This is a genomic window from Altererythrobacter sp. B11 (genome assembly GCF_003569745.1).
GTDB lineage: Bacteria > Pseudomonadota > Alphaproteobacteria > Sphingomonadales > Sphingomonadaceae > Croceibacterium_C.
Window position 1 is genome coordinate 3,157,154 of the sequence record NZ_AP018498.1, and the last position, 57,671, is coordinate 3,214,824.

The window sequence follows — 57,671 nt, forward strand, 5'->3', positions numbered from 1 at the left end:
GCCATCGCCGCTGAGCCGCGGAACGGGGATTCCGGCCCCTCTTCCTCGCCAAGCTCGCTGTAGATGTCGCGGGCGGTGTCCACGTCTCCGCGCTTGCCGGCGATGGAGCCGCGCATCGCACGCATATCGGGTGCCTCGTCACCGGCGAGATCGTCCACCTTGGCGAAGCAGGTCTCGGCTTCCTCGGTGCGCATCCCTTCGATGAGCACCTTGCCAAGATTGAAATATGCGCGCCAGTTCTGCGGATCCTTGTCGATCCGGGCGCGCATGATCGCGTCGCAGCGATCAAACTGGTTGTGCTTCATCAGCGTGCCGGCGAGCCTGATCTCGTCCTCCTCGTCCAGCTCTGTCGCTTCCATCTGCGCGAAGAGCGGCTCTGCCTGTTCGGCAGCGCCCATTTGCATGAGCGCGTCCGCTAGGTCGATGCGGGCATCGTGCAGAGCCGGATCGGCGCTGAGCGCGTGCCGGAAGGCTTCCGCCGCGCGGTGCCACTCGCCCCGCTCCGCGCGACCAAGCCCGAGACGATGGTGAATATCACCCCCGTTGCCGGCGTCGGCACAGTCCAGCGCCTTCAGCCAAGCCAAGATCGCCTCGTCGTCCCGCCCGACCTGTTCCAGCGCACGGGCGACGCTGAGATGCGCGCCGTAGCGCGAGGGCGCAGCTTCGGCTGCCCGGCGATAATAGTCGAGCGCTTCCTCCAGCGTGCCATGGTGGCGACAGACATTGCCCGCTTCCAGCCACGCCGTAAAGTTACCGGGATCGCGGCGCAGCACATCGCTGAACAGCCGCCGCGCTTCTTCATACTCGCCCTGTTTGACCGAACAGCGGGCCAGCTGGATGCTGGCCGGCACGATCGCCGGGCCATTCTCTTGCTCGAGCGCCAGCGCCTGCCCGAAGGCTTCCTGCGCCTTCTCCCATTTGCCCTTGTCGTAGAGCACATTGCCATAATTGAACCAGACGGCCGCCGGCGCATCCGGGCAGGCGATCGCCCGTCCATATTGCACCAGCGCCTCGTCGTCCCGGCCAAGCTTGCGCAACACTTGGCCGTGATTGCCGAGCAGAACGGGATCGTCCGGCTGCTCGACAAGCAGTTGTTCGTACAATTCGGCCGCGGTGGCCCAGTCGCCGCGCGACTGGGCCCTCGCTGCCTGCTCCGGATCGGGTCGCTGCCCCTGGAACATGGCTGGCGACCTCAGGCCGGGACAACAGTGGTCGTGATCGCGTTGTCGACCAGCAACTGCACCGGAGCGCCGTTGTAGTTGTACACGCTGTAGCTCACCCCGGCCTCGACCACGTCGGTGCCGCTGTCCACCCACAGTGCGCTTCCGACCAGCTGCAACGAGTCTCCGGCATCGCCGTCGATCATCAACTGCTGCTTGCCGGTCACGCCGGTGAGGGATTGGAACGCGTTGAACGCGCTTTCATCCGTATCATGCAGATTGAGCACATCGGTCAGGTTCATTTTCAGCGTGTTATTGGCCGAACCTGTGATGTCGATCCTCTCGATGCCCTTGATCACGGCGTCGCGCATGGTGGTGAGATTGAGCGTGATGATGTCCGTGCCTTCAAGCGCCAGCGTGTCGATGCCCTGGCCGCCCTGAACACTGGAGCCGGACTGGCCGAGCTTCACGACATTGTCGGCATTGAGCACGATCCGGTCGTTGCCGCTGCCGCCATAGAGCACATCGATGCCGCCCTTGCCGGAGAGCACGTCATTGCCCTGACCGCCGACCAGCGAGTCATTGATAGAAGTTCCAGTGAGCGTATCAGCGCCACTCGTCCCCATCTGGCTGACCTTACTGGTCGAGAACACGCCGGAGGTTGAACCGTAGACGACGAAGGCCGCACCATTGTCAGTTGAGCCACCCACGTCCGCATTGCTGTTGCCGATGATCAGGTCGACCAGACCGTCCCCGTTGAGATCGGCGCCCGACACGGAGCCGAAGGAGGTCGTCCCTGACTGGTTTCCTTCGATCACGAAGCCCTGCGTGTTGCCGGCCACGCTCAGTGCGGACAGGTCCACCGGGCTGCCGTCGGTCTTGCCGAAGACGACATAGACCTTGCCGGCGTCGGTCCCGAGGCTGGTATCCGCCTGCCACGAACCGATCGCGAGATCGGCGAGACCATCGCCATTCAGGTCGCCGATAACCGACATCGCGTTGTGGAAATCGTTCACGCTGGAGCCGTTGATTACGAACCCGAGCGTATTTCCGGAGGCCGTGACCGCGCTGAGATTGATGCTCGCCCCGCTCGTCTTACCGTAAATGACATAGGTTCTGCCGGCATCGACCCCGCTTGCCGAGTCCGCCAAGCGAGCGGTGACGACCATGTCCGACAGACCATCGCCATTGATGTCGCCGCTACCGGCAATTGCCCATCCGGCGTTGTCGTTTGCGCTCGAACCGCTGATCGCGAAGCCGAGCGTGTTGGTTGCCACGGTCAGGGAGGTGAGATTGAGCGCGGCACCGCTCGTGCCGGTCCGCCCGAACACCACATACGCGGCACCTGGATTGCCGTTGCCATTGAGATCGACGAAGGGCGATCCAACCATGAAGTCGGCCAGGCCGTCCCCATTAACATCGCCCAACGCAGTGGTCTTGTAGCCGAGATTATCGTTGGCGAGCGTGCCATCAATCACAAAGCCGAGAGTATTGGTCGCGACCGTGAGCGCCGTGAGATTGATGCTGCTGTTATTAGACCGGCCATACACAATGTAGGCCCTTCCTTGACTGCTCGCGCCCGCCGTGGCTGCACCCACCAGCAGATCGGCATAGCCATCGCCATTGATGTCGCCGGCGGCGGAAACCGAGTAGCCGGCGCCTTCACCCGCAGTCCCGCCGAGCAACTGGAAGCCCGCGGTTACAGCAGTGGACAGGCTCGCCACGGTGACAGTGCTGCCGCTGGTCTTGCCATAGACGATATAGGCCGCGCCGGCGGACGTGCTTCCGTTATCCACGCCCCTGGCCCCGACGATCAGATCGCCAAGACCATCGCCATTGACGTCCCCGGCGGCCGTTGCAACGCCGAGATAATCGCTTGCTGACGACGCCAGAATGGCGAAGCCGGCGGTCCCGTTGGCGGCCGTATAGACGCTGTCCGTCACGCTGCCGTAAATGTTCGTGGGTCCGCCGAAGACGACATAGGATTTCGAGGCGGTGGAGTTGCTATCGCTCACCCCCACGATGAAGTCGCCATAGTCGTCGCCGTTGATATCGCCGGCAGCGCTGACGGCGCCGCCGAGATACTCGGAGCCGCTGGAACCGGCGATCATATAGCCCAGCGAATTGCTGGCCTGCATGATCGCACTTGCCTGGATCACGGGTGTCACCGTGAAGCTGTTGGCGCTCGGCGAGGAAAGGTTGCCCAACGCATCGACCGCATAGGCCTTGTACGTTCCGCTGGCCAACCCGAGCAGGCTCAGGTTGGTGTTGGTATTGGCAGCCGTGATAGCGACCGAGTTCCAGTATTTGCTGTCCGCGCCGGTAATGTCGGCCAGAGTGCTCACCGTGGGGATAGCCGCGGTGTTCACCAGGTACAGCGTTCCCACTTCCGTCGAGCGCACGATGGCGGCATCCGTGCCGGTTCCGCTGATGCTTCCGTCCGCGAAGGCGGGCGCAGGAGCGGCATTATCCTGCACCGACACGGTGACTTCGTTGTTCACCAGCAGCTGCACCGCAGATCCTGCGTAATTGTAGATGCTGTAGCTGCGCGTGCCGTCCTGAACGTCCACACCGCTATCGAGCCAGCTGCCGACGAGCTGCAGGGCATCCCCGCTGTTGCCATCGACCATCATCTGCTGCTTGCCGACCTTGCCGGTGAGCGCCTCGAACTCGTTGAAGGCGCTCTCCTCCGGATCGTGCAAGTTGAGCACGTCCGTCAGGTTCAGTTTCAGCGTGTTGTTGCCCGATCCTGTGAGGTCGATCTTCTCGACCCCCTTCACGAAAGCGTCGCGCAGGGTGGTGAGATCGAGTGTGATGCCCGATCCGTCGAGCGCCAGCGTATCGGTGCCGAGACCGCCCTGGATGCTCGCACCGGACTGGCCAAGCTTGGCGACATTGTCCGCGTTGAGGATGATACGGTCATTGCCGGCACCGCCGTAAATCACGTCGGCGCCGCCATTGCCCCGGAGCACGTCATTGCCGCCTGCGCCCACCAGCGAGTCATTGCCGCTCGTGCCGTTCAGCGTGTCTGCACCGGCGGTCCCCATCTGGCTGACCTTGGTGGTCGAGAACACGCCCGAGGTCGAACCGTAAATGACGTACATCGCGCCACCATCGGTATAGCCGTAGTCCTGATAGGGGGCGCCGATCATCAGGTCGACCAGACCATCGCCGTTCAGGTCGCCCGCTGACACGGACGTACCAAGATTGGAGTAGTTCTGGCCCGATCCATGGATGGCGAAGCCCTGAGTGTTGCCTGCCACCGAGAGCGCGGAAAGCTCGACCGCCGTATTGTCGGTCTTGCCGAACACGACATAGGCCTTGCCCGTATCTGTATAGCCATTCGCGTCCGCAGCGTTGGCGCCCAGCAGCAGGTCGGCCAGCCCGTCCCCGTTCACGTCCCCGATCACCGATATGCTTGTGGCATAATCATTCGCAACGGAGCCGTTGATGACGAAGCCCTGCGTGTTGGTGCCACCGGACAGGGCACTCACATTGACGCCAGCACCGTCCGTCTTGCCGAACACGATATAGAACTTACCCGCGTTCCCTTGGGAAGTGTCCGCATAGATCCCGGCCAAGGCCAGGTCGGAAAGGCCATCGCCGTTGATGTCACCGGAACCGGCGACACTCCATCCGGTGTTGTCACCATTGCTCGACCCGCTGATGACGAAGCCGCGGGTATTGGTCGCGGCGGTAAGCGCCGAAACATTCAGGGGTGCGCCGCTGATGCCGGTTTGGCCGAATACCACATAGGAAGTACCGGAGTTGCCGTTGGGAGCATCTGCGTAGCGTGCAGTAACGATAAAGTCGCTGAGACCATCGCCGTTCACGTCACCCGCATTGCTGACCGCTGACCCCAATTGGTCGCTGGTGCTGGACCCCTCGATCATGAAGCCGAGGGTGTTGCTGGCCGCCGTGAGCGCAGACATGTCGATGGAACTGTTGTTCGACCGCCCATACACGACATAGACCCGGCCTGCGTCTGCTGCCGTCCCGACGTCCTGATAGAGTGCGCCGACTAGGAAATCCGCATATCCGTCGCCGTTGATGTCTCCCGCGACCGACACCGAGAAGCCTGCCTGACTATCCGTATTGCTGCCCAGCAACACAAAACCGTTCGAGTTCGATGCGCCGACACCAGGAAGGTTGCCCAACGCCACGATCGCCCCGCCGGTCTTGCCATAAACGATGTAGGCCGCACCGGCGAGGCTATTACCGTTGTCCCGACCATAGGCGCCGATCAGAAGATCGTTGAGACCGTCGCCATTGACGTCGCCCGCGCTGGAGACGGAATAGCCCGAATATTCATACCACTGGTAGCCTGTGACCGCGAAGCCATTCGTGTTATTGTTCGCGGTTACCAGGTTATCGTAGTAGCCCCCATTCAGGTTGGTAGGCCCACCGAAGATGACATAGGTCCGAGGATAGTTCGTGTCGTTTGCCACGCTACCGAACATGAAGTCACCATAGCCGTCGCCATTGACGTCGCCAACGAAGTCGACCGATTGGCCGATGTATTCCGCTGACACCGAGCCATACAGGACAAAACCCACCGAACTCGACACCTGCTGAAGGGAAGTCGCCTCGACCACCGCATTCACAGTGTAGCTGGCAGAACTGACGGCGGAGATATTCCCGGCCGCGTCGACCGAATAGGCCTGATATGTGCCGCTGGCGAGACCAAGCAGATTAATCGTCGTCCAGCTGTTCACAGAAGTGATATTTACAGAGTTCCAGTACTTTCCGTCGACGTTCGTAATGTCCTCGATCTTCGTCACTGTCGGAATGACCGAGGTATTGACAACGTAAACCGTGCCCAGCTCGGACGATTGCACACTGGTCGTGTTAGTGTTCGCCCCGTTCCCGCCGCTCAGCAAAACGTTGGGATTCACGGTGTCGAGCGAGAAGGCGGCGCTCGCACTCGTGGCAGAGACGTTGCCCACGGGGTCCGTCGCCACCGCCGTCACGGTGACATTGCCGTTGCCCAGCGTGGTGAGTTGGGAGGCATCCAGCGTGATTGCCTGCGCAGAACCGGTGCCCGTCACCGTGCGTGTCACGGTGCCGAGCGTGCCGGTGAAGGTCACCGCCACAACCGAGCCAGCCTCGGCCGTCACCGTGGCGGCACCCGTGCTGGCCAGCGCCTCGGCCGTCGACGCACCGCCTGCGAATCCTGCCGGCAGGCCGATGACCGGCGCGGTCGGTGCGACCGTGTCGAGCAGGAAGGTGAGCGGATCGGCCGTGGTCACGTTGCCTGCGGCGTCCGTGACCTGAGCAGAGACGAGCACATTGCCATTGCCCAGGGTCGCGAGTTCTGCCGCAGTCAGCACGATCGGCTTGGCTGTTCCGTCAGCCGCCACCGTCTTCGTCACCGAACCGCTGTTCCCGATAAACACCGCCTGGATGGTGCCACCGTTTTCGCCAACCACGGTGACGACGCCGCCTGCGGCTGTCGCTTCCGCAGAGGATGCGCCATCGGCGACGCCCGCCCCGAGTGCGATGACCGGTACAGGCGGAGCCACCCGATCGAGGGTGAACTGACGGGTCGCCGAAGCAACGGAGGCGTTGCCCGCGGTATCCCGAGCCACTGCCGAGAAGGTGATGGCACCGTCAGCAAAGGCGGCCACGTCGGTGGCGGTCAGGACAACATCCTGCGCCGCCCCTGTGCCCACCAGCGTCTTGGTGATTTCCACCGAACCCTGGACGAACGTCACCGTGACGGTCGCACCCAGTTCGGCCGTTACCGTCGCCACCGTGCCGGTGGCCAGTTCCGCGTTCTTGGCCGCGGTTCCGGACAGCGACAGCGAGGGGCCGTTCGGCGCAATGGTATCGATGGTGAACGTGTTGGTTGCAGCCGTCGACTGGTTGCCGACTGCGTCCGTGACGAAGCTGGACACCGTGACCGCACCATTGCCGAGCTTCACCACGTCGTTCGCCGTGAGCGACACATTCTGGGTGAGGCCGTTGCCGGTGAATGTCTTGGTGACAGTGTTGGCCCCGGCAGTGAACTGCACCGTGACCAGAGCGCCGGCTTCTGCCGTTACTTTGACCACGCCCGTGCTCGCCAAAGCCTCGGTGGCGGTAACGCCGCCAGCGACACCGTCCGAGAGGGTCATGGTCGGCGTGGCCGGCGGCGAGCGATCCAGCACGAAGCTGCTCGCGCTTTCGGCGGATTCGTTGCCCGCCGGATCCTTCGCCTGCGCCGTCACCGCGATCGTGCCGTCACCCAGCGCCTGCAAATCCGCATTGGTAAGCGTCACGGCCTGGGCCGAGCCGGTCGCCGTGAGCGACTTCACGATGCTGTTGGAGCCGTTGGAGAACACCACCGAAATGGCGGAGCCCGCCTCGCCGGTCACGCTGATCACGCCGCTCGCCGCAGTGGCTTCCGCAGCCGAAGCAATGTCGGCGACGCCCGTGCCGAGTGTGATGGTCGGCGCGTTCGGCGCCGCACGATCGAGCGTGAACTGCACACCCGAGGCGATGGAGGAGGCGTTGCCCGCGGGGTCGGTTGCGACCGCCGAGATGGCGACGGCGCCGTCGCCCAGGGCGACCACCTCCGCAGGCGTAAGGGCCACGTTCTGCGCTGAACCCGTACCGGTGAGCGTCTTCACGATCTGGGTGCTGCCACGCGTGAAGGTGACCTTCACAGACGCACCAGCCTCAGCCGCCACCGACACCACACCCGAGGACACCGCTGCGCTGGCGGCCGATTTGGTCGGATCTCCCAGCAGGGACAGCGTTGGCGAAGTGGGCGCGGCACTATCCAGCGTGAAGCTGGTGGTCACAGGCACCGAAGCGTTGCCGACAGCGTCCTTCGTCACGGCAGAGACAGAAATCGACCCGTTGCCCAGAATGGCGAGGTCGGAAGCCGACAAGGTCACGGCATCGGACCCGCCGGTGGCGATCACCGACTTTTCCACCTTCGCGGTGCCATTGGTGAAGGTCACCGTCACCGTTGCGCCGGCTTCTGCCGTCACGAGCACGGCGCCGGTCGCCGCTCTGGCTTCCGCCAGCGTCGCGCCGTCTGACAAGCCCACCCCGAGCGCGAGCGTGGGGGAGACCGGAGCGGTGCTGTCCAGCGTGAAGCTGGCGGAACTTGCGGGAGAGTTGTTTCCGGCCGCGTCCCTGGCGCTGGCGCTTACCGAAATGGTGCCGTCGCCCAGCGTCGCCAGATTGGCGGCGGAAAGGACCACGGCCTGCGCGGCGCCGGTGCCGGTCAGCGTCTTCGTAACGCTCTTGCTGCCATTGGTGAAGGTCACCGTCACGGTTGCGCCCGCTTCGGCCTGGACCGTTACGACGCCCGTGGCCGCAGTTGCCTCCGCAGCCGACGCGATATCGGCCACGCCCGCGCCGAGGACGAGCGCTGGTGCCGTCGGGGCCACATCGTCGATGGTGAAGCTCGTCGTGGCGGCCGTGGACAGATTGCCGACGGTGTCCTGCACCCGCACCGACACATTGACGGTGCCGTTGCCCAGCGCCGCCGCATCGGCTGCCGAGAGCAGCACCGTTTGCGCCACGCCCGTACCGACCAGCGTTTTGGTGATCGTGCCGGTGTTGCTGGTGAACGTCACCGTCGCGGTTGCGCCGGATTCCGTGGTCACTTTCAACACACCACCGGCGCTTGTCGCCTGGGCCGTCGTCTTTGCCGGGGCCCCCACCAGTGTGAGGATGGACGGATTGGGCGGCGTCATGTCGAGCAGGAAGCTCTGGCTCGCCTCGGTGGATTCATTGCCCACCGTGTCGGTAGCGACTGCGGATACAGAAATGGTCCCGCTACCGAGCGCCGTCAGGTCCGCCTGGGTTAGCGTGACAGCCTGGGGCAGCCCCGTTGCGACGACGCCCTTCACCACGCTGTTGGAGCCGTTCACGAAGGTGACGGTGATGAGCGATCCGGCATCTGCCGTCACGATCGCCACGCCACTTTCCGCCAGCGCTTCCGCTGTGGAGGCACCGTCGGCAATGCCCGTGCCGAGGCTCAGAGCCGGAGAGTTCGGCGCCACACGGTCGAGCGTGAACTGCACCGAACCGCTGTTGGCCGAGGTGTTGCCGGCGGTGTCGCGGGCAGTGGCCGTCACATAGATCGACCCATCGCCCAGCGTCGTGAGATCGGCGTTGCTGAGGGTGACGATCTGCTGGGCGCCCGTGCCGATCATCGTCTTGGTGACCGTCTTGACTCCGTTTGTGAAGGTGACCGTCACAGCCGAGCCGAGCTCTGCCGACACAGTCACGGCACCAGCCGCGCTGCTTGCCGCTGCACCAGACTTCTCGGTGGAGCCGACCACAGCCAGCACCGGGCTGCTGGGCGGAGCCATGTCGAGCGTGAAGGTGCGGGTGGTCGCCAGCGAGCTGTTGCCGACCGCATCCTGCGCCGTGGCGGAGACCGACACCGTTCCGTTGCCGAGCAGCGCGAGATTGGCTGCGGTGAGCGTCACCGCCTGCGCCACCCCGGTGCCCGTCAGGGTCTTGGTGACCACATTGGTGCCATTGGTGAACGTCACCGTCACGGCAGCGCCGTTTTCGGCGGTCACCGTAACGGCGCCGGTGGCGGCCTTCGCTTCGGCCAGGGTCGCCCCATCGGCAACCCCGGCGCCCAGCGCAAGCACGGGAGCCGTGGGCGGCGACCGGTCAAGCGTGAAGGTCGCAGGTGTAGCGCCTGCAGAGATGTTGCCGGCCACGTCCTTCGCGATTGCACTCACCGCGATGGTGCCATCGCCCAGCGCCGCCAGATCGCCGGCGGTGAGTACGACGGCCTGCGGTGCGCCAGTGCCCGCCACGGTCTTCGTGATGGTGGTGCCGCTGCGCGTGAAGGTGACCGTAACCGTAGAACCGGCTTCGGCCGTGACTGTCACCACGCCGCTGCTGGCGGTGGCTTCCGCCGCCGAGGCGATATCTGCCACACCGGCACCGAGTGCCAGCACAGGCGCCGCCGGCGGGGTGTTGTCGATGGTGAAGCTGGCGCTGCCGGTCTGCGAAATGTTGCCGACGGCGTCAACGGCGGTCACTGTCATTGCGATGGTGCCGCTGCCGAGCGAGGCAACGTCGGCGGCCGACAGCGAGACGGTCTGGGCAGCGCCCGTGCCGGTGAGGGTCTTCGTTACGCTGTTGACGCCGTTGGTGAAGGTGACGGTGACGGCGGAATTCAGCTCCGAGGTCACTTGCGCCACCCCGCCCGTCGAGGCCTGGGCACTAGTCTTGGCTGAAGCGCCGATGAGGGAGACCAGCGGCGCAGCCGGGGCCACAGTATCGAGCGTGAAGGTCTGCGTTGCCGCAGTCGACACGTTGCCCGCCGGATCACGGGTGACTGCGCTGATTGCGATCGAGCCACTGCCGAGCGTCGCCAGATCGTTGTCGGTGAGGACGACGGCCTGCGCCGCGCCCGTGCCGACAACCTCCTTCACCACCTCGCGTGTCCCGTTCTTGAAGGTGACGCTGGCGGTGAGCCCGGCGCCGGCCGTGACCAAAGCCACGCCGCCCTGCGACGTTGCCTCCGCGGCGGATGCGCCGTCGGCAATGCCGCTGCCAAGCGCAAGAGTGGGTGCATTCGGTGCGGTGCGGTCCAGCACGAATTCGACCGGCGCACCAACGGGAGAGCTGTTGCCAGCCGCATCCGTGGCGGCGGCCGTCACGGACACCGGTCCGTCGCCAAGGGCCGCAAGGTCCGCAGCCGACAGCGTGACGGCCTGCGAAGCGCCCGTGGCAGTCAGTCCCTTGGACACGGTACCGAGCGCGCCGGCAAAGGTGACCGTGATAGCCGAACCACCTTCCGCACGCACGGTGACCACGCCGGCCGTTGCTAGGGCTTCTGCCTCCGTGGCACCGCCGGCCACGCCGGCTCCGAGTGTGAGGGACGGCGCGAGCGGAGCCTGCCGGTCGAGCGTGAAGCTAGACGTAGCCGGAGCCGACTGGTTGCCGCTTGCGTCGCTCGCCACGGCGGAGACGCTGACGACGCCGTCGCCGAGCGTTTGCAGGTCGAGCGCGTTGAGCACGAGGGTAGCCGGAGCGCCATCGCTCACCACCGTCCGCGTGATCGTGCCCACGGACCCGGTGAAGGTGACGACCACGACCGCGCCGGCCTCAGCCGACAGCGTCAGGAGGCCTGTGGCAGCAGTGGCTTCGTCGGCCGTGGCGCCGTTCGCCGTGTTGGCGGCCAGTGTGAGCAGCGGGGTCTCAGGCGCGGCGGCATCGAGGCTGAACGTCAGGCTCTGCAGCGACGACTGATTGCCTGCACCGTCGGTCACGAGCATCGCCACCTGAACCGGACCATCGCCTAGCAAGGTGATTTGTTCTTCGGTCAGGGTCACAGCCTGCGCCGTTCCGGTACCGATCAGATTTACGGTCACGGTCTGGCCGGAATAGCCGTTGAAGGTGACCTTGATCGACGCCCCGTTTTCGGCGGCCGCAAGCACCACGCCGTCTTCCGAAAGCGCATCGGTCGCCGACTTGGTGCCGCCGCCAACCAGGGTAAGGCCAGCAACGGGCACGGCAGTGTCCATGATGAAACTCGCCTGCGCCGGATCGGACTGGTTGCCCGCCGCGTCCGTGGCGATAGCGTTCACCTGGATCTGCCCGTCTCCCAGCCGTGCCATGTCGCCAGCCGTGAGGTGGATTGCCTGCGAAGCACCGTTGGCGGCGATCGCCTTGACCACCTCATTGCTGCCGCGGGTGAAGGTCAGCGTTACGATTGTGCCGGTGTCCGCCTTGACGAATACTACGCCGGCGGCGGCTTCGCTGGACGTGGCGCCACCATCTTCAACGCCGACGCCCAGGGTCAGGATCGGCGCCACAGGGGGAACCGCATCCAGGCTGAACTCAAGGGTGGACGGCGCAGACGCATTGCCTGCCTCGTCAAGCGCAAGGGCGGTCACGAGGATCGGACCGTCGCCCAGAAGCACAAGGTCAGCGGGCGAGAATGCGACAATGTCTTCGCCGCCACTCGCTTCCGCAATGGTCTTGACGATCGTGCCGCTTACGCCGGTGAAAACGAGCCGCAGGCCAAGGCCCGGCTCCGCCGTCACCGTGATCACCCCGTCGGTGGACAGGGCCTCTGTGAGCGACTTGGTCTGGCTGCCCACGATCTGGAGAATCGGCGCTTCGGGCGGTTCGGTGCGCAGCGTGAAGCTGCCGGTGCCCGCTTCAGAGACATTGCCGGCCACATCGCTTGCGACCGCAGAGAATGAAACCGCACCGTCGCCGAGTTCGGCGAGATCGGCCGCGGACAGAACGACGGCCTTGGCACTGCCAGTTCCGGTCAACGTCTTCTCAACGACCCCGTCCACACCGGTGAAGGTGACGACGACACTCGATCCTGCTTCCGCACTGACGCGAACGATACCACCGCTCGAGGTGCCCTCATCAAGCGAAGCTCCGTCGGACACCCCGGCGCCCAGCGTCACCACCGGCGCAGCAGGCGGGTTGGTGTCGACGCTGAAGCTCACCATTGAAGCTGCCGAGAACTTGCCGCTTGCGACGTTGAACTGGCGCACAGCGAGCAGCATCACGCCGTCGAATGAACCTGCCGCATCGGACCAGCTTTCGCCGCCATCAGCGCTGTACTGCAACGCGGCGCCATCTTCGAGGCCGCCCACCAGCAGGGCGCTGTCATACGTCAGCGCATCCGTGTTGGAGACGCCGGTATCGTTCTGCAGCGACAGGGTCAGCGAAGACAGTTCGATCGTGGGATCGAGTGTGAACTCCTCAAGCGTGGTTGGCGAAACGTTGCCCGCCACGTCGGTCTGCCGCACCAGAACGGAGTTGAAACCGGGATTGGCCGTGAAGCTCTTGGTCCAGGTCGCGCCGCCGTCGACGCTGAACTCGATCAAAGCGCCGGACTCCTGCCCGGTAATGCTGAGGATACCGGTGTATTCATTGCCTTCCACGGTCAGCACGCCGGGCAAGCCGGTGTCCAGATTGAATTGGGCCTGCGAGGCACCGGACACATTGCCCGCGCTGTCTTTGGCCGTGGCAGAGACCGCCACCGGCCCGCTGCCAACTACAGCGAGCTCAGCCTGAGTAAGGCTTACGGCAACGGGCGAACCCGTGCCTTCGAGCACTTTGGTCACTGCCCCGGCCGCGCCGCTGAACACCACCTTGACTGATGTCCCGGCCTCAGCCGTGACCGCAATGGCGCCATCGGCGGCAGTCGCTTCCTCGCCGGTCTTGTCTGCATCGCCCAGGAGGTCGAGCACCGGTTCGCCCGGCGCAACGGTGTCGAGCGTGAAGGCACTGCTCGCGGCCGTGGAGGCATTGCCCGCCGCGTCGGTGGCCACCGCCGAGACGGACACCACGCCATTACCGAGAATGGCAAGGTCATCTGCCGTCAGAACGACCGCCTGGTCAGCGCCGATGCCGGACACGGTCTTGACGACGCTGCCCTGCAGCGTCGCGAAGGTAACTGCAACGGAGGAGCCATGCGGGGCACTGACCTGCACCACGCCGCCCGAATAAAGAGCTTCAGCGGAGGTAACCCCGTTCTCGACCGCTGCCGTGAGGCTGATGACAGGAGCATCCGGTGCAGCGGTGTCGAGCGTGAACACGACCAGCACCGGCGGCGAAACGTCAGAGCCGTTCACCTGCCGAACATGAACCTGGTTGAGGCCTTCCACAGCCGTGAAGTCGCCGGTCCAGGTCTGGCCGCCATCCGTGCTGTACTCAACGACAGCGCCGTTGCTTACGCCAGAGATCTGCAGGGTGCCGTCGCTGGTCAGCCCGTCACCCGCCGAGGCACCGCTGTCCTGCGTGAGGGCGACCTCCAGTGCAGGAAGCGCCGCAACGACTTCGAAGGTCAGCTCCTGAGCCTGCGAGGCGTTGCCCGCGGCGTCCACCTCGCGCACCTGAACCGTGTTGGTTCCGGCCTTCGCGGCGAAGCTCTGGCTCCAGGTCTGGCCACCGTCCAGGCTATATTCGACAGTCGAGCCAGCTTCCTGGCCGGCAATTGAGATGATGCCGTTCTGCGCATCCGCAGTCGCCACCATGCCGCTCGGAGCGAGGGTGTCCAGGGTGACGGTTACCGGCGTGGCAGCCGAGACGTTTCCGGCAGCATCAGTCGCAGTGGCCGAGACGGAGATCTCTCCATCGCCGAGCGCGGCCAGATCTTCTGCCGTCAGCACCACGGGCTGCGCCGCACCGTCAGCGTTCAGCTGCTTGATGACATTGTTCACGCCGTTGGTGAAGGTGACGGTGATGGTCGTCCCCTCTTCGGCGGTCACGACGACGACGCCGCCGGCCGCGGTCGCTTCCGCCGCTGTGGCACCGGTGGCGACGCCGGCGCCGAAGGCCAGCACGGGCGCACCGGGGGTCTCGCCGTCGATCGTGAACGTCAGCTCCCGGGTTGCCGAGGTGTTACCGGCAGCATCGACGATGGTCACCGAGACGGTGATTTCCCCATCGCCAAGCTCGGCCAGATCAGCGGCACTCAAGGTAATACCCTGGGCCAACCCCGTGCCGGTTACCGAATGCACGACCACGCCATTGGCGCTGCGGAACTCGATCTGCACGGTCGCCTGGTCTTCAGCGATGACGGAGAAGACGCCGTCCTCGGAAAGCGCGGCCTCGATGCCTTTGACGTCCGGACCGGTCAGTTCGAGCACGGGGGCGTCGGGCGCGCCGGTATCGACGCGAATGTTGGGGGCCTGGATGGCGGGGAAGGTCATGACAACCGGGAGACCGGTTTCGCCCTTGAACTCATCCACGGTCGCCGTGCCGAGCGCCAGGCTGTCCGCCTTGAGCGCGATGCCATCGCCATCATAGAGATTGGCCGGCAGGTCAGCCGTGAACACGAGCTCACGCGCGCCCGTGGCGGTCGCGGCGGTGCCCGTGGCGGTCAGCAGTATTTCCTGCCCCCCCACGAGTGCCACTAGAGTGACGGTCTTGCCTTCGGCAAGAACGACAGGCTGGGAGAAGTTAACGGTCAGGCTGAGGTCGTCCCCCGCCTTGAACCAGCTCGGCGTGCTGCCCTGGGCGATGGACTGCACACCAACATTCAGGCCGGGGGTGACTGTGGTGGAATCATAGCCCGAGAGGTCTGCCAGCGCCACACCGGCGTCAATCCGCACGGCCGCGCCCGCAATCTGCGAGCGTACAGCGCCATCAGCGAAGACCAACTGGTCGTTGAGCGTGCCGCCACCGGCGGAGACGATCACGGTTTCGACATTGTCGCCAACCGTGCGCGTGAGCGTCATGCGCGTGCCGCTGACGGACTTGGTATAATCGCTCCAACGGCCACGGAAGTAGATAACGTCCGTACCGCCGCCCAGACCGGCCGCGTCAATCGTGGTGCCATCGGCGACGTAGACCACGTCGACCCCGGCGTTACCGAGAATCTGGAAGTTTACCCCGGGCTTCGAAAGCGCAATCGTCTCCCCCGTGGCATCGAAGGACACGACCTTCACGGAAGCGGACAGATCGGCGCCGGGCGCCGCAGGGCCGGTCGGCGCCTGCGAACTCTCACCGGCCGGAACAGGCAAGGCATCCCCGCGCGAGACATGGTTGTAGAGGGCATTGGTAGCCACGGTGCCATCTGCGAAAATCAGCGAGTCGGGCGAAGTCGCCGAATTGGCGCCGGCGAGGTTGACGGTCTCGACCTTCCCATCCACTGTGCGTGACAGCGTCAGCGTCGCGCCGGTCCGGCTGAAGCTGTAGTCGCTCAGCGAGCCTTCGAAGTAAATACGGTCGGCGCCGCCGCCAGTGCTCAGCGTATAGATCGCACCCGGGCGCACGAAGATGGCGTCGACGAAGGACGAACCGAGGAACTGGATTTCCTGCCCCTCAAGCGAGAGCGTGCCGTAGCTCAGCTCGAAGTCGATGAAGTTCGACTCATCACCTTCGGTGTTCAGAATGATATACTTCGACGAAATCGCCATGGTCGTGTTCCTAATCAAGATGCCCGAAGCAATATGTTAAATGCCTTTGTCTCAATAATTTCATTCAGATGAGGCAGGTATTATTACTAGCCGCCTGCAAAAACAGGCGTTGTAGAGTTGAGGTACGAGGCGACATCAGCCGGCGTCTCTCGCCAGCCGCCGCCGATGTCCAAATCGAGATACGATTGGCTGCTATTGGGAAAGGGCGCCGCACCATTGTAGGTGCCGAAATCGACGCGCGTATCGTTCGGGAATGTGTCGCCGCTCTGGAAATAAGTGTTGGCCAGATCCCAGCCGGCGACGCCGTTCTCCTGATTGTCGAGATATACGAAATCGTCGGCGCCGAAGTCGGTGGCGCGGACCCAGAAATCCCATGTGCCGATGTTGCTGCCCGCCTGGCGATCGGTCGCGGCGAGCGCAATACCTCCCCCGGAAAGGCTGCCGATCGAGGTCGGTGCTGCGACCGCAGTATTGCCTACGCCATCGATGCCGACCCACTTGTAGCTGGCCATCAGAGCGCCATCCGCCCCCATCATGTACGACTGGGTTGCGCCGGTGACGAGCGCGGCGCCCGTGCCGACCGTATTGGGCGTCACCGTGGAGAAGCCGCCCGTCACATAAGCCGCATTGGTGAGGCCCGAGGTCGCACTGACGATGAGGCCGGCGTCGATCTCGACGTGGTAGTTGTTCGACAGATCGAGGTCGTACAGGGGATTGATGGTCAGTTTGTTGTCGGAGAATGTGAGCACGTCAGCCAGATTGACCGCAACGCCATTCCAGCTTGCGGTCACCACGCCGCCCGCCACGGTCACCTCCAGCGTCTGCGTATGATCGACGGCTTCGCCGAGCGTGCCCGAATATCCGGCCTTCGCGGTCGAATTCGCATCATTGACCACCGAGATGTGATAGGTGCCGTCGGCCGCCGTCAGCGCGAGCGTTTCACTGGACGTGAAGACCAGATTGGACCGCACATCGAGTTCCGTGACGCCATCGAGAGTGGACTGCAGCCGGATGTCCAGCCCCGGCGTCACCGTTACGGCGTCGTATCCCGACAGGGCCGACAAGGCGACGTTCGCGTCGAGCTTAACCGCACTGCCCGCCACCTGGGAGCGCACAGCGCCATCGGCGAACACCAGCTGGTCGTTGAGCGTGTTGCCGCCTGCCGAGACGATCACCGTCTCTACATGGTCGCCCACGTTCCGCGTGAACGTCATGCGGGTGCCGGTGACGGACTTTGCGTAATCGCTCCAGTGTCCACGGAAATAGACAACGTCGGTTCCGCCGCCCAGCGCTGTCGCGTCTACCGTAGCGCCATCGGCGACATAGACGACGTCGGTGCCCGCATTGCCGAGCACCTGGAACTTCACCCCAGGAGCCGAGAGGGCGATGGTTTCACCGGTCGCATCGAAAGAGACGACCTTCACGGTTGAAGACAGATTAGCGCCTGGCGCTGCCGCGCCGGCGGGGTTCAGGGACGTCTCACCAGCCGGGACCGGCAGGGGATCGCCCTTGGAGACATGGTTGTACACGGCGTTGGCAGCAGCCGCGCCATCCGCGAAAACCAGCACGTCGGGCGTGGTTGCCGAATTGGCGCCCGCAAGGTTCACGGTCTCCACCTTTACGCCGACCGTCCGCGAAAGGGTCAGCGTGGCCCCGCTGCGGGTCAGCGTGTAGTCAGCCAGCGAACCCCCGAAATAGATGCGATCGGCGCCACCGCCCGTGCTGAGCGAATAGGTAGCGCCGGGACGCACGAACAGGGCGTCGACGAACGACGACCCCAAAAACTGGATATCCTGCCCGTCCAGCGACAGCGTGCCGTAGTCCAGCTTGTAATCGATAAAGCTCGAACCGTCGCCATCAGACCCGAGGACGATGTATTTTGAAGTCGTTGCCATAGTCGTAACCCCCTGAAATTGGCGCGGTCGATCCTAAGAGACCGCCAGTCAGCAGGGCCGGGAGCGAACTCGCCCCCGGCCGCTCCTGTTATCCGCCCACGAACAGCGGCGTCGGGCTGTTGAAGTGGGACATCACGTCCGCCGGTGTCTCGCGCCAGGCGCCGTCGATATCGAGATCGAGGAACGACTGGCTGCTGTTCGGGAAAGGCGCTTCGCCATTGTAGGTGCCGAAGTCGACGCGGGTGTCGTCCGGGAAGGTGTCGCCACTCTGGAAGTAGGTGTTGGCGAGGTCCCAACCCGGCACGCCGTTTTGCTGATTGTCCAGATACACCAGATCGTCAGCGCCGAAGTTTGTCGCGCGAGCCCAGAAATCCCACGTGCCGATTCCGTCGCCGGGCTGCCGATCGGTTGCGACCAGAGCAATGTTGCTCGACCCCAGGCTGCCGAGCGACGTCGGGGCAGAGACGGCAGTGTTGCCGATGCCGTCGATGCCCACCCAGTTGTGGCTTCCGACGGACGTGCCGCTGTCATTCATCATGACAGAAGCTGCCGCGGTCGCCAGGCTCGCGCCCGGGGTGACGGTGGCGAAGGCGCCGCTCGTGTAGCTGGCATTCCCCAGGCCGGACGTGTCGCCGACAAACAGCCCGGCATCGATCTCGACGTGATAATTGTTCGAGAAGTCGAGATCGTAGACCGGGTTGATGATGGCCTTGTTGCCGGAGATCGTGAGCACATCGGCGAGATTTACCGTGCTCCCATTCCACGTCGCCGTGGCCACACCGCCGCTGACGGTGACAATCAGCGTCTGCGTGTTGTTGATCGTTTCGCCGATCGTGCCGGAATAGCCGGCCTTCGCGGCGGTGTTTGCGTCGTTCGAGACCGAGATCTCATAGACCCCATCCACGCTCGTGAGATGGACGTTCTCACTGCCAGTGAAGACCAGGTTCGATCGAACATCGAGATTGGTGATACTGGTCAGGTTCGTAGAGAAGGTCGGAACCGAAGCCTGCGACACGGTGAAGTCATCCGACACCGACAGGCTGCCGTCGGAGGCAGTAACCCGCACGGTCAGAGGACTTGCCAGGGCCGGAGCCGACGACGCCGTGAAGCTGTGTGTGGCCGCATCGAAGGTCAGCCACGACGGCAGAGCCGACAGAGCCCCCCCGCTACCAACCAGTTGGGCCGTGTACGTCAGCGTGTCGCCGTCCACGTCGCTGAAGCTGTTCGACGGAACGGTATAGTTGAACGCCTGCCCCTGAATCGTCGTCTGGTCCGCCAGGGCCTGCGCCAGAACCGGCGCTTCATTCACATTGGCGAGGTTCACCGTGACGCCCTGGGTCGTCTGGTTGCCGGCCACATCCTCCATCATGACATTGATCGTGTAGCTGTGGGGCTGCGTCTCATAGTCACGAGGCGCAGCAAAGCTCAGCACACCCGAAGAGTTCAGCGTAAACAGACCGCTGTCTCCTCCCGGGGCCAGCATCCAGGTAACCGCTTCGCTGGCGGAGAGAGTGGCGACCGCAGTGGCGTTCTCGTTGGCGGTGAAGGTCGATGTCGTCAGCACCGGAGGCGTGCTGTCGAGAACGAACGGCAGTGCGTTGTAGGTAACAAGCTGCCCTGAGGCAGGAGAGACCTCCTCACCGGAGTTTACGCCTGTGACACCGGCGAAGTGAAGCTCTGCCACCCTCACTTCCGTGGAGTCGGTCACGGGCATTTGCGCCGTGAAAACGAGCTTTGTCGGATCGTTCAGCTGTGCCGTGGCTGCCGCATCGAACGTCGCCAAGGGGAAGTACTCGCCGTTGCCAACGACGCGGAGCACCACTTCGGGAAGCGAGTTCGAGGAATAGTTGACGCCCTCGCTTAGGGTGACCGTGAACGTCACGGCCGAACTGCCCGCCGCAATCGCCGTGTCCGCCGTGATCCCGGTGACCACCGGCGCGCTGGCGATCGAAAGGGTGAAATCGTCGGAGGCAGACAGGCTACCATCAGAGGCCGTAACCCGGATGGTGATCGGATCCGTCATCGCCTGGGCGGAAGTGGAACTGATCTGGCCGGTTTGCGCATCCACCGTCAGCCAGTTCGGCAAGGCAGAGACATTCCCCTGCGCGTCCACCACCTGGGCGGAGTAGGTGAGAGCGTCGCCATCCACGTCCGAGAAAGCGCCGGCGGGGATAGCGTAGCTGAAGGGCTGATCGGCGATAGCCACCTGATCGACGAGCGGGTGGTCCAGAACCGGCGCTTCGTTGACGTTGCCGACGTTGATCGTCAGCTGCTGCACGCTCTCGTTACCCCAGAAGTCCTTCGCCGTGACTTCGAGGTACCAGGTGTGATCCGTCTCGTAATCCAGCGGCGCGACCAGCGAAACGACGCCGGTCTGAGGATTGATGCTGAAGAAATCCTCCACGTCGTACGACGCCATGGTGCTCGGCCCGCTTCCCCAGTTCAGGGAATACGTCACTGCACCGGCAGTGTCCGACGCAGCGGCGGTGTGGATCAGCGTGCCAACCGCAGCGTTTTCCAGGACAGTCGCACTCGCCGCGGGCGCCGCGAAGGCGGGGCCGGCCTGATCATCGACCATGCCCAGCTCCTGCAGATGGGTCACCGGCAGGGCGGCATTCGCCAGCGCGCTGTTGTGCAGGACGATTTCCGAGAAACCGGCCACCAGAACCTGGGCCAAGTAATTGCCATTCGCCTGCCCCAGGTCAGCGAGCGTCGTGTCGGCCCCCTTCGCAGTGGAGGTGATGGCGTCCACGATCTGCTGAATGGCCTGATCGAGGGTAAGGTTTTCCCGATGTGCCCAGCCCTGCAGCGCAGCGAGATAGACGCCATAGACATTTGCAGTGGCGGACGTGTCCGCACCGGCGCTGTCGATCACGAGCTTGACCATCTGGTCCACCAACGCCCCATCACCATCGGTGAACAGCGTGGCGACGGTGGCGTTGGCGTTTGCGACCGCTTCGGAAGACACGCCGCCAAGGTTGGTCGTGCCCTGCGTCGCCAGCTCCGGAGACATCAGGCGCGTGCTGACCTCGGTGAGCGGCGTGATGTTGATCGTGACATCCTGGCCGGCCGTCACCGTGGCCACGGCGCGCAGCATCACGTCGATGTCAGCCTGCGTGCCGGTGGCTTCGTCGAGATAGCCTTGCGAGTTGGTCGTCGGATCGACTGCGGAGAACAGCACGAGACCAGTGTAGCCCTTGAACGCCATGGTGAAGGCGCCGGTGGCGTCCGTGACCGCCGAGCCGAGGAGCGTACCATCGGCCTTGTAAGCCATGACTTCGATGCCGGCGATAACCGGACCGGCATAGACATGCCCGGAGATGAAGTTGCTGCTGTCGATGGACACCGGCCGCGCCGCGGTTGCGGAGGCGTTGCCAGCCGCGTCCGTCGCGCTTGCGGTGATGCTGTAATCGCCGTCGGCCGGAAGCTCGGCGGGGGCGAAGCTGGCGGACCAGCTCCCGTCGGCACCTGCGGTGACTGTCTTGGTGGTCGCACCCCAGGTGATCTTCACGCTACTGCCGGCTTCGGCGGTGCCGGAGACCGTCACGGGCGCCTGCGTCTCGCCCTGGTTGACCACATCATCGCCGGCCACGGCGTTGATCACCGGCGCTGCGGCGGCGGTTTTGTCGACCACGATCGCATTAGCTATCTTGCCGACTTCGCTGACCTTGCCGGTCGCGTCCTTCTGACGGACCTGCACGGCGCCGGCGGCATAGCTGCCTTCAGCCAGGGTGAAGCTGCTGCCGGCACCCGCGGTCCAGCTTGCGCCGCCATTGGTGGAATATTCCCAACTGCTCGTGCCGGCAAGGGCGGACACGTTGATCGTGCCGTCCTGCGTAATGAAATCGCTGGCGGAACTGCCGGTATCGGTCTTGAGCATGAGGCTCGGCGCGCCGAGGACATCCTCGCCGTCACCGCCGTTGCCGTCGAACGCCAGGATTCCACCGCCGATGGCAGCGGCGCCGCCGAGGATATAAAGGGCCGGCTGCCAGGACAAGCCGCCGCCACCGCCGCCAGCACCCCCTGCCTGCTCCGCCCCGTCGGCCTGCGCGGCTTCTTCCTGTCCGCCACCCTGCGCAGCGTCCTCTTCGTCCACCTTCTTGATCTTGTGGGCCCGCGCCTTCTTCGCCGAAAGCTTCGCGGGTGCCTCGGCCTGCGCAACCATGCGCGCAGACTGCTGCGGCATCGCACGACCTTCTCCCGCAGCGGCAACCGCCTGCTCGGCTGACTGCCCACCGCTCTTGGCGGCTTGGGCGAGGTTGGCCTGGGCGTTCTCCTGGGCCTGTTCGGGCGCCGTTTCGTTCATCTTTGTCATGTCTTATGCTCCCTGATATTTCGTGCCGGACGTCTTGGGGTCAGTGCTCCCCGAGCGCCTCGTCGAGTGTCTTGGTTATGGGTTTGGTGAGGTAGGTGAGCACCGATCGCTTGTTGGTGCGGACTTCCACGGTGGCGGTCATGCCGGGGCTGACCTTGATCGTCTTCCCACGCTCCGACCGGATCCCTTCGTCCTTCAGCCGGATGTGGACGCGGTAGTAAAAGGTCTCGTTGCCTTGCGGTCCTCGCTCGCTGAGAGCATCCGGGCTGATGTAGGAGACCACGCCGGGCAGGCTGCCGTAGATGCTGGGATCATAGGCATCGAGCTTCACCTGGGCGGGTTGCCCGAGCTTGACGGGCCCAAGGTCTGCCGGGTTGAGCTTCGCTTCCACGATGAGTTCGCTGGTGGTGGGCAGCATCTCGAGGATCGGCTCGCCCGCCTGCACCGAAGCGCCCAGGGTGGTGACGTTGATCTTCGTGATCTGCCCGTCATGCGGGGCGCGCAGCTCGGTATAGCCGAATACTGCGGAGCGTTCGCGCAGCGCCTCTTCCTGCGTAGCGAGGTCTTCCTCCGCCTTGGCCATCTCGGTCTGGGCGTCCTGGAAATACTTGTTGCGGGCGTTGACGATCTGCCCGTCCAGTTCAGCCACCGCGCGCTTGAGCCGGATCACCTCGGCCTGCCCGACGTCGCCCGCCGCCAACAACGGCTGGGTGATGTCGAGCTCCGCCTGAACGAGACGGCGGCTCTGGACGAGTGCGGCAATGCCCTCGTTGAGGGCCTGGCGTCGGCGGACGAACAGCTCGGTCTGGTTCTTGCGGAATGCGGGATAGGCGTCGAGTTCGGCCGGGAACGCCAGCGCGTCACCGTAAACCTCTGCTCGCAGTCGGGCGAGCGTCGCCTTGAGAGCGGCCACTTTGTTGCGACTGTCATCATAGGCAGCCGAGGCGCGGCTCTGATCCATCAGCGCCAGCAGCTCGCCCTTGCGGACCATCTGCCCTTCTTCGACGCGCATCTCGGCCAGCACACCGTTGTCGGCCGCCTGGATGACCTGGGTGCGAGCCTGCGCGATGATCTGCCCACGCGCCCGGGCCAGCTGGTCGATCTGCGAAACGCTGGCCCAGACGAGCAGCGCGATAATGCCCAGCGCGGTAATGACGATGAACCAGCCTGAGGGACCCAGCGGGAGCCGCTCGAAGCGCTCTCGAACGCTGCCGCGGCCGGCGACCATCGCGTGAGAGTTATCCATCTTCATGCTATGTTTCTTTCATGAGAAGCCGAGGCCGCGGCCGAGGGGTGCGCCCCAGGCGCCGGCTGAGCAGGGGACCCCTGCCGCAGCCGCTCGATCACCGCGTCGCGCGGACCGTCCAGCGCCACGCCCTGGGGCGTCAGCACAATGAGCCGGTCGATCAGTTCGAGCAGTCGCAGCTTGTGCGTGACCAGCACCAGCGTCTGGCCCGGCTGAACTGCGGCACGCAGCGCGGCCAGGCAGCGCTCCTCGGTGCCGTCGTCCATGGAGGAGGTGGGTTCGTCGAGCAGCCAAAGCTGAGGGCGTGCCAGCAGCAACCGGGTCAGCCCGACAAGCTGACGCTGTCCGCCGGAGAGGCCGCTGCCACCCTCGGCAATGCGCATGTGCACACCCTCGGGCCGCCCCGCCAGGAACCCGGCCAGGCCGGTCGCTTGAACCGCCGCGACAATCTCGTCGTCGCTGACGTATGGAAGGCCCATGGTGAGGTTGTCGCGCAGCGTGCCGCTGATCATGCGGGCCTGCTGGGGCAGATAGCCGATCAGTTCGGCGCGCCTTTCGCCTGCGACATGCTGCAGATCCAGCCCGTCGAGCAGGACGTGACCGCGCTCCGGCTTGACGAGGCCGGCGAGCAGCTTGAGCAACGTGCTCTTGCCCGATCCCACCGCCCCCAGGATGCCGACGCGTTCACCGGGTGCGATGGTCAGCGCCGGCAGCTTGAGCGGCACCGGCTGGGAAGCCCAGGCAAACTCCAGGTTGGCGACCTCGATGCGCCCCTGGACGCTTTCCGGCACGAGCGGAGCCTCGATCCCGTCATTGTCCTGCTCGGAAGCGTAGAGCCGCTCGAGATTCTCGAGCGCGACCTTGGCATTGGCGCCCTGCACCAGCAGGCCGGGAATGGCGTTCACCGGCGTCAGCACGCGGCCCGAGACGATCGAGCAGGCGATGATCGCGCCCACAGTCAGGCTCGTAGTCGTCGCTGCCAGATAGGCGCCGGTGGCGACCATGCTGACGTAGCTGATTTGCTGGATCAGCCCGGAGATATAGCCGGCCTTCTCGTTAAGGTGGCGGATCTCGGTCATTTCGTCGGCAGTGCGGCGAGACAGGTCGTTCCAGCGATTGCGCAACTGCCATTCGCCGCCGCTCGCCTTGAGAAACTCCGCGCCCTGGATGGCTTCGACGAGCAGGCCGTAGCGCTGGTTGCCGACGAGATTTTCCCGCGCGCTATGGGCCTCGATGGCGCTGCGCGATCGCAGGCCAGCGGCCACGGCCACGACGAACGCCACCGCCGGCACCGCCGCCACATACGGGCCGCCGATCAGGAAGATGATCGCCAGGAAGAACAGCGCGAAGGGCACATCGGTGAACAGGTAGAGCTTGCGTGCAACGACGAATGCCCGAACCCCCTCGTAGCCGCGCACCTGCGCGGCGAACGTGCCGACGCTGGCGGGGTACTGGTCCAGCCGGGTGGTGAGCATACGCTGGAAGATGCTCTGAGCCGCCTCGAGGTCGATCCGATGCACTGCCTTGTCGACAATGGACGAGCGAGCCAGCTTGAGCGCGAATTCGATGCTGATCGCGATCGCCGTGCCGATGGTCAGCACGATAAGCGTCGAAACGCCGCCCTGGCCGATCACCCGGTCATAGACCTGCATCGAATAGAGCGATGTCGCCAGCACCAGGATGCTGCCGAGAGTGGATGCCAGCGCGGCCATCACCACCCAGTGCCTGTCCACATGCATGATCTCGTCGAACACGGCACGGGCGGTCCGCTGATGCGAGACATCCGCACGGCGCGTGACGCCGGCAAACATGGTCCCTTCCGGCCAGTCCTGCATGCGCTCGCGGCCGTTCGGCCCCTCGCACAACCACGTTCCGTCAGCGCGCCGGTTCGCGACGAACCGGTATCCCGCCCCCGGCACCAGCGCGATCATGGGCAGGTCGGCCTCGTCGGGCTGGCGCCGCCAGCGCGACAGCCTGAGGCGCAGCGTCTCGCACAGCGAGAGCGCCGCTCGCGCCGCCACGCGGCTTTCCTCGCCGGGGCCGGTAGCCTTCAGCATGGCGCGCACGCGGCGGCCATCCCGGCGGGTGAGCCCTCCCTGGCACTCCATCGCCGTCGCCAGGCGCCCGCCCAGCCAGATCACCCCGTCGGCAAACGGGGTTGCCGGCGGCGGCGATGCGATGAAGGCCCCCTCTTCCGCCACGCCATCAGGCGAGACATCGGAGGTTGGCGCTGCGATCAGTTCCACGGAAAAGCTCCTTCCTTCAGGCGCAGGCGGTATCGCGCCACCAGAAGCTGGACCTGCGCATCCGTGAGGCTGCGTTCGATGTCGGTCTGCTCCCGGGTGACGTTGAGAACGTCGAGCCAGCTGCGCTTCCCTGCGAGGAACATGCGGTTGTAGGATTCGAAGGTCTGCTGCTGCACGGTGCGGCTGACCTTCAGCTCTCGCACCAGGCTGCTTGCCGCGCGCCAGTTCGCCAGGTCCGCGGCGACTTCGGCCTGCAGATCGGCCAGATAGGCATCGCGGGCGTTGCGCGCCGCGCTTTCCAGCGCCTGCGAAGACCGAATGCGCTCGACCGCACCCAGCCCCGCCCCGAAGGCGAACCGCACGCCGGCGACCACGCGGGTTTCGGGCAGCGAGGAGGGGTAGTAGCGATCGTCGGCGAAGCGCTGCTCGGCGCGCGCATAGATGGTCGGCATGATCGCCGTCGACGCGACCCGCGCCTCGGCCTTGGCCACGCCGATCTCCTTTTCGGCCCTCAGCAGCGCCGGATTGGTGTCGATGCTGCGGTCGAACAGTTCCTGCGGCGGGAACTCCAGCGGCTCGTCCGCCTCCTCCCCGCTATAGGCCACGTTCTCCGGGCCGAGGGGAAGACCGACCAACTGGCTGAGAGCCTCGGCGGCCGACTGTTCGATCGCGCGATAATTGGTCAATGTGTTGCGCGAGAGGCTCAGGCGCGTGAGCACGAGATTGTGGTCGACCGGCGCAGACAGTCCGGTGGCGACCCGCCGGCCCATCATGCCCTCAAGCTGTTCGAGGCGGGCGATCTCGCCCTCATAGACCTGCGCCCCGAGGTGCGCCGCGAGAAGCCGACCATAGCTGTCGATCACCCGCAACGCGATCTGGTAGCGCGTCGCCTCGATCGAGGCCTCGGCGACCGAGAGGCGCGCCTTTGCTGCCTTCACGCCCGCGCCGATCCGGCCGAAGGTCCAGACCGGCTGGGTGAGCGTTCCTGTGACCACATAGCCATGCTGTCCGCGCTCGCTCTCGATCGAGGGCGACGGGAAATACTCCCACCGCGCGGCGGACACGTCATAGGCGGAAGCCCGGGCATTATCGCTCTGCGCGAGCACCTGCGGGTTCGTCTGTGCGGCCTGAGCGATCAGCCGGTCCAGCGACCAGGTGTCATGATCCGCCTGGACCAGCGCGGCATCAGAAGGCTCCCTCGCGGCAGTGACACCCGCAGGCGGAAGCTGGGCGGCGAGCGGAGAGCCGGTCAGCGTCGCCAGCGCGAAACATGCGCTCGCCAGGTTCGATCCGGTGTGGGCGAGGATGCGCGACCGACAACCTTTGGTTGCGGGGCCGCTCCTCGTCCCCCCCTGCAGATACGAAAGCACGGTGCAATTTCCTGTTATGCAGTGAGCATTGTTGGGGCGGGCGAGATCGCTGCCGAGCGACCACTGTAAAGGGTCGTGCAAGTCGACAGCGAAGGAAGAGGTCGAACCGCTTCGACGTATCTCCGCAGACAAGACCCATCTTCAATCAGACTAACCATAAAACCGGCCACGATATTCCCCCAAGAGCTGCACTTGCACTGCATGACGAGGAGCTCTATTCGCCCTAATCAGCAACAAATACTAAGCCCAATATTTACGCAAACACCCATCATTGACGAATGAATTATCTACGCCCCTGCGTTAAACAACTAATCCCAAAGGGCCAGACTCCCGTCAACTCAAAAGCCCTCAACAGGTAATTCCACTTATTATATTGGTACTAATTGGTGAATTATATTCTCCTTTTTTATTCAAAGGCTTGATGTAAACGTCTGTCGAAACGAAACCTTCAACTAAGTATTGGCCCCTAGCCTTCTTCTAAGGAGTACCACCTATGCCGTGGGGCCGCGCTTGCCCTCGGTCCAACGCCCCGCCCCGCGCTGCCGCACGGCTCGCCCGATTGTCGGCTTTGCGCCGCTCTGTTAGGCAGCGCGGCATGACGAGCTGCGACACATGCGTTGTGCGAAACCGGGCAATCTGTTCCGCCCTCGACTCCGGGGAGATCACCGCGCTGAGCCGCATGGGCCGCCGACGGCGCCTGAAGGCGAGCGAGCCGCTGATCTGGGAGGGGGACGATTCCGTTCTCGTCGCCAATGTGATCGAAGGCGTGCTGAAGCTTTCCACCAGCACCGAGGACGGGCGCGAGCAGATCGTCGGCGTGGTCTATCCGTCAGATTTCATCGGCCGGCCCTTCGGCGCGACCACCCGCCATTCAGTGACGGCGCTGACGGACGCCTATGTCTGCGTGTTTTCGCGGGGGGATTTCGATGGCTTCGCCCATCAGCACCCGGGGCTGGAGCACAAGCTGCTGCAGCGCACGCTGGCGGAGCTGGACCGGACGCGGCACTGGATGCTGCTGCTCGGCCGCAAGAGCGCCAGCGAGAAGATCGCCAGCTTCCTGCTCGATATGTCGGAACGGTTGAACGAGCCGGGGTGCGAGGCGCCGTCCGGGATGCGCGACGCCTTCGATCTGCCCTTCTCGCGCCAGCAGGTGGCCGATGTGCTGGGGCTGACGATCGAGACGGTGAGCCGGCAGTTCACCCAGCTCAGGCGCGAAGGGATCGTGGATCTTCCATCGCGCCGCGCGGTCGTCATTCGTGACCGCGCGGCGCTGGAAGCATTGGCAGGCTGATCAGAAGCGGAAGCCGACGCCCGCGCTCAGCACCCAGGGATCGACCTTGTGCTTGGTCTCGATCACCTTGGTGCCATCCGCATACCAGCTGGCCGTGGTGTTGATGAAATAGCGCTTCGCATCGAGGCTGACGACCATGCCCTTGCTGTTCACCGGCACGTCGATACCCGCCTGCAGCGCCAGGCCCAGCTCATCCGACATCTTCAGCTTGTCGGCACCCAGGCCGCGGGCAGCCTTGCCCGGCTTCTCGTCGATCCAGATGAAATAGGCCGGGCCGGCGCCCACGTAGGGGGAGATGCCGCCGGCGTTGAGATGGTACTTCAGCGTGAAGGTGGCGGGCACCAGCTTGGCATCGGACACCAGTTCCGCCCCCGGAATGCCGGCCGTCGCGTCCACATCATGCTGCGTCACGCAGCAGATCGTCTCCAGCGAGATGGCGGGGGTGAAGAAATATTCGATCGCCACGGTCGGCACGACATTGTCGTTCGCTTCGGTCTGCGTGCCGGCGGGCAGGCCGACCAGATCCAGCTTCACCTTGTCGATCTTGCCATCGGGCAGGACGGCGGAGCCGAGCACCTTCACCTGCAGCTTGCCCGGCGCGTCCTGCGCCATTGCGGGAGAGGCAAGGCCGGCGGCGGTGGCGAGTGCGGCGATGGCGAGTGCTTTGCGCATGGTACTTTCCTTCTCGTGCCGCTGGTCCGCCCTGTGCGGCCCCCATTTATCTCTGCGGCGTGAGATGCCGATGCGCCTGGCTGCGGCGGCGAACATTGATCCGGCGCAAACTGCGGACCCTGGGAAATCTACGGAGCGGCAGGGGCCGGCGCGCCCATTGATCGAGCGCAATGCCCCGCCCCGCCGACTCTGCGAGACGGGCTGCATGTGGTCCTATCATCCCGATCTGCTCGCGACCCCGGTGCCGCGCTATACGAGCTTCCCCACCGCGGCGGAGTTCGGCCCCGACATCGGCCCGGAAGATCAGGCGCGCGCGCTGCAGGGTGCGGAGGGCGATGTTTCGCTCTACATTCACATCCCCTTCTGCGAGAAGATCTGCTGGTATTGCGGCTGCAACACGGGCGCCGCCAATCGCCGGCAGCGACTGGCGAGCTACCTCGACGCGCTGCATAGCGAGATCGCCCTGGTGGGGGGCTTGCTTCCCGAAAATACCCGCATCCGCCGCATCGCCTTTGGCGGCGGCAGCCCCAATGCCATAGCGCCCACCGATTTCGTGCGCCTGTTTGATGCGCTGACCATCTATCTGCCGCTGGACGCGCCGACGATTTCGATCGAGCTCGATCCTCGCACGCTGACGCCTGAATGGGCGCCGGTGATCCGTGCGATCGGCGCCACCCATGCCAGCCTGGGCGTGCAGACCTTCGCCCCCCGCCTGCAGGAAGCGATCGGCCGGGTGCAGCCGCTGTGCATGATCGACCGCAGCACCCGGTTGCTGCGCGAGGCGGGCATTACCTCGCTCAATTTCGACCTGATGTACGGCCTGCCCGGCCAGACCGATCGCGACCTCCGCGAGACGCTGGACCTCGCCGCGCGCTTCGGTGCCGATCGGATCGCGCTGTTCGGCTATGCCCATGTGCCGCATCTGATCCCGCGCCAGAAGCAGATCGACGCGCGCGCCCTGCCCGATGGCTACGAACGCTTCCGGCTCGCCGCGCTGGGCCACGGCCAGCTGGTGAACGAAGGCTATGTTCCCGTGGGCTTCGATCACTTCGCCCTGCCCGGCGATCCGCTGGCGCAGGCGGCCACGTCCGGCCGGCTGCGGCGCAATTTCCAGGGTTTCACCGATGATCTGGCGCCGGTGCTGATCGGCCTCGGCGCCTCGGCGATCAGCAGCTTTCCCGATCTGCTGGTGCAGAACGAGAAGAATTCGGGCCGTTACAGGATGCTTCTTTCGCAGGGGCGCCTTCCCGGTACGCTGGGCAAGGCGCGCTCTCCCGACGACCGGATGCGCGGCGCGATCATAGAGGCCCTGCTGTGCCAAAGCCGCGCGCGGGTGAGCGACAGCTATTTGCGCGAAGCGTGGGACCGGCTGGCGCCCTATGTCGAGGCCGGGCTGTGCATGGCCGGCGCCGGTGAGCTGGAAATCGTGCCGCGCGGCCTGCCCTATGCCCGCAGCATTGCCGCCGCCTTCGATCCCTATCGCCAGCATTCGCCGCGCCGCTTCAGCTCGGCTGTCTGAGCGCCCGCTCTCTACCAGACACAAAAAATGGGCGATGGCCGCGCGACCATCGCCCACAGGCTGGAGAGTTCGTGCGGGTTCAGGCAGCCAGCTTGTCCGCCCCCGCCCAATTGCCATGCAGGCCCTGGCGCAGCCGGATCGGCAGCCGGGCACGGCAGATCGGGCCGGCGGCCACATTCAACGCATCGAAGATGCACAGATCCGAATAGTTGCGGACGTGATCGTCAACCAGGGCGATCAGATAGCCTTCGCCCTCCGCCGCATCGGCCGAGCGCGGGATGAAGCAGGGTTCCTGCAGCGCGCCGTCCGGCCCGCACCACCAGCTCTGCTCCTGACCCGTCTGGTGGTCATAATGCGTCAGCGAATTGATCACTCCCGCGAAGGGTCCGGGCGGGCCGTGATAGGGCTTGTCGAAATCATAGGTGATCATCCAGCCGTGGCGATAGGGCCGGCCGGCGAAGCGATCGTCGATCCGCGGAAACTCGCCCGGCATCCGGCCGATCGGCTCCACGCTGGTAATCTCGTCGCTGTTGGAAGCGAGATCGACAGTGAAGCGATGGAGCCGGGTGATTGCCTCCTGCGGATTGAACGGCCGCCCGTCCTTCTCGGGAAAGAACGGCAGGCTGCCGGTGTCGCTGATCGGCAGGTCGAAATGGATCTTCGTGCCGTCCTGGAAGGCGTTCATCACATGGCAGCCGCATACGCTCGGCTCCAGCCGGAACCAGCGCATGTCGCTGCCGTCCCCATCGCGCCGCATCACGCCGAGGTAGAAGGGCAGCGCCCGGTCATAGAAGAAATGCGGCCGGTGCTGCTCCAGCGTCTTCCAGTCGGAGTGATAGGGCGAGACGTTGAACACCGCGTAATCGCCGGCGATGCAGAAATCGTGCAGCATCGTGTAATAGGGCACGGCAAAATCGGCCTTGCGCACCACGCGCCCTTCCGGGTCCAGCTCGAAATACTGGCATGCCTCGGTCAGCGGGCCATCCACGGCATAGCCGAAGCCGCAGAAATTGCCGGTGACGGGGTCGATTTTCGGATGGGCGGTGAAGGTGGGGATGGTCAGCTCCCCGTTGAAATCGGTGTAGCCGTCCGTCTCCAGCGAGATCTTGTCCATCAGCAGGCAGGGGCTGTCCTCCTTCATGGCGAACAGCTTGCCGGCGTGGACCAGCACATTGGTGTTGGCCGTGCCGCGGATCTGCCCCTCCACCGCGGAATCGTCGGTCAGCGGATTGCGGTACTGACCGAACAGGCTGCGGCCCGCGGCATTCTCCAGCTTCCACTTATCCGTGTGCGCATACCGCTGGCGGAAGGCGATGCGGCCGTCGCGGATGCGGAACATGGTGACCATGCCGTCACCGTTGAAGAACTGGTCCTGCGGGTAGAGCGGCGGAAACTGCGGATCGGGGTGAACGCGATAGAAGGCGCCGTCCAGCTCGGCCGGCACTTCACCCTCCACCTCCAGATCCGCGATATCCCCTTCGAGCCGGACGAGCCGGAGCACGTCCTGATACAGCTGCTCCTGCGGAAAATGTACCATGATCCTCTCCCTTACTAACGATCGTTAGAATGGGGGAGACGGCGGGGGCGGTCCTTGATGCGGATCAAAGATCGCCCCGGCCGTTTGCACGCTCCTCAAGCCGCCACGGTAGCGCGGCTTTCCAGCAGCAGCGTGGCGGCTGCCGTGTTGGAGATCGGGATGTGATAATTGCGCGAAAGCTCGCGGCAATTATCACCCAGCGCGGCGCGGGCGGCGATCCAGTTGAGGATTTCAACCCCCTGGCTGCCGGCCAGCTCCACGATTTCCAGCGTGGAATGCTGCAGCAGCGCATCGGGATCGGACGCCAGATGATCCATGCAGAACCGATCGTAATCCACGTTCAGATGGCCTGCCCGCTGGCCTTCCAGCTGATGCGACAGGCCGCCCGTGCCCATCACCACGATCTTCTCGTCGCCCTGCCAGCTGCGCAGGGCGCGGCCCACGGCAAGGCCCAGGTCGCGGCAGCGCTTGGGGCTCGGCAGCGGATGCTGCACGGTGTTGATCGCGATCGGCACCAGCTTCACCGGGAAGGCTTCGGCATCCGGCCAGGCGAGTTCGAACGGCACCGCCACGGCATGATCCACCAGCATCTTCTGGCACATCACCGGGTCGAATTCGGAATCCACCACTTCCTCGATAATATGCCAGGACAATGCGGGAATGCCCGGAAAAGGCTTGGGAAATGCGAGGCCCCAGCCTTCATCCTCGTGGCGATATTCCTCTGCCGCGCCGATGGCGAAGGTGGGCATCTTGTCGAGGAAGAAGTTCAGCCCGTGATCGTTGTAGAACACCACCGCCACATCGGGCTTTTCGCGCGCCAGCCAAGCATGCACTGGATCGAACCCGTCGAAGAAGGGCTTCCAGTAGGGATCCTGCTGCAGGCCCCGCGCGATCGCATTGCCGATGCCGGGAACATGGCTGGTGAAGATGCCGCCGCAGATCGTGCTCATGCCAATTCTCCCTCGCGAATGGTGATGCCATGCGAAAGCAGCATGGCCTTGAAGTCTTCCACCGACATGCCCGTCTGCAGCGCGCCGAGATCCTGCACATTGAGGCCGAAGATGCCGGCCAGCTTCGCGAGGTAATAGACGTTGCCGCCCGCCTCCAGCATGGCGAGCACGTCGCGCCGGCGCACGGCGCCCTTCTGTTCCTCCGTCAGATCGAAGCGGGCCATGTAGCCTTCCTCGTCCGCGCGGAAAGCATCGCGATTGGCCGCGTCATTGAAGGAATAGCACATGGCATTCAGCGCGAAGCCGCGCATCGCCAGATTCCCGTCGAAGGGCTGCGTGCCCGGAATCTCGTGCTTCTGTTTTGCCAATGCAGCCACCGCCATGAGTCTCTCCTTCTGTGTCGAGCCTCCATGCTGCGGCCTTGAGAGGAAGTCCTTGCGCGAGATCAAATGCACAGCGGCCTTGCCGCCGCCCCGCCTTTCGGGCCAAATGGCTGCAGGGAGAGACACGACATATGGCACAATCACAGGCCGGTCTGTCGCCGGCGCGCAGCTGGTGGGCGATCTTCATCTTCACCATCGCGCTGATGTTCAACTATCTGGACCGGCAGCTGCTGACGCTGCTCATCACCCCGATCAAGGCCGATCTCGGCGTTTCGGATACGCAGGTGAGCCTGCTGGTGGGCTTTGCCTTCGTGCTGTTCTACGTGCTGGCCGGCATTCCCGTGGCGCGGCTGGTCGATCGCGGCCCGCGCAAGTGGATCGTCGGCTTCGGGATCTTCTTCTGGAGCGTGATGACCGCGGCCTGCGGGCTGGCGCAGAATTTCTGGCAGCTCACCCTGGCGCGCATGTGCGTGGGCATCGGCGAAAGCTGCAACGCCCCCGGCACCTATTCCATGGCCAGCGACATGTTCCCGCGTGACAAGCTGGCGCAGCCGATATCGGTCATCGGCATCGGCACGGTGGCGGGCAGCGGCATGGCGCTGCTGGTGGGCGGCTGGCTGATCACCTGGCTGACCGACATCGGCCCGCAGAGCTTCCCGGTGGTGGGCACGCTGAAGCCCTGGCAGATGACCTTCGTGCTGGTGGGCCTGCCGGGCGTGCTGTGGGCGCTGCTGATGGTGGCAACCGTTCCCGAGCCGCCCCGGCGGGAGGCGGCGGGCGCGGCCACCCCCGGCTTCACCGACGTGCTGCGCTTCCTATGGAACCTCGGCGCGACCTATGTGCCCATGTTCCTCGCCAATGGAATCAAGGCGATGCTGAGCTTCGGCGTGGCGGTGTGGAGCCCGGTCTTCTTCGAGCGCAAGTTCGGCTATGCGCCGGGTGAGCCGGGCCCGGTGCTGGGCATCATCTCGCTGGTCGTCTCCCCTATCGGGCTGGTGCTGGGCGGCTATCTCGCCAGCCGGCTGGCGGCGGCCGGCTACAAGGATGCCAATATGCGGATGGTGTGGCTGGTCACCATCCCGCTGATCCCGGTGGCGATCCTCTATCCGCTGGTGCCCAACGCCACGCTGGCCTTTGCGCTGGTGGGCGTCTCTCTGTTCCTCGGCTCGCTCGGCTCGGGCCCCGCCAATGCGGCAATCCAGGCGGTGACACCGGGGCGGATGCGCGGCACCACCACGGCGCTTTACATAGCGATCTACAATGTCCTCGGCTACGGCCTCGGCCCGCTGGTCGTCGGGCTGCTGAACGATCATGTGTTCGGGGAAGAGGGCGTGGGTTATTCCATGGCGGTGCTGGCCTGCGTGGCCGGGCCGCTGGGCCTGCTGATGGCCTGGCTGGCGCTGAAGCCCTATATGCACGCGGTGGAAGCCGCCGAAGCGCGCGGGGATTGAGGGGAAAGCCAATGGCCAGCATCGCAGTGATCGGCGCCGGCGCCATGGGCTCCGCCATCGGCTGGCGGCTCGCCAGCAGTGGCTGCACCGTGCCCACTCTGCTGGAAGGGCGCAGCCGCGCCACGCGGGACCGGGCGGCCGCCGCGGGCATGGTGGAAGCCTCGCTGGACGAGGTGGGCGCGGCGGATCTCATCCTCTCCATCGTGCCCCCGGCGCAGGCGGAAGGCGTGGTGGAGCAGCTCGCCCCGCTGTTCGCGCGGCCGGATGCACCGCTGTTTTGCGACGCCAACGCACTGAGCCCGCAAGCCAAGCGCGGCCTGTGCGAACAGGTTGTGCAATTGGGTGGGCATGCCGTGGACGGCTGCATCATCGGCGGCCCGCCTTCGGAAACCTATTCCGGCCCCCATCTCTACCTGTGCGGAGACCGCGCGGGCGAGGTCGCCGCGCTGCTTGGGGCGCACGGTCTGGACTGCCGCCTGCTGGCGGGGGAGATCGGCGCCGCTGCCGCGCTGAAGACCTGCTATGGCGGGATCAACAAGGGCATCATCGGCCTCACCACCGCCATGCTGCTGGCGGCGCAGCGGCATGGGGCGGCGGAGGATCTGCGGCGGGAGATGGAGGAATCACTCGGCTGGCTGCTGGAACGCCAGCGCAAGGCGATCCCGGCCATGTATCCCAAGGCCTATCGGTGGGACAGCGAGATGGCCGGCATCGCGGATTTCCTGGAGGCGGAGGATCCCGCCGCCGCGCAAATCTGGGAGGGGCTGGCCCGCTTCTTCACCGATCGCGCCGCGGCGCAGGACCGGGGCGAGGAACTGGAGGCGCTGCGCCAGCTCCTCGCCTGATCGCGCTTACAACCGGCCGAGCATCTCCAGCATCTGCTCCATCCGCCCGTCCTTCTCCGCATTGCGCAGCGGCAGGACATTGCCGACCAGATTCTCGCCCGACGCCGGCAGGTCTTCGAAATTGGCCATGGTTTCCGCGATATAGGCATCGAGCGGCATGTAGCCTTCCCGCGTTTCCTGCCCCGGGGTGAGGCCGGTGCGCACCGCCGGCGGCGCGATCTCGATCACCTCCACCGCGCCCTTCAGCCGGTGGCGGAGCGACAGCGTGTAATTGTGCACGCCCGCCTTGCTGGCGCTATAGGCCGGGGTGGAGGGCAGCGGCGCGAAGGCCAGCCCGCTGGACATGGTGCAAAAGACCGCGCCGGGCTTGCCCGCCAGCTGCGGCGCCAGCGCCTCCGCCACGCGCATGGTGCCGAGCAGATTGATGTTCACCACCCGCTCCGCCACGGCCATGTCGCCACCGCTGCCAAGCTCCGCCCGTTCCATGATTCCGGCGGCGTGGATCACCACATTGAGATCGGGATAATCCCGCGCCAGCCGCTCTGCGCAGGCTTCCACCGAAGCATCCTCCGCCACGTCGAGTACGATCGAGTCCATCCCGTCGCGCCCCTCCATGGTCCGGTCGAGGCTCGCCTGCGTGCGCCCCGCCACGATCACGCGATTGCCGCGATCGTGAAATTGCCACGCCAGCGCCTGCCCGATGCCCGATCCGCCGCCGGTGACGAGGATGGTGTTGCCGGTGAGTTTCATCATGCATCTCCTTTGCTGTGCGGCAGAGATCGCGCCTGTGCTGCATTGTTGAAAGAAGGCACCTGAAAGAATTATACTTACCCGAAAGAGAGCGCAGGAATTTCAACGATGAGCACGCTTCCCTTCGACCAGAGCGCCATTGCCCGCGCCTGCGAGATCGCCGAAACCCCCTCCCCCGTCGAAGTCGATCCCCGGCTGGAGCGGCTGGTCAACGAGTTGATCGGCCATGTCGCGGACAAATGGACCATGCTGGTGCTGGAAGTGCTGGATGAACATGGCGAGCTGCGCTTCACCCAGATCGCGCGGCACGTCCCCGATATCAGCCAGAAGATGCTGACGCAGACGCTGCGGCTGATGGAGCGGGAAGGCCTGCTGGTGCGCACGGTGCACCCGGTGGTGCCGCCCAAGGTGGAATATCGCCTCACCGACCTCGGCCAGAGCCTGGGCAATGCCTTCTGCGGCGTGTGGCTATGGGCCGAAGCGAACATGGCGCGGATCGAGCAGGCCCGCGCCGAGTTCGACAGGCGGCAACAGGCAGCGAAGGGCTAGGCCCCCGGCCCCCGCCCCGCTACCCTGCCCCGATGCACGAAGGCTCCGGCGCTCTGACCCCGTTCGATCTGGCCGCCCTGCTGGTGGTCGCCTCCGCCGTGCTCGGCTGGTTCAACCACCATTTCCTCAAGCTGCCGCATGTCATCGGCCTCACCGTGATGGGCGCGCTCGCCGCCGTGGGCATGCTGATGGCAAACGCCTTCCTGCCGATGGTGACGATCGACGACTGGGTGTCGAACCTGCTGGACCAGCTGGATTTCAGCCAGACGCTGCTGCAGGGCATGCTCAGCTTCCTGCTGTTCGCCGGCGCCCTGCATGTCGATCTCGATCGCTTGCGGCAGGACTGGCTGCCGGTGCTGCTGCTCTCCACCGTGGGCGTCATCATCTCCACCATTCTGATCGGCTTGGCCCTTTGGGGCGTGGGGATGCTGCTGTCCCTGCCGGTGGCGCCGATCTGGTACTTCGTGTTCGGCGCGCTGATTTCCCCCACCGATCCGGTGTCCGTGCTGGGCGTGCTGAAGGAAGAGAGCGTGCCCGAAGGGCTGCAGGCCACGGTGGCGGGGGAAAGCCTGTTCAACGACGGCGTGGGCATCGTGGTGTTCACCATCCTGTTCGACGCCGCGATCACCGGGCAGGATTTCTCGCTGGGGGAAGGCGCGCAGCTGTTCCTGGTGGAAGCCGGCGGCGGCATTCTGGTCGGCCTCGCCGTGGGCTGGATCGGCTTTCGCGCCATGCGATCGATGGATGAATATGCGCTGGAGGTGCTGATCACCCTGGCGGTGGTGATGGGCGGCTATGCCCTTTGCTCCACGCTCCACGTCTCCGGGCCGCTGTCCATGGCGGTGGCCGGGCTGCTGATCGGCAATCTGGGCGTGACCTACGCCATGAGCGACATAACCCGCGACTATGTCATCAAGTTCTGGGAGCTGGTGGACGACCTGCTCAATTCGGTGCTGTTCCTGCTGATCGGGCTGGAAGTGGTGGCGCTGGTGCCGGGCGGCCCGCACCTGCTGCTGGGCCTTGCCGCCATCGTGGTGACGCTGCTCGGCCGCGCCGTCTCGCTCGGCCTGCTGCGCGGCCTGCTGCCCCCGTCCCGCCGCCACGGCTCCGGCTCCTTCGGCATCCTGTGGTGGGGCGGGCTGCGCGGCGGCATCTCCATCGCCCTCGCCCTCTCGATCCCCAGCGGCACCACGCGCGACCTGCTGCTGGCCGCCACCTTCGCCGCGGTGCTGTTCAGCGTGCTGATCCAGCGCGCCACGCTGAGCCGCGTGATTGACCGCACCAGGTCCGACGTTCAGGCCAGCACTCCGCCGGAGACCCTGCACTAGGGCTGACGTTGGCGCGTGGCCTTCGACAGGCTCAGGCTGAGCGGGCGGGGTTTTTCGGGCTCGTAATCCACCCTCCACCCTCGTCATTCCGCCACCCACTTTCGTCATTCCCGCGCAGGCGGGAATCCAGCCGAGGCCCGCGCGAACCCGCGCTGGATCCCCGCCTTCGCGGGGATGACGAACCTACGATGTTACCCCCCCCCCCCGCTCGTCCTGAGCCTGTCGAAGGACGCGCGCGAGGGTGGCTAGAACGCCTGGCTCACCCCGAACCGTGCGGTGAAGCCCAGCGGGCTGGCGGTGAAGGGGTCGAAGTTCTGGTCCAGCCGGGCGAAGGGCGGATCGCGGTCGAACAGGTTGAACAGCGCCGCCGACAGCTGCGTGCCGGTGCGGAGCGACCAGGTCCAGGCGAGGTCCACCGTGTCGAAGGCGGCGATGTGCTTGCCCGCCGTCACCGCGGCGCCGCCCAGCGTGGCGTCGGGGCCGAAGATGCCGGTGCGCTGGTCGGTATAGCCGGAAACATGGTTGAGCTGCAGCCGCAGCAGGTGATCGCCCAGCCTGCCCTGCACCCATGCCTGCCCTTTCAGGCGCGGGATGGGATAGGCGGTGGTCTGGTAGTTGAGCTTGCCCGCCGCGTCATAGGCGGCCTGCACCGGCAGCCCTTCCACCAGCACATCGGCCACCTTGTATTCGATCACATAGCTGCCCGAGGCGCCCAGTTGCAGCTGCGCCGGGCCGGCGGCGAAATCATAGGCGGCCTGCGCGTCCACCCCGCTGGTGGTCACATCGGCGGAGTTGAAGGCATAGGTTTCCAGCCGCTGCACATTGGCGGCGGAGCAGACCCCGCCCGAGAAGATGAAGCGCGCCTGCAACGCGGCATAGGCGGGATCGCCGCAATGGGCGGTGCCGCTGGCGCCGAACAGGGCGGCGGTGATGCCGCTGACGGGCTCGCTTTCGATCGCGCCCGAGAAATCATAGCGCCAATAATCCACGCTGGCGCTGAAGCCGCCGCGATCGATCACCAGCCCGGCATTCCAGGTGGTGGCGCTTTCCGGCGCCAGATCGGGATTGGCGAGGATGTCCACCGCGCGGAAGGCCCCGCCGATCAGCGTGAGGATCACCAGATTGGCGGCGGTGTTTTCCGGCGGGGGGCCGCGGAAGGTGGTGCCAACGCCGCCGCGCAGGGTGAGCCAGTCTGTCGCTTCGTAGCGGAGGCGCAGCTGCGGATCGAAGGTGGAGCCGACCGCCCCGCCATAATCCTCGAACCGCGCGGAAAGCTGCGCCCGCAGCCGCTCGGTGACGGGCAGTTGCAGCTCCGCGAAACCGGCCCAGACATCGCGCGAGACGGCGACATCGCGGTTGGAGCCGATGAAGCCCAGCGCGCCGGTTTCGGGCGAGCAGGCGGCATCGGGATCGAGCACCGAACCGGGGCAGGGATAGAGATCGAGATTGTTGCCCCCGGCATAGCTGCGGGCATAGCGATCGCGGCGATATTGCCCGCCCAGGGCGAAGCGCACTTCGCCGCCCGGCAGCATCACGCCCGATCCGCCGCTGAGCACCAGATCGCCCACCCATTGCCGCGTGTTCGCGGTGCGACCCCAGACATTGTAGAACTCGCCGATGGTGGCCGTATCGTTGACCAGCCCTTCCCCCGGCGCGGTGCTGAGGCCCGGCACGGCGCTGCCATTGCCGGCGTAATTGGGATTGGCCGTGCCCGTCAGCATGTTGCGGTCGATGGCGGTGGAGAAGGGATTGAACCAGCTGCAGCCGCCCGTTCCCGCCACCGCCGCCAGCTGTTCCGGCGAGAGGCCGGCGCGGGCGGCGGGGGAGGCATAGGCGCAGTCCGGCCCGCCGAAGCCGGCAAGGGCATTCTGCAGCAGGTCCACGAAGCTGTCCCCCACTTCGAAGAAGCGGTCATATTCGCTGTAGGTGGCGCCGCCGGTCAGCTCCAGCCCGCGGCCGAGGTCCGCGCGCAGTTCGGCCGTGAATTGATAGGCATCGGAATCGCGCATCAGCCGCGCCGTGCGCCGGTCGTTGTCGAACAGCGGATTGCCGGACAGCAGGAGGGGGCGGAAGCGCACCGGATAGGCCAGCGCCCCCTGCTGCGGCGTGCCCGCCCCGTCCACCGCGCAGCCCGCCGCCGCGCCGTAGCGGGCGCAATAATCGGCCAGCGCCGGGGCGTAGGATGGGATGACGAACAGACCCGTGCCGCCAAAGGCCGCCGCGCCCGAGGGCGATATGGTCGGCAGGAAGCTGGGCGAGGTGTTCAGCTCCGTCTCCGTGCGGCCATAGAGCGCGGTGACGCGCAGATCGAGCCGTTCGCCCAGCGGCACGGCCACATCGCCGAACAGCTGATAACGCTCCTCCGGCTCGACCAGATTGGTGAAGCCGAGGTAGTTGGACAGGCACAGGTCGTTCGCGCCGCGGAAGGCGCCCGCCGCCTCGCACCCCTCGTCCGCGGTGAAGGCGATGCCGTTCTGCGCCGCGTCGAAATCGAAATTGCCCGGATTGCCGCCACCGGACCAGCCGCCCTGCGGGTTCTCCGGATAGGGGCGGAGGATGAAATCGCGGTCCCCCGCCTGCAACTCGCTGCGCCGCTGATAGCCGGCGGAGAGGAACACTCGCGCCGGGCCGAGATAGCCGCCCCAGGACAGCGCCCCGCTCCAGTCCCCGTCCGACCCGCGGATGTAGCGATAATCGCCCGAGGCGAGGAAGCCCTGCTGATCGGTGCGGGTGATGACATTCACCACCCCGGCGATGGCATCGGAGCCATAGGTTGCGGCGGCGCCATCCTTCAGGATCTCGATCCGGCCGATCGCGGCGGCGGGGAACAGGTTCACATCCACCAGCGGCACATTGCCCGCCGCGCTCGCCACCATGCGCCGGCCGTTCAGCAGCACCAGCGTGCGCTGCGGGCCGAGGCCGCGCAGGTTCACCGATGCGGCGCCTTCGTTGAACTGGCTGCGCGGATCGAACTGGCTGGAATCGCCGATCACCCCGGCCGAGACGGAGAGGCGCTTGGTCAGGTCGATGATGGAGGGCGATCCCTGCGCGGCCAGCTCCGCCGCATCGATCACCTCCACCGGCGCGGGCGCATCCTCCGCCATGCCGCGGATCAGCGTGCCGGTGACGAGGATTTCGCCCTGCGGCAGCGGTGCGTCGGCCTCTTCCGCCCAGGCGGGCGCGGCGGCGGACAGCGCGGCCAGCGCGCAGGCGAGCGCCGCCGTGGAACTGATGTTGCGCATGCCCCGATCCCTCATGTCTCTTTTCCGGCGCGGGGCATGGCGCCAGTGCTGCAGCGCGTCAACTGCGCCGGCACGGAGGGGCACTCAGGCCGCCAGCGAGCCCATCCAGTATTGCATCGTCTTGGGGCTCTCCACACGCTCGCCCAATTCCCGCCAGGAAAACTGTGTGGTGAGGCCCGGCACCTTCACATAGCCGCGCCTGCGCCAGAATCCGTCCAGCGGACGATAATCGTCCGGTCGCGCCCAGTGATCGTCCGCTCGCACGACGGCGGCGAAGGTGGCGTGCGTGGCGCCGGCGGCGCGCGCGGCCGCCTCTCGCCCGTCGAAGAAGGCATGGCCCAGGCCCTGCCCGCGGTACTCCGCCAGCAGCACGCTCTCGCCAAAATAATACATCGTCTGCGTATTGTAGCCGCGCAGTTCGAAGGGGGCGCGGAAATCCTCCTTCTGCGCCATCATGGGGGAGGCGGTGGCGGCACCCACCACGCGGCGGCCATCGAAGGCCACCACCAGGGCGCTGCCCGGCGCGGCGGCGAATTCGCGCAGGTACTCCTGCTCGTAGGCAAGATCGCCGTGATAGAGATATGGAAATTCCGCGAACACAGCGATTCGCAATTCGGCGAGATCGCGCAGGTGGCGCGCCATATCCGCGCCCGCAATGGTAAGCGTCCGCACTGCCCCTGACATCGCTCGCCGCCCCCTCCCGGCTCTGTCTGCCTGTGCTGTTGCCGGTGGTGCCGGCGCGCCCGCGTTAACCATATCGCGCCGCTGCTTTCAATTCCCTTGCGCCGAGCTGCCCCGTGCCGGCGGGAGGAGACCGCCCTGCCCAAGCCCCGCCAATTGCCTTGGGCGCCCTTTCGCCTTATAGGGGCCGCAAACGCCCCGGCTCCGTGCACCGCCATTCGCCAAGCGAGGCCTTGCACCGCCGGGGCTCCGTTTTTTGAGCAGGACGCACAGCTATGTCACGCCGCCGCCAGATCTACGAAGGCAAGGCCAAGATCCTCTACGAAGGGCCGGAGCCGGGTACGATCATCCAGTATTTCAAGGATGATGCCACCGCCTTCAACGCGCAGAAGACCGGCACGATCAACGGCAAGGGGGTGATCAACAATCGCATCTCCGAGCATGTGTTCACGCGCCTGGCCCATATCGGCATCCCCACCCATTTCATCCGCCGACTGAACATGCGCGAACAGCTGGTGCGGCAGGTGGAAATCATCCCGCTGGAAGTGGTGGTGCGCAATGTCGCCGCCGGCTCGATCTCCAAGCGCCTCGGCATCGAGGAAGGGGAGCCGCTGCCCCACACGCTGATCGAATATTACTACAAGGCGGACGAGCTGAACGATCCGATGGTGGCCGAAGAGCATATCGCGTGCTTCGGCTGGGCCAGCAATGAGGAGATGCAGGACATCTCCGCCATGGCCATCCGCGTGAACGATTTCATGTGCGGCATGTTCGCGGCGATCGACATCCGGCTGGTGGATTTCAAGCTGGAGTTCGGCCGCCTGTGGGACGGCGATTACAGCCGCGTGATCCTGGCGGACGAGATCAGCCCGGACAATTGCCGGCTGTGGGACATGACCACGGGCGAAAAGCTGGACAAGGACCGCTTCCGCCGCGACCTGGGGGGCGAGGAAGAAGCCTATCAGGAAGTCGCCCGCCGGCTGGGCCTGCTGCAGAATGACGATGGCGGCCCGGGCGAGGTTCTGGACCTCACCGCCCACCGCACAAGGCTGCGCAACGCGCCCAAGCCGAAGAAATAAGGCCGCTGCGCCTCCCGCTCCCCAGACCGGGGGGCGGGAGCGCAGCAATCCATTGCCCGTTCAGCATAAGTGCTTCAGGAAGCGGGGTTCATGTTCCGCTTCCTCCTAGCCGCCAGCCTCCTTCTCGCCCCGCCCGCGCTGGCGCAGGAACAGGCGCGCACCTCCGCACCGCAATCCGCCGTTCCGGCCATCCAGCCGCCGCAGGGTCCGAACTGGCCGTTCGCCGCCAGCGACCTCCCGCCCGATCCCGCCTATCGCTTCGGCACGCTGCCGAACGGGATGCGCTATATCATCCGCCCAAATTCCACCCCCGCCGGTCAGGGGCTGGTGCAGTTCTGGGTGCATGGCGGCTCGCTGGACGAGCACGATGACGAGCGCGGCTTCGCCCATTTTATCGAGCATATGGCCTTCAACGGTTCCACCCACGTGCCCGAAGGGGACATGGTGAAGCTGCTGGAGCGCGAAGGCCTGGCCTTCGGCGCAGACACCAACGCCTCCACCGGGTTCGACACCACGGTCTACAAGCTGGACCTGCCGCGCAACGATCCGGCGCTGCTGAACACGGCGCTGATGCTGATGCGCGAGGTGGCGAGCGAGCTGACCTTCGATCCCGCCGCGGTGGACCGCGAACGCGGCGTGGTGCTGTCCGAACTGCGGGTGCGCGATACCTATGCACTGCGCAGTTCGCTGGACAGCCTGAGATTCTTCTTCCCCGGCGCACGCGCCAACGACCGGGTGCCGATCGGCACTGCGGGATCGCTGCAGGGCGCCACGGCGGACGGGCTGAGAGCGCTGTGGCAGCGGATCTATCGCCCGGAAAACACCGCCATCGTGGTGATCGGCGATTTCGATCCCGACGCGGTGGAGGCGGCGATCACCGCGCGCTTCGCCGGCTGGCAGGGCCCCGCCCCGCTTCCCCAGCCCAGCGCCGGCCCCGTCGATCCTGCCCTCAGCGGGAAGACCGACATCTATCTCGATCCCGCTCTGGCGGAGCGGATCACCGTTTCGCGCGTGGGCGCGTATGAGGAACAGCCCGACACCACCGCCTTTCGCGAGGCGAACGTGCGCCGCCAGATCGGCTATCAGATCATCAACCGGCGGTTCCAGCGGCTGGCGCGGGCGGAAGATCCGCCGTTTCGCGGCGCAGGCGTGGGCACCAGCGACCTGTTCAAGGCCGCCCGCTCCACCAATCTAATCGTGGATGCGGGCGATGGCGAGTGGCGCCGTGCCCTGCGCGCGGCGCAGGAGGAATATCGCCGGGCGATGGAGTTCGGCTTTACCGAGGCGGAAGTGGCCGAGCAGGTGGCCAATCTGCGCACCGCGCTGGAAAACAACGCGACCGGGGCCGAAACGCGCAGCAATGCCGCCTTCGTCACCGCCGTGCTCACCCTGCTGGAGGATGGGCAGGTGCCGACCACGCCCGCCAGCGCCCTCGCCCGGTTCGAAGCGCATGAGCCGGAGATCACGCCCGAGAGCGTGCTCGCCTCGCTCAAGGAAGAGCTGGTGCCGCTGGACGATCCGCTGATCCGCTTCGAAGGCCGCACCGCGCCCGAAGGCGGGGCAGAGGCCATCCGCGCGGCGTGGAACGAAGGCCTCGCCGCCCAGCTGCAGCCCGAGAGCGAGGCTACGCTCGGCGACTTCGCCTATGGCGATTTCGGCCCGGCGGGAACCGTGGTGTCCGACACCACGGAACCGCTGCTGGGCATCCGCGAGATCACCTTCGCCAACGGCCTCAAGCTCAATTTGAAGCGCACCGAGTTGCAGCAGGATCGCATTTCGGTGCAGCTCAATATCGACGGCGGGGAGATGCTGAACAGCCGGCAGGCCCCCCTCGCCACGGCGATGGCGGACGTGCTGCCGCTGGGCGGGCTGGGCAAGCATTCGATCGACGATCTGCAATCCATCCTCGCCGGGCGCAGTGTGGGCTTTTCCATCAGCACGGATGATGACAGCTTCCGCATGGGGGCCACCACCACCCCGCGCGATCTGGAATTGCAGCTCGATCTCCTCGCCGCCGCGATCACCGATCCGGGTTACCGGCCGGAGGGCGAGGCGCAATATCGCCGCAACATCGCCAATTTCTTCGCCCGCGCCACGGCCACGCCCGAAGACGCGCTGGGCAATGCGCTGGGCGGCATCCTGTCGGACAATGATCCGCGCTTCACGCTGCAGCCGGCCGACGCCTATCTCGACCTCAGCTTCGCCAAGCTGCGCGAGGTCATAGGGGACCGCTTGCAGCACGGCGCGCTGGAGCTGGCGCTGGTGGGCGATTTCGACGAGCAGCGGGCGATCGACCTGGTGGCCCGCACGCTGGGCGCCCTGCCCCCGCGCGAGGCGGAGTTCCGCCCCTATGCCGAAGCGCGCCAGCGGGGCTTCACCACCGATTTCAGCCGGCGCATCGTGCGGCATGACGGGGCGGACGATCAGGCGATCGTGCGCATGGTGTGGCCGACCACGGACGACAAGGATTTCGCCGAAGTCCTGCGGCTCGAACTGCTCGAACGGGTGATGCGCATCGAACTGACCGACAAGCTGCGCGAGGAGCTGGGCCAGACCTATTCCCCCGGCGTCTCGGCCAGCGAATCCGATGCCTATCCCGGCTATGGCACCTTCACCCTCTCCGCCTCGGTCGACACGGCGCAGGTGGAGGCGGCGCGCGACGCCATGCTGGAGACGGTGGCGGAAACCGCCGCCGCCCCGGTGGATGCGGACGTGCTGCTGCGCGCCCGCCAGCCGATGCTGGAAGCCTATGACAATGCGCTGAAGACCAATGGCGGCTGGCTGGGGCTGGTGGACCGCGCGCAGACGGAGCCGGAACGGATCGCCCGCTTCAGCGAAGGCAAGCAGCGGCTGGCGGCGCTGACCGCTGCCGATGTGGCGCAGACCGCCGCGCGCTATCTCCTGCCCGATCGGCGGGTGGAAGTGCTGGTGCTGCCGCGCGGCGCCTCAGAACCAGGCGCGCAGGCCCAGTAGCAGCCTGGCGCGGTGCGGGTCTTCCCCCGCCGCGCGGGCGAAGTCCGCCGTGCCGCCGAACTTTCCGGCATATTCCACGCCCACATAGGGGGCGAATTCGCGGCGGATTTCGTAGCGCAGCCGCAGCCCCGCCTCCACCGAGGAAAGGCCCGCGCCCAACCCCGCTTCGGGCACGTCCTGCGCGGCCAGCGTCGCTTCCACGCGCGGTTGCAGGATCAGGCGCTGGGTGATGCGCTGGTCATATTCCGCCTCCACCCGCGCGGTGAGATCGCCCCGGTCGGACAGGAAGGCGGCGGCGTCCAGTTCAAACAGATAGGGCGCAAGGCCCTGCACGCCGAGTACCGCATAGGCGCGCGAATCCGGCTCCAGATCGTAGCGCACGCCCGTCTGCAGATCGAACCACGGGCCGATGGCATGGCTCCACAGCGCCTGCAGCTCCGCATCCTCGACCGCGCCGGAGAAGGCGCCCTCCCCCTCGCTCTTGAGCCACAGCTTGTCGGTGTCGCCCCCGGTCCAGCCCTGCGCATCCCACAGATAGAGGTCGCGGCCCTTGCCCAGCTGCGCCTCCATCCGTTCCAGCATCAGCGTGGTGGTGGCAAAGCCGCCGTTCTCGCGTGCCATTTCCGCCCGCGCCGGCTCCATGGCCGCGGTCCCGAAGGTGCCGTCGGCCGCATGCTCGGGCCCGGTAAAGGCACGGGGCGGCGGGCCGGAGGCCGGCGGGGCGGCACCGCCCTCTTCCGGCATCGCATGGCCCATCTGCGAATGGTCCATCTGGCCGTGGTCCATTTGCGAATGATCCATCGCGCCATGATCCATCTGCGAGTAGTCCATCGCATCCTGATCCGCCTGGGGATGGTCCATCGCCCCGTGGTCCACCTCGCCATGATCCATCTGGGAATGGTCCATGGTCCCGTGGTCCATTTCCTCATGGTCCTGATCCGCCTTGGCGGGCGGCGGGTCCGTGTGGTGCGTGGAATGATCCTGCGCGGCGGCGGGAAAGGCGGCCCCGGCGAGCAGCAGCGGCAGCAGCGCGCGCATCATGCCGCCTCCTCTGGCAGCGGGCGCACGGTCACCACCTGCATCATGCCCGCATGCATGTGGCAGAGCAGGTGGCAGTGGAAGGCCCAGTCCCCCGGCTCGTCGGCGGTGAGGTCGAACGTCGCCTTCCCGCCCGGCTGCACCACCAGCGTGTGCTTGCGCGGCTGGCGGGTGGGCTCCGCGCCATTGACCAGTTCGAAGAAATGGCCGTGCAGATGGATCGGGTGGGCCATCATCGTGTCGTTCACCAGCGTCACCCGCACCCGCTCGTCAAAGCCGAAGCGGATGGGATCGTCGGTGACGGCGGTGAACTTCTTCCCGTCGAACGACCACATGTAGCGTTCCATATTGCCCGTCAGGTGGATCTGCAGGCTGCGTTCCGGCGGGCGTAGGGGATTGGGCCGGGCCGCGCGCAGATCGGTGTAGCGCAGCACGCGGTGGCTCACAGTGTCGAGGCCGAGGCCGGGGAAATCCATCCGGTCCACCGGCATGGGGGCGATCATGTCCACGCCCGGCCCGACCTCCACCTGCGGGGGCACGCTGGCCTTGTCGCGCATGGAATGGCCCATGGCGGCATGGTCCATTCCCTGCATCTTGCCCATGCCCATATCGGCCATGGTCAGCGTCACCGGATCGCGCAGCGGCGGCGGGGTGGCGCGCGCGCCGCTGCGGCTGGTCAGCGTAGCCAGTCCCATGCCGGAACGGTCCATCGCCTCCGCCACGATCGCGTGGGCGCCCTCGCCCGGCTCGATCAGCAGGTCGTAGGTTTCGGCCACGCCCATCTGCAATTCGTCCACCACCACGGGATCGACATCCTGCCCGTCCGCCTGCACCACGGTGAGCGGCACGCCGGGGATGCGCAGGTTGAAGAAGGTCATCGCGCTGCCGTTGATGACGCGCAGCCGCACACGTTCGCCGGGGTTGAACAGCAGTTCCAGCCCGTCCTGCGGACCGTGGCCGTTGACGAGGAAGGTATAGGTGGCGCCGGTCACGTCCGACACGTCGCGCGGGTCCATCCGCATGCGGCCCCAGCGCGCCCGCTCCGCGGCGGGCATATCCCCGCTCAGCGCGGTCTGCTTCTGGTAGTTGAAATAGCCTTCGCCCAGCTTCAGCTTGCGCATGATGTCATGCGGATGCAGCGGGGTGAACTCGCTCAGCAGCAGCACATATTCGCGGTCCACCGCATGCGCCGGGCCTTCGGCGGGGTCGATCACCAGCGGACCATAGAGCCCCTGCTGTTCCTGCAGGCCCGAATGGCTGTGCCACCAATAGGTGCCCGCCTGCCGCACGGGAAATTCATAGGTCCAGGTCTCGCCCGGGCGGATGCCGGGGAAGCTCACCCCCGGCACGCCGTCCTGCCGGAACGGCACCAGCACCCCGTGCCAATGGATCGAACTGTCCACCGCCAGCGTGTTGGTGACATGCAGCCGCACATTCTGCCCTTCGCGCAGGCGGATCAGCGGGCCGGGCACGCTGCCGTTGACCGTGATCGCATGGCCGGAGCGGCCACCGGTGCCGAAATGCGCCTCCCCGATCGACAGCCTTATATCCTCGCCCGAGAGCGTGCCCCCGCCCTTCTCGGCCAGCGCCATGCCCCGCGCCCAGCCGGGCATCGGCAGGCAGGCGCCGGCCGCCAGCGCGGCGGAGCCCGCGATCAGGCGGCGGCGGGAGAAGCGGATGAGGGAATCGGACATCGACAGCAGCGGCCTTGCGCGAGTGGGATAGCTCCGTTTACATACCCCCCAGGGGTATATCAACCGGGAGCATCGCCAATGGACGGCACGAAGCATCAAGGGCAGGTGAACCGGCTCAACCGCATCGCCGGCCAGGTCCAGGGCGTCGCCCGGATGATCGAGGAAGGCCGCTATTGTATAGAGGTGCTGAACCAGATCCAGGCGGCGCGCGCCGCGCTTGCCAAAGTGGAAAGCGCCGTGCTGAAGGCCCATGCCGCCAGCTGCGTGGCCGATGCCATCGCCTCGGGCGACGAGGCCGAACAGCGCGCCAAGTTCGAAGAGCTGGTGGAACTGATGGAGCGGCAGCGGCGCTAGCGCGAACGGGGAAAACCGCCCCTTGTTTGCGCGCGGCACAATCGCCATAGGCTCGCCAGCGAGTCCAATCCCCTTTGAAAGGCCCCCGCGCGATGAAGGTCCGCATCCATGTCAGCCTCAAGCCCGGCGTGCTCGATCCGCAGGGCCGCGCGGTGCACCACGCCCTGGAAGGGCTGGGCTTCGAAGGCGTCAACGATGTGCGCGTGGGCCGGCTGATCGAGTTGGAAGTGGCGGACAGCACCACCGACGCCGCGCTGGACGAGATGTGCCGCAAGCTGCTCGCCAACATGGTCATCGAAAACTATCGTATCGAGAAGCTGGAGACGGCCTGATGGGCGATTTCCGCGCGGCCGTGGTCACCTTCCCCGGCTCCAATTGCGATCGGGACATGGCCGTGGCGCTGGAGGCGGTTTCCGGCACCGCGCCGCTGCGCGTGTGGCACGGCGATGCCGATCTGCCGGACCGGCTGGATTTCATCGCCCTGCCCGGCGGCTTCTCCTATGGCGACTATCTCCGCTCCGGCGCGATGGCGGCCAACAGCCCGATCATGCGCTCCGTCGTCGCCGCCGCCCAGCGCGGCGTGCCGGTACTGGGCGTGTGCAACGGCTTTCAGGTCCTCACCGAAGCGGGGCTGCTGCCCGGCGCGCTGATGCGCAATGCGGGGCAGACCTTCATCTGCCGCACCGTGCCGCTGACGGTCGCCAACGACACCTCGCTGTTCACCCGCGGCTATCGCGCCGGGCAGGTGATCCGCATCCCCGTGGCACATCACGACGGCAATTACTTCGCCGATGATGCCACGCTGGACCGGCTGGAAGCCGAAGGCCGCGTGGCCTTCCGCTACGGCGAAACCTGCAACGGCTCGCTCCGCGACATCGCCGGCGTGCTGAACGAGGCGGGCAATGTGCTGGGCATGATGCCCCACCCCGAACGCGCCATCGAACCCGCCCAGGGCGGCAGCGACGGTCGTGCGCTGTTCGAAAGTGTGGTCGCCGGGCTGGTAAAGGCCTGAGGCTAGCTCCTCGCGGTTCCGGCTCCTACCTTCGTCATTCCCGCGCAGGCGGGAATCCAGTGCGGCCGGCATGGCCTTCGATGCCTAAGGCGAACATGGCCGCGGCAGCGCGTGGCCTTCGACAGGCTCAGGCTGAGCGGGTGTGGGTCAGGGGTGAGCACGCCAGGGTCGCAGGCCCGATCCCAGCCCGCTCGTCCCGAGCCCGTCCAATGACGCGCGCGGCTGGCTCCGCGCTGGATTCCCGCCTTCGCGGGAATGACGAGGGAGGAAAGCCGCCCCCTTCCCACTCGTCCTGATGCTGTCGAAGGACGCGCTCGGGGCTGGTAGCAGCCGTCACCCCGGGCCTGACCCGGGGTCTCGCACCGACGGCAGCGGGATGGGCCTCACCCCCCGCTCGTCCTGAGCCTGTCGAAGGACGCGCGCCACGCCCGTGGGGTGAGATCTCGCACCCCCGCAGCGGATTTCCTACAGCCGGGTCGAACGGCTACCCACAAGCCCGCTCTTTCCACCGTGAACCACCTGCAAAAGCGCCTTGCAGAGACGCCAGGTCACGCGCTGTTGGAAAGCCCGGTTTTCTGCCAATGAACCCTGTTCCACGCCGTTCCAAGCGTTGCGGGCGTGCGACGAACCGAGTGCGTATTGCACCCTGGATTCCCGCCTTCGCGGGAATGACGAAGATACATGCCGGCAACTCGCCACTGGCAGGCCGGGCCCACCCGGACCCCGCTCGTCCTGAGCCTGGCGAAGGACGCACGCGAGGCCCCACCCGCCCCCCCGCTCGTCCTGAGCCTGTCGAAGGACGCGCGCGAGGCGCCTACTTCTTCAGCGCGTCGCGGATTTCCTTGAGCAGGTCGATCTCCGTCGGCCCCTGCGGCGCGGGCGGAGCGGCTTCCTTCTTCTCCTCGAACTCGGCCATGATCTTCTTCAGATACCGGACCATCAGGAAAATGATGAAGGCGAGGATGAAGAAGTTGATCGCTGCCGTGACGAAGGAACCATAGCCGATCATCGCCGCGCCCGCTTCCTTCAGCGCGGCATAATCGTCCAGCGGGCCGTCATAGCCTTCGGGCGTGCTGAGCAGCACGAAATAGCGGGAGAAATCGACCCCGCCGAAGATCGCGCCGACCAGCGGCATGATGATGTCCTCCGTCAGCGAGGTGACGATCTTGCTGAACGCCCCGCCGATGATCACGGCAACGGCCAGGTCGATCACATTGCCCTTGGCGATGAATGCCTTGAATTCTGCCCACATAGCGTTCGTCTCTCCCAGCAGCGTCAGCCTGTCCTGCCAAAGCAAGCCCATGGGGACAACCCCGCAGGCCGCTTGAAAGCGCGCCCCGGTGTGCTATTTAACCAACACAGTCGGTATGATCCCGAGGGGAGTTCCATGTCTTTGATGTCTTCGATTCGCAGTGCTGTGGTTGTTCTCGCGGCAATCTCGCTCGCGGCCTGCGGCATCAATTCCGTGCCAACGGCGGAAGAGAACGCGAAGGCGAAATGGGCCGACGTGCAGAGCGCCTATCAGCGCCGCGCCGATCTGGTGCCCAATCTCGTCGCCACCGTGCAGGCGGCCGCCCAGTCCGAAACCCAGGTGCTGACCAATGTGACCGAGGCACGCGCCCGCGCCACCTCGATCAACATCACCACCGAGGATCTCTCCAATCCGGAAGAGTTCCAGCGTTTCCAGAACGCGCAGAACCAGCTGACGCAGGCGCTGGGCCAGCTGCGCACGGTGGTGGAGAACTACCCGCAATTGCAGAGCCAGGCGCGCTTCGCGGACCTGATGGACCAGCTGGAAGGCACGGAGAACCGCATCGACGTGGCCCGCACCCGCTACAACGAAGCGGTGCAGGAGTATAACACCACGATCCGCACCTTCCCCGACATCATCGGCGCGAAGATCATCCATGGCGCGAAGCCGATGCAGCCCTTCTCCGCCGAGCCCGACGCCCAGACGGCGCCGAAGGTCGACTTCGGCAATATGGGCGGCACGCCTGCCGCGGCGCCGGCCAATGACAACGCCGGGGGCGAGCAGGAGGCGGCGGCCGGGGCGGCCAATTGAGCCACCGGCCAATGCCGCAAATGCGCTTCCTTGCCCTGATCCTTGCCGCCCTGGCTGCGTTTCTCGCGCTGCCGGCGGCGGCACAGGATTTCCCCGCCCGACCCGAAGGGCCGGTGCTCGATCAGGCAAACGTCCTCCCCCCGGCGGAGGAAGCGGCGCTGGATGCCAAGCTGCGCGCCTATAACCAGCAGACCGGCCGGGCGGTTATCGTGGCAACGGTCAACAGCCTCGACGGTCTCGATCCGGAATCCTACGCCCGCGGCCTGGCCGAAAAATGGGGCGTGGGCGGCGCGGAAACCGAAGAAGGCGTGCTGATGCTGGTGGCGCCGAACGAGCGCGAGGTGTGGATCAGCACCGCACGCGGCGTGCAGGCGCGGCTCACCGACGTTTCGGCCGGGCGCATCGTGCGCAACACCATCATCCCCGCGTTCAAGAACGGCGACATGCCGGGCGGTATCGCCGCGGGCGCCGATGCGATCATGGAACGGCTGAGCATGGATCCCGCCCAAGCCGCCGCGATCGAGGAAGCGGAGGCGGCAGCGGCCAAGGCGGGCAATGGCTCGGAACGCTCGGCCGGGATCGGCGGTGTGATCTTCTGGATGGTTCTCATCATCTTCTTCGCCGTGATTTTCGGCCGGGGCGGCCGCGGTCGCCGGCGGCACGGCGTGGCCAGCTCGGTCGGCAACGTGATCCTGTGGAGCGCCATCGGCAGCGCGATGGGTGGCCACCGCTCCGGCGGAGGCGGCTTCGGCGGAGGCGGTGGTGGCGGCTTCGGCGGTTTCGGCGGCGGGGGCGGCGGCTTCAACGGCGGCGGCGCGGGCGGGAGCTGGTAGATGGCCGGTTATCTCACTGCGGAGGACCATCGCCGCGTCAGCGATGCGGTCGCGCTGGCGGAATCGCACAGCGCCGGCGAAATCGTGACGATCATCGCCGACCAGTCCGACGGCTACACGGATATCGCCCTTGCCTGGGCGACCGGCGTGGCCTTCGCGGCCATGGCGGTGTTCTCCGCCGTGCCGCATTTCTATCTCGACCTGCTGGAGCGTATCTTCGGCCTGTGGAGCCACGACTGGAGCCCGCGCGAAATCCTCACCATCGCACTCGGCATCGGCGTGCTGAAATTCATCGCCATGGTGCTGCTGCAGCTGTGGAAGCCGCTGAAGTTCGCGCTCATCCCCGGTCGGATCAAGACCGACCGGGCGGAAAACCGCGCGATAGACCTGTTCAAGGTGGGGGCCGAACGGCGCACGCAGGGGCGCACGGGCATCCTCATCTACCTCTCCATGCAGGAGCATCGGGCAGAGATCGTCGCCGATGAAGCGATCACCGGGAAGGTCGCGCCGGAGGTGTGGGGCGATGCCATGGCCGCACTTCTCACCGAGCTGAAGCAGGGGCGCATCGCCGACGGAATGATCGCCGCGGTGGGCAAGGTCGGCGGGGTGCTGGCCGAGCATTTCCCCCGCGCGGAAGACGACCGGAACGAATTGCCCGACCGGCTGATCGAACTATAAGCCGCGGCGTGACCGAACGCCCCCTCTCCCCCTCCGCCCCCCTGCCCCCCGATGCCGACGCGCCCGAGCGTGTGGAATGGGCGGGCAAATACATTCTCGCCAAGACGCGCGGCCGCTGGGAATATGTCTCCCGCGCGCGCGGCATCCGGGCGGCGGTGATCCTGGCGGTGGGGGACGGTCGCGTGCTGCTGGTTGAGCAATATCGCGTGCCCCTCGGCCGCCGCAGCCTGGAGCTTCCGGCAGGCCTTATCGGCGACGATGACGGCGGAGAAGGCGAAGATCCGCTGGCCGCCGCGGCGCGCGAGTTGGAAGAGGAAACCGGCTATCGCGCGGCCCATTGGGAACAGGTGGGCGAATTCGCCTCCTCCCCCGGCATGGTGTCGGAAGGCTTCACCCTGCTCAAGGCCACCGGCCTCACGCGCACCGGTGCCGGTGGCGGCGTGGAAGGCGAAGGCATCGTGGTGCATGAAGTGCCGCTGGCGCAGGTCGCCGATGTCGTGGCCGCTTTCCGCGCGGACGGCGGGGCGATCGACGTCAAGCTGCTGCTCCTGCTCGGCGCCGGAATTCTGGGAGACGAGGCGTGAACATCCTGATCCTCGGCGCGGGCGCGATGGGCTGCCTCTATGGCGCAGCCTTCCACCGCGCGGGCGCGCGGGTGTCGCTGGTGGACGTCAACCAGCCCCATCTCGACGCGATCAATGCGCAGGGGCTGGAGCTGGAAACGCGCGCCGGCACCGAACATCTGCCGATCCCCGCGCTGCGGCCGGAAGAGGCGCGCGAGCCTGCCGATCTCGTGGTCGTCTTCACCAAGACCTTCCAGACCGATCGGGCGCTGGCCGGCATAAGCGCCGCAATGGGCGCAGGAACCCATCTGCTCAGCCTGCAGAACGGCCTCGGCAATGATCGCCGCCTCGCCGCCCATGCCGCGGAAGAGCGCGTGATGGTGGGCGCCAGCACCATGCCGGCGGATCTCGTCGGGCCGGGCAAGGTGCGCAGCCACGGCGAAGGCGGATCGAAGCTCTATCCGGCCTTCGGGGGCGACCCCGCCTGCGCGGCCGAGATCGCGCAGCTGCTGAGCGCCGGGGGCATCCCGACCACGCTCGACCCGGAAATCCACGCGGCAATCTGGTTCAAGGCGATCTTCAACGCGGCGATGAACCCGCTCTGCGCCCTCACCCGCCGCACGCCGGGCTTCCTGGGCAGCCATGCAGAGAGCCGCGCGCTGATCCGCCAAGTGGTGGAAGAAGGCGTGGCCACAGCGCGGGCCAGCGGCATCACGCTGGAGGCGAGCGCCATCCACGATCTCACCGAAGTCTCCATGACCGATCATGCGGACCACGAAGCCTCCATGCTGCAGGATGTGAAGGCAGGCCGGCGAACGGAGATCGACGCGATCAACGGCGCGATCGTGGAGGCGGCGCAGGCTGCGGGTGTGCCGGTGCCGGTGACAGAGACGCTTTACCGGATGGTGAAGCTGGAAGACGCCAAGCTGGGCTGATCCGGGCCCTTCCAATTTCCGGATAGAGTCAATAGCAGGGCGGGAACAAGACTCCGGAGAGGACTCGCATGGCCCAGAACAACACCATCACTTTCTACGATCTCGCACTGTCCACCGGCGCGACGATCAGCCCCTTCGTCTGGGCGACGAAATACGCGCTGAAGCACAAGGGCTTCGATCTGGACGTGGTGCCGGGCGGCTTCACCAAGATTCCGGAACGGACCGGCGGCATGACCGAACGGCTTCCCGCGATCGTGGATGATGGCAAGTGGGTGCTCGATAGCTGGGGCATCGTCGAATATCTCGACGAGACCTATCCGGACCGGCCCACGCTGATCCCGCACCCCAGCGTTGCCGCGGTCACCCGCGCGCTGGATGCGTGGTTCTGGGGCGCCGCCACGGGCCCGTGGATGCGCTGCTTCTGCGCCAATTATCGCGATCTTTCGAACCCCGAGGATCACGAATACATCACCTATTCGCGCGAAAAGATGCTCGGCCAGAAGCTGGAAGACATGCAGGCCGGCTATGAAGACCGCCTGCCGGGCATTTCCGCCGCGCTGGAGCCGCTGCGCATTGCTCTGCGCGAGGTGGACTGGCTGGGCGGCGACAGCCCCAACTATGCCGATTACCGCATCATGGGCTCGATCCTCTTCACCGCTTCGGTCTGCAAGACCAGCCCCGTGCTGGCCGAGGACGATCCGCTGCGCGGCTGGATCGACCGCTGCCTCGACCTCTACGGCGGCCTCGGCCGCCATCCGGGCCTGTTCCCGCTGTTCGGCCTGAAGCAGCGCGAAGGCGATCCGCCGCTGTTCATGCCGCAGGGCGCCGGCGGCATCCACAAGCGCAACACGGGGCCGGAATCCACCCGCACCGAGACGCAGCGCATTACCGAAGGCATGGCCAAGGCCTGATGGCGGAGGAACGGCTGAAGGTTCTGCTGACCCGGCGCTGGCCGGAGCCGGTGGAGCGCGCCATAGCGGAACGGTTCGAGCTCACGCTGGATTCGGCGGATCGCCCGCTGAGTCAGACAGATCTCGCCAGCGCCATGGCGGAGTTCGACATCCTGTGCCCCACCGTATCCGACCGGATCGATGCAGAAGTAATCGCCGGAGGGGATCGGGTGAAACTGATCGCCAATTACGGTGTCGGCTTCGACCACATCGATCTGGCCGCGGCCGAGGCCCGGGGGATCGCGGTGACGAATACGCCGGGCGTGCTGACGGATGCCACGGCGGACATCGCGCTGACCCTGCTGCTGATGGCCGCGCGCCGCGCCGGCGAGGGAGAGCGCGAGTTGCGCGCCGGCCGCTGGGCCGGCTGGCGGCCGACGCATCTCATTGGATCGGCACTTGCGGGCAAGGTGCTCGGCCTCGTCGGCCTGGGGCGGATCGGCATCGCCACCGCCCGCCGCGCCCACCACGGCTTCGGCATGCGCATCGCCTATTACGGCCGGCGCGAGGCGGACCCCGCCGTGGTGGAGGAGCTGGAGGCGGACTATTTCGCCGATCTGCCGGGCCTGCTCGCCGCGTCGGACTTCGTTTCGCTCCACGTCCCCGGCGGTGCCGAAACGGCGCATCTGATCGACGCAGAGGCCATCGCCGCGATGAAGCCGGGCGCCTTCCTGATCAACACCGCCCGCGGCAGCCTGGTGGACCACGAGGCGCTGGCCGAAGCGCTGGCGAACGGCCATCTCGGCGGGGCCGGGCTCGATGTCTATCCGGAAGAGCCGGCCGTTCCCCCTGCCCTCCTCGGCCTCGAGAACCTCGTCCTGCTGCCGCATCTCGGCAGTGCGAATGAAGAGACCCGCGTGGCGATGGGGATGAAGGCGCTGGCCAATGCGGAGGCCTTCGCGCGGGGCGAGGCACTGCCCGATCGGGTCGTGTGACCAGCGCGATTGAAGCGCTGATCGAGGCGGAGCAGCTTCCGCCCGATTATGCCACGATTGTGGAACGGCATTGGCGCCCCCTCGCCCGGCAGATCGCCGACCGTGTGGCGGTGGAGGAGCGCCCGCTGATCGTGGGCATCAACGGGGCGCAGGGCAGCGGGAAATCCACCCTCTGCCGCTTCCTTGAGGTGCTGCTGCAGGAACGCGGCCTGCATGCGGCCACGCTGTCGCTGGACGATATCTATTGCACCAGGGCCGAGCGGCAGCGGCTGGCCGC

35 protein-coding genes and 2 pseudogenes (2 of these 37 running past the window's edge) are annotated in these 57,671 nt (G+C 66.1%); 19 read left to right on the forward strand and 18 right to left on the reverse strand.

Annotation, left to right across the window (positions count from 1 at the left end; all coding sequences use genetic code 11):
* The 8 genes and pseudogenes from AEB_RS15010 to AEB_RS15040 all read right to left on the reverse strand — a co-directional run.
* A protein-coding gene (locus AEB_RS15010) for a tetratricopeptide repeat protein (RefSeq protein ID WP_119083858.1) crosses the window boundary here: on the reverse strand, positions 1 to 1,181 show its start. Its footprint begins 1,249 nt before the window's first position; 1,181 of the gene's 2,430 nt are visible here — the first part of the coding sequence; the start codon lies at positions 1,179 to 1,181; its stop codon lies beyond the left edge, outside the window.
* Between the two features lie 11 nt (positions 1,182 to 1,192).
* The gene (locus AEB_RS15015; RefSeq protein ID WP_119083859.1) at positions 1,193 to 16,018 is read right to left on the reverse strand and encodes an FG-GAP repeat protein; all 14,826 of its coding nucleotides are present in this window, start codon (positions 16,016 to 16,018) and stop codon (positions 1,193 to 1,195) included.
* Between the two features lie 86 nt (positions 16,019 to 16,104).
* Entirely contained in the window at positions 16,105 to 17,913 is a 1,809-nt protein-coding gene (locus AEB_RS15020) for a hypothetical protein (protein ID WP_119083860.1), read from the reverse strand.
* Between the two features lie 88 nt (positions 17,914 to 18,001).
* Entirely contained in the window at positions 18,002 to 22,219 is a 4,218-nt protein-coding gene (locus AEB_RS15025; protein WP_145985316.1) for a putative Ig domain-containing protein, read from the reverse strand.
* A gap of 49 nt (positions 22,220 to 22,268) precedes the next feature.
* Positions 22,269 to 23,480, reverse strand: coding sequence for an HlyD family efflux transporter periplasmic adaptor subunit (locus tag AEB_RS15030; protein ID WP_197714442.1), 1,212 nt, complete (start codon positions 23,478 to 23,480; stop codon positions 22,269 to 22,271).
* A pseudogene (locus AEB_RS18650) lies at positions 23,477 to 24,172 on the reverse strand (ATP-binding cassette domain-containing protein); the annotation flags it as partial. The gene AEB_RS15030 and the pseudogene AEB_RS18650, both read right to left, overlap by 4 nt.
* Positions 24,173 to 24,460: 288 nt before the next feature.
* Positions 24,461 to 25,582 (reverse strand): annotated as a pseudogene (locus AEB_RS18655) (ABC transporter transmembrane domain-containing protein); the annotation flags it as partial.
* Positions 25,583 to 25,710: 128 nt separating this feature from the next.
* Positions 25,711 to 27,090 (reverse strand): TolC family protein, encoded by a 1,380-nt coding sequence (locus tag AEB_RS15040; RefSeq protein WP_172593122.1) that lies wholly within the window; start codon positions 27,088 to 27,090, stop codon positions 25,711 to 25,713.
* Positions 27,091 to 27,685: 595 nt separating this feature from the next.
* On the opposite strand from AEB_RS15040, the gene AEB_RS15045 reads away from it, so the two are divergent.
* Positions 27,686 to 28,381 (forward strand): Crp/Fnr family transcriptional regulator, encoded by a 696-nt coding sequence (locus AEB_RS15045; RefSeq protein ID WP_119083864.1) that lies wholly within the window; start codon positions 27,686 to 27,688, stop codon positions 28,379 to 28,381.
* Here the strand turns inward: AEB_RS15045 and AEB_RS15050 are convergent, their stop codons facing one another.
* On the reverse strand, positions 28,382 to 29,053 hold the full coding sequence (locus AEB_RS15050) for an OmpW/AlkL family protein (RefSeq protein ID WP_119083865.1): 672 nt from the start codon (positions 29,051 to 29,053) through the stop codon (positions 28,382 to 28,384).
* A 205-nt stretch (positions 29,054 to 29,258) separates the two neighbouring features.
* Here AEB_RS15050 and hemN point away from each other — a divergent pair, with 205 nt between their 5' ends.
* Positions 29,259 to 30,572 (forward strand): oxygen-independent coproporphyrinogen III oxidase, encoded by a 1,314-nt coding sequence (gene hemN, locus AEB_RS15055; protein WP_119084678.1) that lies wholly within the window; start codon positions 29,259 to 29,261, stop codon positions 30,570 to 30,572.
* Positions 30,573 to 30,651: 79 nt separating this feature from the next.
* Here hemN and AEB_RS15060 read toward each other — a convergent pair whose 3' ends face one another.
* The 3 genes from AEB_RS15060 to AEB_RS15070 form a co-directional block, all read right to left on the reverse strand.
* On the reverse strand, positions 30,652 to 32,109 hold the full coding sequence (locus tag AEB_RS15060) for a carotenoid oxygenase family protein (protein ID WP_119083866.1): 1,458 nt from the start codon (positions 32,107 to 32,109) through the stop codon (positions 30,652 to 30,654).
* A 95-nt stretch (positions 32,110 to 32,204) separates the two neighbouring features.
* Positions 32,205 to 33,059 (reverse strand): class III extradiol dioxygenase family protein, encoded by an 855-nt coding sequence (locus AEB_RS15065; RefSeq protein WP_119083867.1) that lies wholly within the window; start codon positions 33,057 to 33,059, stop codon positions 32,205 to 32,207.
* A complete protein-coding gene (locus AEB_RS15070) occupies positions 33,056 to 33,442 on the reverse strand; it encodes a protocatechuate 4,5-dioxygenase subunit alpha (protein ID WP_119083868.1) in 387 nt (128 codons plus the stop codon). Before AEB_RS15070 ends, AEB_RS15065 begins: the two co-directional genes overlap by 4 nt.
* Positions 33,443 to 33,573: 131 nt before the next feature.
* On the opposite strand from AEB_RS15070, the gene AEB_RS15075 reads away from it, so the two are divergent.
* A complete protein-coding gene (locus AEB_RS15075) occupies positions 33,574 to 34,893 on the forward strand; it encodes a spinster family MFS transporter (RefSeq protein WP_119083869.1) in 1,320 nt (439 codons plus the stop codon).
* Between the two features lie 11 nt (positions 34,894 to 34,904).
* Positions 34,905 to 35,738, forward strand: coding sequence for an NAD(P)-dependent oxidoreductase (locus AEB_RS15080; protein WP_119083870.1), 834 nt, complete (start codon positions 34,905 to 34,907; stop codon positions 35,736 to 35,738).
* Between the two features lie 6 nt (positions 35,739 to 35,744).
* Here AEB_RS15080 and AEB_RS15085 read toward each other — a convergent pair whose 3' ends face one another.
* Positions 35,745 to 36,491, reverse strand: coding sequence for an SDR family oxidoreductase (locus AEB_RS15085; RefSeq protein ID WP_331851744.1), 747 nt, complete (start codon positions 36,489 to 36,491; stop codon positions 35,745 to 35,747).
* 105 nt (positions 36,492 to 36,596) lie between these two features.
* Between AEB_RS15085 and AEB_RS15090 the strand changes: the two genes are divergently transcribed.
* Together AEB_RS15090 and AEB_RS15095 are read left to right on the forward strand one after the other, a co-directional pair.
* Positions 36,597 to 37,037, forward strand: a complete 441-nt coding sequence (locus AEB_RS15090) for a winged helix-turn-helix transcriptional regulator (protein ID WP_119083871.1) — start codon at positions 36,597 to 36,599, stop codon at positions 37,035 to 37,037.
* 32 nt (positions 37,038 to 37,069) lie between these two features.
* Positions 37,070 to 38,365, forward strand: a complete 1,296-nt coding sequence (locus AEB_RS15095) for a cation:proton antiporter (protein ID WP_119083872.1) — start codon at positions 37,070 to 37,072, stop codon at positions 38,363 to 38,365.
* A 245-nt stretch (positions 38,366 to 38,610) separates the two neighbouring features.
* Here the strand turns inward: AEB_RS15095 and AEB_RS15100 are convergent, their stop codons facing one another.
* Positions 38,611 to 41,607, reverse strand: coding sequence for a TonB-dependent receptor plug domain-containing protein (locus AEB_RS15100; RefSeq protein ID WP_172593123.1), 2,997 nt, complete (start codon positions 41,605 to 41,607; stop codon positions 38,611 to 38,613).
* An 84-nt stretch (positions 41,608 to 41,691) separates the two neighbouring features.
* A complete protein-coding gene (locus AEB_RS15105) occupies positions 41,692 to 42,291 on the reverse strand; it encodes a GNAT family N-acetyltransferase (RefSeq protein WP_119083874.1) in 600 nt (199 codons plus the stop codon).
* A 272-nt stretch (positions 42,292 to 42,563) separates the two neighbouring features.
* On the opposite strand from AEB_RS15105, the gene purC reads away from it, so the two are divergent.
* Both purC and AEB_RS15115 read left to right on the forward strand, forming a co-directional pair.
* Entirely contained in the window at positions 42,564 to 43,367 is an 804-nt protein-coding gene (purC, locus tag AEB_RS15110) for a phosphoribosylaminoimidazolesuccinocarboxamide synthase (RefSeq protein WP_119083875.1), read from the forward strand.
* A gap of 90 nt (positions 43,368 to 43,457) precedes the next feature.
* Entirely contained in the window at positions 43,458 to 46,340 is a 2,883-nt protein-coding gene (locus AEB_RS15115) for a M16 family metallopeptidase (RefSeq protein ID WP_119084680.1), read from the forward strand.
* On the opposite strand, the gene AEB_RS15120 is transcribed toward AEB_RS15115, so the two are convergent.
* Positions 46,314 to 47,381, reverse strand: a complete 1,068-nt coding sequence (locus AEB_RS15120; protein ID WP_119083876.1) for a copper resistance protein B — start codon at positions 47,379 to 47,381, stop codon at positions 46,314 to 46,316. The genes AEB_RS15115 and AEB_RS15120 overlap by 27 nt on opposite strands.
* Positions 47,378 to 49,072, reverse strand: coding sequence for a copper resistance system multicopper oxidase (locus tag AEB_RS15125; RefSeq protein WP_119083877.1), 1,695 nt, complete (start codon positions 49,070 to 49,072; stop codon positions 47,378 to 47,380). The genes AEB_RS15120 and AEB_RS15125 overlap by 4 nt, the downstream gene beginning before the upstream one ends.
* 78 nt (positions 49,073 to 49,150) lie before the next feature.
* On the opposite strand from AEB_RS15125, the gene AEB_RS15130 reads away from it, so the two are divergent.
* The 3 genes from AEB_RS15130 (at position 49,151) to purQ (ending at position 50,438) form a co-directional block, all read left to right on the forward strand.
* Positions 49,151 to 49,426 carry a metal-sensitive transcriptional regulator gene (locus AEB_RS15130; RefSeq protein WP_119083878.1) on the forward strand — a complete coding sequence of 92 codons (276 nt, stop codon included), beginning with the start codon at positions 49,151 to 49,153 and terminating at the stop codon, positions 49,424 to 49,426.
* Positions 49,427 to 49,518: 92 nt separating this feature from the next.
* Positions 49,519 to 49,758 carry a phosphoribosylformylglycinamidine synthase subunit PurS gene (gene purS / locus AEB_RS15135; RefSeq protein ID WP_119083879.1) on the forward strand — a complete coding sequence of 80 codons (240 nt, stop codon included), beginning with the start codon at positions 49,519 to 49,521 and terminating at the stop codon, positions 49,756 to 49,758.
* Entirely contained in the window at positions 49,758 to 50,438 is a 681-nt protein-coding gene (gene purQ / locus AEB_RS15140) for a phosphoribosylformylglycinamidine synthase subunit PurQ (RefSeq protein WP_119083880.1), read from the forward strand. The genes purS and purQ overlap by 1 nt, the downstream gene beginning before the upstream one ends.
* Before the next feature lie 814 nt (positions 50,439 to 51,252).
* Here purQ and mscL read toward each other — a convergent pair.
* Positions 51,253 to 51,690, reverse strand: coding sequence for a large conductance mechanosensitive channel protein MscL (mscL, locus tag AEB_RS15145; RefSeq protein ID WP_119084681.1), 438 nt, complete (start codon positions 51,688 to 51,690; stop codon positions 51,253 to 51,255).
* 135 nt (positions 51,691 to 51,825) lie between these two features.
* On the opposite strand from mscL, the gene AEB_RS15150 reads away from it, so the two are divergent.
* From AEB_RS15150 to AEB_RS15185, 8 genes are all read left to right on the forward strand, one after another.
* Positions 51,826 to 52,500 (forward strand): LemA family protein, encoded by a 675-nt coding sequence (locus AEB_RS15150; RefSeq protein WP_172593124.1) that lies wholly within the window; start codon positions 51,826 to 51,828, stop codon positions 52,498 to 52,500.
* A gap of 11 nt (positions 52,501 to 52,511) precedes the next feature.
* Positions 52,512 to 53,333, forward strand: a complete 822-nt coding sequence (locus AEB_RS15155) for a TPM domain-containing protein (RefSeq protein ID WP_231958764.1) — start codon at positions 52,512 to 52,514, stop codon at positions 53,331 to 53,333.
* Positions 53,334 to 54,011: a TPM domain-containing protein gene (locus tag AEB_RS15160; protein ID WP_119083882.1), complete on the forward strand. Its 678-nt coding sequence runs from the start codon at positions 53,334 to 53,336 to the stop codon at positions 54,009 to 54,011.
* Positions 54,012 to 54,019: 8 nt separating this feature from the next.
* Entirely contained in the window at positions 54,020 to 54,595 is a 576-nt protein-coding gene (locus AEB_RS15165; protein ID WP_231958765.1) for an NUDIX domain-containing protein, read from the forward strand.
* Entirely contained in the window at positions 54,592 to 55,509 is a 918-nt protein-coding gene (locus AEB_RS15170) for a ketopantoate reductase family protein (protein WP_119083883.1), read from the forward strand. The genes AEB_RS15165 and AEB_RS15170 overlap by 4 nt, the downstream gene beginning before the upstream one ends.
* A 68-nt stretch (positions 55,510 to 55,577) precedes the next feature.
* Positions 55,578 to 56,420, forward strand: a complete 843-nt coding sequence (locus AEB_RS15175; RefSeq protein ID WP_119083884.1) for a beta-etherase — start codon at positions 55,578 to 55,580, stop codon at positions 56,418 to 56,420.
* The gene (locus AEB_RS15180; protein WP_119083885.1) at positions 56,420 to 57,394 is read left to right on the forward strand and encodes a 2-hydroxyacid dehydrogenase; all 975 of its coding nucleotides are present in this window, start codon (positions 56,420 to 56,422) and stop codon (positions 57,392 to 57,394) included. The genes AEB_RS15175 and AEB_RS15180 overlap by 1 nt, the downstream gene beginning before the upstream one ends.
* Positions 57,391 to 57,671, forward strand: the 5' portion of a protein-coding gene (locus AEB_RS15185; protein ID WP_119083886.1) for a kinase. The gene runs 607 nt beyond the window's last position; the window shows 281 of its 888 coding nt (coding positions 1–281); its start codon is at positions 57,391 to 57,393; its stop codon lies beyond the right edge, outside the window. The genes AEB_RS15180 and AEB_RS15185 overlap by 4 nt, the downstream gene beginning before the upstream one ends.

Coding starts and splice junctions, on each gene's coding strand:
- AEB_RS15090 (WP_119083871.1), top strand. CDS start 36,597: ATGAGCACGCTTCCCTTCGACCAGAGCGCCATTGCCCGCGCCTGCGAG.
- AEB_RS15065 (WP_119083867.1), bottom strand. CDS start 33,059: ATGAGCACGATCTGCGGCGGCATCTTCACCAGCCATGTTCCCGGCATC.
- AEB_RS15020 (WP_119083860.1), bottom strand. CDS start 17,913: ATGGCAACGACTTCAAAATACATCGTCCTCGGGTCTGATGGCGACGGT.
- AEB_RS15155 (WP_231958764.1), top strand. CDS start 52,512: ATGCCGCAAATGCGCTTCCTTGCCCTGATCCTTGCCGCCCTGGCTGCG.
- AEB_RS15075 (WP_119083869.1), top strand. CDS start 33,574: ATGGCACAATCACAGGCCGGTCTGTCGCCGGCGCGCAGCTGGTGGGCG.
- AEB_RS15105 (WP_119083874.1), bottom strand. CDS start 42,291: ATGTCAGGGGCAGTGCGGACGCTTACCATTGCGGGCGCGGATATGGCG.
- AEB_RS15025 (WP_145985316.1), bottom strand. CDS start 22,219: ATGAACGAAACGGCGCCCGAACAGGCCCAGGAGAACGCCCAGGCCAAC.
- AEB_RS15130 (WP_119083878.1), top strand. CDS start 49,151: ATGGACGGCACGAAGCATCAAGGGCAGGTGAACCGGCTCAACCGCATC.
- AEB_RS15070 (WP_119083868.1), bottom strand. CDS start 33,442: ATGGCGGTGGCTGCATTGGCAAAACAGAAGCACGAGATTCCGGGCACG.
- AEB_RS15160 (WP_119083882.1), top strand. CDS start 53,334: ATGGCCGGTTATCTCACTGCGGAGGACCATCGCCGCGTCAGCGATGCG.
- AEB_RS15015 (WP_119083859.1), bottom strand. CDS start 16,018: ATGGCGATTTCGTCGAAGTATATCATTCTGAACACCGAAGGTGATGAG.
- AEB_RS15095 (WP_119083872.1), top strand. CDS start 37,070: ATGCACGAAGGCTCCGGCGCTCTGACCCCGTTCGATCTGGCCGCCCTG.
- AEB_RS15125 (WP_119083877.1), bottom strand. CDS start 49,072: ATGTCCGATTCCCTCATCCGCTTCTCCCGCCGCCGCCTGATCGCGGGC.
- hemN (WP_119084678.1), top strand. CDS start 29,259: ATGTGGTCCTATCATCCCGATCTGCTCGCGACCCCGGTGCCGCGCTAT.
- AEB_RS15080 (WP_119083870.1), top strand. CDS start 34,905: ATGGCCAGCATCGCAGTGATCGGCGCCGGCGCCATGGGCTCCGCCATC.
- mscL (WP_119084681.1), bottom strand. CDS start 51,690: ATGTGGGCAGAATTCAAGGCATTCATCGCCAAGGGCAATGTGATCGAC.
- AEB_RS15030 (WP_197714442.1), bottom strand. CDS start 23,480: ATGAAGATGGATAACTCTCACGCGATGGTCGCCGGCCGCGGCAGCGTT.
- purC (WP_119083875.1), top strand. CDS start 42,564: ATGTCACGCCGCCGCCAGATCTACGAAGGCAAGGCCAAGATCCTCTAC.
- AEB_RS15120 (WP_119083876.1), bottom strand. CDS start 47,381: ATGATGCGCGCGCTGCTGCCGCTGCTGCTCGCCGGGGCCGCCTTTCCC.
- AEB_RS15175 (WP_119083884.1), top strand. CDS start 55,578: ATGGCCCAGAACAACACCATCACTTTCTACGATCTCGCACTGTCCACC.
- AEB_RS15060 (WP_119083866.1), bottom strand. CDS start 32,109: ATGGTACATTTTCCGCAGGAGCAGCTGTATCAGGACGTGCTCCGGCTC.
- AEB_RS15100 (WP_172593123.1), bottom strand. CDS start 41,607: ATGCGCAACATCAGTTCCACGGCGGCGCTCGCCTGCGCGCTGGCCGCG.
- AEB_RS15180 (WP_119083885.1), top strand. CDS start 56,420: ATGGCGGAGGAACGGCTGAAGGTTCTGCTGACCCGGCGCTGGCCGGAG.
- AEB_RS15050 (WP_119083865.1), bottom strand. CDS start 29,053: ATGCGCAAAGCACTCGCCATCGCCGCACTCGCCACCGCCGCCGGCCTT.
- AEB_RS15085 (WP_331851744.1), bottom strand. CDS start 36,491: ATGATGAAACTCACCGGCAACACCATCCTCGTCACCGGCGGCGGATCG.
- purS (WP_119083879.1), top strand. CDS start 49,519: ATGAAGGTCCGCATCCATGTCAGCCTCAAGCCCGGCGTGCTCGATCCG.
- purQ (WP_119083880.1), top strand. CDS start 49,758: ATGGGCGATTTCCGCGCGGCCGTGGTCACCTTCCCCGGCTCCAATTGC.
- AEB_RS15150 (WP_172593124.1), top strand. CDS start 51,826: ATGTCTTTGATGTCTTCGATTCGCAGTGCTGTGGTTGTTCTCGCGGCA.
- AEB_RS15115 (WP_119084680.1), top strand. CDS start 43,458: ATGTTCCGCTTCCTCCTAGCCGCCAGCCTCCTTCTCGCCCCGCCCGCG.
- AEB_RS15045 (WP_119083864.1), top strand. CDS start 27,686: ATGACGAGCTGCGACACATGCGTTGTGCGAAACCGGGCAATCTGTTCC.